A 55574-nucleotide genomic window follows, 5' to 3' on the forward strand; every position below is an offset into this window, starting at 1 on the left:
GTTTGCCAGTCATGAAAAACTCCTCGATAGATGCATTCTCCACCTATCGAGGTGTCCGGGGAAATTAGACCACTACATTTACGTCATGTCCCTGTGAGATTTTGCGCGACCTGATTATCAGGTAACAACTGCAGCGGGGTGGACGCCCTGTTACGTAATGTGAATATGGATGTGGACATGTGATGTTGATTTACGGATTTGCATACGCCCTGGACTTGCCTTGCCCAAGTGAGCGACACCCCAGGCTGGCGGTAGACCTGTCATGAGGGTAGTGACCTCCGGTTCGGCCTATCTGGATATCGATGCTTATGCGTGCTGCATCTCTTATGCCGAATGGCTGAATCTTACCGGCGTCGATGCCAGGGCCGTGAGCAGCGCACAGCCCAACGCCAGTGTCTCGGCAACGGTGTTGGGGTGGAACAAACACTTTGATGATTACATCCCGCGAGCCGATGACGAGTTCGTGGTAATGGACGTGTCTGACTATCACTACTTCGACCCGATGGTGAAGCTCGATCGGGTGGTGGAGGTGATTGATCATCATCCTGGCTTCGAGGCCTATTGGGCCGAAACCTTGGGGCCGAATGCTGACATTCGGCCTATCGGCGCGGCAGCGACTCAGGTTTTCCAGCGCTGGGAAAGCTCGGGCTTGCTGCCTCACATCAGCGCACAGAGCGCGGCGTTGCTGGCTACGGCAATTCTGGATAACACCTTGTGTTTCACCGGATTGCGCAGCACTGATGAGGATCTCAGAGCCTTTGAGGTTCTGAGGCCGCTAGCGGGGTTGGCGTCTGACTGGCCTGAGCGTTACTTTCTCGAGTGTCAGGCGGCGATTGAAGCCGACCTGCCCGTGGCCCTGGCCGCGGACCTGAAAATAATGCGGCCGCAGAGCAATTTGCCCCAGGTGTTCGCGCAGATGGCGGTTTGGAACGCCGAGGCCCTAGTACAACAACACCGATCAGCGATGAGCCGATGGCTCAGTGCACAAGGGGATGACTGGATACTCAACATCATCAGCATCGGTGAGGCTAAAAGCTACTTACTGGTCGAACCCGTGGTCAGCCAACATAAGCTTAGCCGCCTATTACAGGTCGACTGTCAGCCAGGGCTGGTCGTTGTCGAGCCGCCACTGCTCAGAAAAGAGCTACTGTCGATGGGGCTCGCTCTCAACCGCTGAAAAAACGCTTCGGCTCAAGACCAATCCGGGCGATCAGGCGGGGCCGCAACACATCAGCGGGATCAACGACGTGTCTGCAAGACATTGAAAATGAGCATGCCCGCCAGCATGGCAATCACAAACACCCAGGCCTGCCAGTGTCCGGTGGGCAGCAGCACCAGTGCCGGGCCCGGGCACATACCGGCAATGCCCCAGCCGACGCCGAACAGCAGACTGCCACCGATCAGGCGTCGATCCAGTTCACGGCTTACCGGCAGTTGCATGGGTAAGCCCAGCAGGGATGTTTTCTGTTTCATGGCCCAGTGAAACGGCACCCAGGCCACGGCAATGGCGCCGATCATGACCAGGGCTAAGGAAGGGTCCCAAAGTCCGGCGATGTCCAGAAACCCCAGCACTTTGGCCGGGTTGGTCATGCCCGACAGTAACAGGCCGATGCCGAACAACAAGCCGGCAACAAACGCAGTCAGTTTTTTCATGTTCAATTTCCCAGCAGATGGCGCAAGACGAACACCGTCGTAAAACCGGTGAACATGAAGCACAGCGTGGCGATGATTGAGCGCGGAGAAAGCCGTGAAACACCGCACACGCCATGACCACTGGTGCAACCTGCGCCATAGCGGGTGCCGATGCCCACCAGCAGCCCTGCCACGATCAGGCCCAGGGCGCCGGTCTTGAACTCGATACCTGGCGGTCCCCAAAACAGCATCCACAACACAGGTGCCGCCAGCAATCCCAGGAGGAACAGGGCTTTTTCTCCCGAGGCCGAATCTCTGGGGCCCAGCAGGCTGCCCAGCAACCCGCTGATGCCTGCGATACGACCGCTGGCGACCACCCACAAACCGGCGGCGAGACCGATCAGCGCGCCTCCAGCCAACGCGGACCATGGGGTGAAGTGAAGCGAATCGAACGTCATGACAACTCTCCGGGTGGGTAACGGGCGGCACTTAACCACTCTTTTTACCTTGAGCATAGGTCCGTTTGTGCGGACCAAGGGGAGGTAACCAACCGGATGTAGATGCCTGCAAGGTCTGTGGACGCTCAGTCCCGCTTTTGGCCGATGCACTGCCTACAGCCACACGCGATGGCTTGTTATAGTTCTGGCCTTATTTTCAGTGCCAGCAAGGATCACTGCCATGTCCGAATACCAAGCCTTTCGCGTCGAACTCAGCGACAACATCGCCCATGTGCAGATCAACCGCCCGGAAAAGATCAATGCGATGAACGCGGTGTTCTGGACTGAAATCATCGAGATCTTCCAGTGGATCGACGACACCGATGAAGTCCGCGCAGTGGTGATCAGCGGCGCCGGCAAGCATTTCTCTTCGGGCATCGACCTGATGATGCTGGCTTCGGTGGCCAATGAAATGGGCAAGGATGCGGGTCGCAATGCGCGCCTGTTGCGGCGTAAGATTCTGGCGTTGCAAGCGTCGTTCAACGCTGTCGATAATTGCCGTAAACCGGTGCTGGCGGCGATTCAGGGCTATTGCCTGGGCGGCGCCATCGATTTGATTTCTGCCTGTGACATGCGTTACGCGGCAGAAGACGCACAATTCTCGATCAAGGAAATCGACATGGGCATGGCCGCCGATGTCGGCACTTTGCAGCGCTTGCCGCGGATCATCGGTGACGGCATGCTGCGCGAACTGGCATACACTGGTCGCACCTTCGGCGCAGAAGAGGCGCGCAGCATCGGCTTGGTCAACCGGGTTTATCCGGACACGACCAGCCTGCTGGATGGGGTGATGGGCATTGCCCGTGAAATTGCTGCCAAATCGCCGATTGCGATTGCCGGGACCAAAGAGATGATCAGCTACATGCGCGATCACAGCATCAACGATGGCCTGGAATACGTCGCTACGTGGAACGCCGCGATGCTGCAATCCACAGACCTGCGGGTCGCCATGGCGGCGTCGATGAGCAAGCAGAAACCCGAATTTCTGGACTGAGCACACATGACTTCACGCTGGACCACTGCAGTACTCGACACCGACTTGCCCGGCGGCTGGGCCGTGGCCCGCAGCCCTGAAGGTTTTTTGTTCGACGATAATGGCGCGCTGTTTCCGCGGGAATGGCTGAAACGACAGGACCTGTCGATTCTCGCCGAGCACGGCATCGGTCATCTCGACGGTGAGCCGGTGTATTTGCTCGAGCTCAAGGCTCACAGCGAAGTGCCGGGCTGCAACTGGAAAGGCCTGCGGGCGTTCATGCTTGATGGCGATCACACGGTCTACAAAGTGTTGGGGTATGCCGCGCAAGTCGGCACCTGGGCGCGCGAGCACCGGTTTTGCGGCAACTGTGGTCAGCGTATGACGCAGATACCGCGTGAGCGGGCGATGTACTGCGAACCCTGTGATTTGCGCTTTTATCCGCGGATTTCACCGAGCATGATCGTGTTGATCACCCGCGGTGACGAAATCCTGCTGGCGCGCTCGCCGCGCTTTGTTCCTGGTGTCTACAGCACCCTGGCGGGTTTTGCCGAGCCGGGTGAGTCGGCCGAGGATTGCCTGATTCGTGAAGTACGCGAAGAGGTGCAGATCGAGGTCAGGAACATCCAGTACCTGGGCAGCCAGTGCTGGCCGTTCCCGCATTCGATGATGCTTGGGTTTCATGCCGAATACGCCAGTGGCGAGATTGTGCCGCAAGTCGACGAGATCGAAGACGCCCAGTGGTTCAACATTCATGCGCTGCCGCCGTTGCCGGCAGGGCGCTCGATTGCCCGCTACCTGATCGACATTTATGTGGCGCGACGCTTAGGCCATGCTGAACCAGTGCTGCCAGGCTAGACGCACGGTCAAGCCCAGTACCACGGTGATGAATACCGGGCGAATGAACTTCGCCCCACCGCTGATGGCGGTGCGTGCCCCAAAGAACGCGCCGACCATCACCGACAGGCCCATGCTCAGGCCGATGATCCAGTCCACTTGCCCGGAAAAGATGAACACCGACAGCGCCGCGATGTTGCTGACGAAGTTCATGCTGCGTGCCACGCCACTGGCCTTGACCAGGTCGATGGGGTAGAGCAGCAGGCTGCTCACGGTCCAGAACGCGCCAGTGCCGGGACCGGCCACGCCGTCGTAGAAACCGAGGCTGAAACCCTGGCTCGACTGCCACTTCTTCTTGATCGGCGCGTCGCTGTCCAGTGGCGCTTTCGGCGTGCCACCAAACAGCAGATACACGCCACAGGCGAAGACGATCACCGGGAGCATCTTGTTCAACCATTCAGCCGGCAGGTAGTGCGCAACGATTGCGCCGGTCAGTGCGCCGACCAGGGTTCCGATAATCGCGTGTACCCACTGCCGCGGGTGGAATAGCTTGCGTCGGTAGAAGGTGAAGCTGGCGGTGGCCGAGCCGAAGGTCGAGCTGAGTTTGTTGGTGCCCAGCACCAGGTGCGGCGGCAAACCGGCAGTGAGCAACGCCGGGGTAGTCAGCAGACCGCCACCGCCGGCAATCGCATCGATGAAACCGGCAATGAACGCGACGATGGCCAAAATGGCCAGAGTGGTGAGGTCTACGCTGAGTTCGAAAGGCATGAGGTCGACTTATTCGGCGGGGCAGAGGGCAAGGCGGGGCGCCATCTTACCCATAACCGCCGCCCCCTGCGACCGCCCTAATACCCGGCATGATCGTTCCCACGCAGCATGGGAACGATCAACAACCGGGTTACAAGCCCAGGTCAGACAGGCCCGGATGATCATCCGGGCGCCGGCCCAGCGGCCAGTGAAACTTGCGCTCGCTTTCCTTGATTGGCATGTCGTTGATGCAGGCGTAACGGTTGGACATCAACCCCTGCTCATCGAACTCCCAGTTTTCATTGCCATACGAGCGATACCAGTTGCCCGAATCGTCGTGCCATTCATAGGCGTAACGCACAGCGATACGGTTACCGGTGAAAGCCCAGAGTTCCTTGATCAGCCGGTAATCCAGTTCCTTGGCCCACTTGCGGGTCAGAAAAGCCTTGGCTTCTTCGCGGTTGTTGGCGAACTCGGCGCGGTTACGCCATTTGGTGTCCAGGGTGTAGGCCAGGGATACTCGTTGTGGATCGCGGGAGTTCCAGCCGTCTTCGGCCAGGCGAATCTTTTCAATGGCTGACTCGCGTGTGAATGGTGGAAGTGGCGGACGAACTTCGGCATTAGATGACATTTAAAGTCTCCAGGGAAAGTGAGTGTCAAAACAGCCAGTTGATCTTGCTTGAACAGTTACAGGTCCAATAACTTTCGCGCCATGCATTGCGCATTATCGGCGGCACTGTGATCGCCCATGACAAGCGCAACAGTAATGGCGCCATCGATCAGGATCAGCAGCTGTTTGGCCAGCGCTTCCGGGTCGTGTACGCCATGTTTGGTACAGAGCTCGCGTATGTAGTCGAGCAGTTTCTGTTTGTGTTCCTTCGCCACCAGGCGCACCGGGTCTTGCGGATCGCCGGTTTCGCCGCTGGTGTTGATAAAGGCACAGCCGCGAAAGCCTTCGTTGGCGAACCAGTCTTTGAGCACGGTGAACAGGTTGAGGAGTCGCTCGGCCGAGGTCGGGGCCTTGTTCACTTCGGTTGTGAACCAGTTCATCCAGCGTACGTCGCGCCGTTGCAAAGCCGCGACTGTCAGTTCCTCCTTGTTGGCAAAGTAGCGGTAAATACTTTTTCTGGAGACGCCGGCGGTTTTCACCAGGAGATCCATGCCCGTGGCAGCAATACCACTTTTATAGATCAACTTTTCGGTGACATCCAGAATGATGTCGCGTGTGTCGTTGCTAGTGATTTCGTTCATGTGGCAAAGAGTAGAACGATCATTCTTCTTGGTCAACTCGCTATTCAATAATTTATTGTGGCGAGGGGGCTTGCCCCCGTTGGACCGCGAAGCGGGCCTGAAAAATACTGGAAGCGGCAAATGGAAAACCACATTTTCGGCACTTTCGGCGACTATGCAGTCCACGGGGGCAAGCCCCTTCGCCACACATGGTGTAAGCTCGTGCGTTCTTCGGATTCGACCTTTTGCGAGCCCTATGCCGTCGCTTTTCAAACGCTCTCTACTGCCCAAGCTGCGCAGTTTTCCGCTGACCGCCGATGCGGTCTCCATTCTTTCTGGTGCTGCCGAGTTCCGTCGTTGCCTGCTGGAGAAAATTGCCCAGGCGACACAGCGCATCTACATCGTCGCGCTTTACCTGCAGCACGACGAAGCGGGACAGGAAATCCTCGATGCCTTGCACGCCGCTAAAGCTGCGCGCCCGGAACTGGACGTGGTGGTGGTGGTTGACTGGTTACGGGCGCAGCGCGGTTTGATCGGTGCCGGCAAACAACCGGGCAATTCGGCGTGGTATCAGCAGCAGACTCGCGAACACGCCAGCGAAGTGCCGGTGTATGGCGTGCCGGTGCAAACCCGGGAACTGTTCGGTGTGTTGCACCTTAAAGGCTTCGTGATCGATGACTGCGTGATCTACAGCGGCGCCAGTCTGAATAACGTCTATCTGCATAAATTCGACAAATACCGTTACGACCGTTATCACGTGCTGGGCAACCGGGCATTGGCCGATTCCATGCAGCACCTGGTGCAGCACGGGTTGATCGCCTCTAAAGCCGTGCATCGTCTTGACGTGCCAAACCTGCCAACCACCCGCAGTCTGCGTAGCGACATCGGTGACCTGCGCAGTCGACTCAAGCACGCGGTGTATGACACCACGGCGGGTACGCTGGACAAGGGTGGTCTGACAGTCAGTCCGCTGCTCGGGGTCGGTAAAAACAACCCGTTGAGCCGGGTGATCTGTGAGTTGATTGCAAGCGCCCAGCATCAGCTGACTATTTGCACACCGTATTTCAACCTGCCGTTGCCGGTGACCCGTGAAATCAATCGGGCGCTGGCACGCGGGGTGAACATCGACATCATTGTCGGCGACAAGACTGCCAACGACTTCTACATTCCGCCGAGCGAGCCGTTCAAGGTTATTGCCGCGTTACCGTACCTCTATGAAATCAGCCTGCGACGCTTCGCCAAGCGGCATCAGCGGGTGATCGACAGCGGTCAGTTGAACCTGCATCTGTGGCGCGACGGTGACAACACCTATCACCTCAAAGGCATGTGGGTCGACGAACGCTACACCTTGTTGACCGGCAACAACCTCAACCCGCGTGCCTTCCGCCTGGACCTGGAAAACGCTTTGCTGATCGACGACCCGAAAGGTGAGTTGCAGGAACCCCGTCGCAGTGAGCTGGCGGAAATTTTCCACAACACCCGCCGCATTGAGCGCTATCAGCAGCTGGAAACCTTGCTCGAATACCCGCCGGCAGTGAGCAAGTTTCTGCGTCGGGTCAGCCGGGTACGGATTGAGCGCTTGCTCTATCGCATCCTGTAGCCAAAAACACAAAAGCCCCGTCACATGGACGGGGCTTTGTTTGACGCTCGCAGCTTGAAGCTTAAGGCTACTTAGAACACTACGCCCTGGCTACGCAGGTAGTCATCGTAGGTGCCGCTGAAGTCGATCACGCCGCTTGGGCTCAGCTCGATGATTCGAGTGGCCAGCGACGATACGAACTCGCGGTCGTGGCTGACGAAGATCAGCGTGCCCGGGTAGTTTTCCAGCGCCAGGTTCAGCGCTTCGATGGATTCCATGTCCAAGTGGTTGGTCGGTTCGTCCATCACCAGCACGTTCGGCTTTTGCAGGATCAGCTTGCCGAACAGCATGCGACCTTGCTCACCACCGGAGATGACCTTGACCGACTTGAGGATCTCGTCGTTGGAGAACAGCATCCGGCCCAGGGTGCCACGGACCAGTTGCTCGCCACCTTGAGTCCAGCGACCCATCCAGTCGAACAGGTTGGATTCATCTTCGAAATCCGAAGCGTGGTCCTGTGCGTAGTAGCCGATTTCTGCCGCGTCGGTCCATTTCACGCTACCGGCATCCGGGCTCAATTCATTGACCAGGGTACGCAGCAGAGTGGTTTTACCGATACCGTTCGGGCCGATGATCGCCACGCGTTCGCCTGCTTCAACGTTGAAGCTGAAGTCCTTGAACAGGGTCTTGCCATCGAAGCCCTTGGCCATGCGCTCGACGATGACCGCCTGGCGATGGAGCTTCTTGTTCTGTTCGAAACGGATGAACGGGCTGACGCGGCTCGAAGGCTTGACCTCGGCCAGCTGGATCTTGTCGATCTGCTTGGCGCGGGAAGTAGCCTGCTTGGCTTTCGAGGCGTTGGCCGAGAAGCGGCTGACGAACGATTGCAGTTCCGAGATTTGCGCTTTCTTCTTGGCGTTGTCCGAGAGCAGTTGCTCGCGGGACTGGGTCGCCACGGTCATGTACTCGTCATAGTTGCCCGGGAACAGGCGCAGCTCGCCGTAGTCCAGGTCAGCCATGTGGGTGCAGACACTGTTCAGGAAGTGTCTATCGTGGGAGATGATGATCATCAGGCTGCTGCGCTGGGTCAGAATGTTTTCCAGCCAGCGGATGGTGTTGATGTCCAGGTGGTTGGTCGGTTCGTCGAGCAGCAGCACTTCCGGATCGGAGAACAGTGCCTGAGCCAGCAGAACGCGGAGTTTCCAGCCTGGCGAAACTTCGCTCATCGGGCCGAAATGTTGCTCGATGCCGATACCCAGGCCCAGCAGCAGTTCACCGGCGCGCGATTCGGCGGTGTAACCGTCCATCTCGGCGAATTCGGTTTCAAGCTCGGCGACGGCCATGCCGTCCTCTTCGGTCATTTCCGGCAGCGAGTAGATGCGGTCGCGCTCGGCCTTGACCTTCCACAGCTCTTCGTGACCCATGATCACGGTGTCGATAACGCTGAATTCTTCGTAGGCGAACTGGTCCTGGCGCAACTTACCCAGACGTACGTTCGGCTCGAGCATGACCTGACCGCCGGACGGATCAAGGTCGCCACCGAGGATTTTCATGAAGGTCGACTTGCCGCAACCGTTGGCGCCGATCAGGCCATAGCGGTTACCCGCACCAAATTTGACCGAAACGTTCTCGAACAACGGCTTGGCGCCGAACTGCATCGTGATATTTGCTGTGGAGATCAATTACTTTACCTATCAATGGGTTGCGAGCTACGCATCTGACGCTTGGGCCATTCCTGGGGCATTTTGGAGTTTTTCCATCTCTCCCCAGTCGCCGCTAGAGTTCAGCCAGCGCGCATAAGTCGAGAGCAGCATCTGGACGCTGTGTCCAAGCTGTTGAGCTATAAAGGCGGGGTTCATGCCAGACATTGTGCATATTGTCGCATAAGTGTGACGGCAGTTGTACGGCGGCCGATAACGCGTCGCCAGCTTCTTCAGTGTTGGCCCCCATTGTTTGTGCAGGTCTGAGGTCTGACGGATGTACTGACTCATCTTTGAGGGCGGGAAAACGTAGGGGAACTGCTTGATTGAACTACTCCCAGCTTTCCGGCGCTCCGCGTATTGAGCGGCGAACTCCAGGGCGTGCAATACCCGCCCCACGGATTCCCAGCGTAGAGCAATGATCTCCTGCGGGCGCATGCCGGTGAAGAAAGCGAATTCGAAAAATGCAGCGTAGATCGTGCTCGGCCAATGGGCTGTGTCGTATAGCTGAGCGATTATCTGGTTAGCCTCATCCAGGGTGAATGGATCAGGCTCCCCCTTCTTGCGCTTCGGCGTGTCCAAATGTTCTGCGGGATTCTTCGCGATGAGCTCCTCCCGAACGGCATCATCCAGAATCGTACTGAGCCGCACCATTGAGTTGAGTTTTACGTCAGGTGATGACCAGTTTATCTCTCCGATGATTTTCCGCAGCATCACGGTGCTGATCGTACTCAGGCGAGTCAGCGCCAAGTACGGCATCCAGTACAGGTTCAACTCACTCTTGTAATTTAGATGCGTTCCTTCCTCGATCTCCCTCCCGCTCAACCACGCACGCGCGTGTTGCCGTTGGGCGCGGAGGGGAGTGCATGCGGGTAGATTCGGGGAGGGGGTGACTAACTCTTCGCGATGGCATCTATGGGAAACACAACGGAAAAGTAATAAGGAAATTGCGTGCTACGGAAGCTCATTTTGATATTCAGCCTTTCACAGTTGAGCGGCTGTGCTTGGCTTGTTGCAAATTCTCACGGGTCCATTGCCTGCTTTAACGGAACGGAGCTTGAGTTCAAAGAGATGATGCCTTTAGTTGGGCCGTTCATTATTCTCGACTTACCCTTTACGTTGGTGGCGGACACGCTATCGCTTCCTGCGTGTTTGTAACTGCCTGCCAATCGCTACTTGCAAGAAAATGTCGGGTATCTACAATATGCGGCGTACAGCCCTGTGCCCGGGTGGTTTGAATCGGCACACTGTATGAGGTCCAGCGCTCCTCATGGCCGAGGCTCAGAGCGCTAGTGCTGGTTTTTTTGCTGAGGTGACATGGATACGCCAACCCAACAGCTTCATCGATTATTTTTCGACGCGTTTCTTGTGCCAGGGCTTTTGTCGTTTGCCTTGGTCATTACTTTGAGCATCCTCCACAGAAAGCTTAAAAACATTTCCGGTTGGTGGCTGTGCGGGCTTTTTGTTATCGGTTTTTTTTGCATAACTTGTCTACCGCATGCTTGGCTAATGTTGTTTCCTGAACCTTGCATTATTCGTTTTGCTACCCCAACGAACATGTGCGAGTTCGGCCCCTCGGTATATCTTCAGATTGGTATATTCGCTGGCACGGTTGGCGCATTAATGGCTTTGATGTCGTTGAAAATTTGGCAGATCGCGGCAAGAAAACGCGAGTAGATGGTCCTGCCTTTAAGAGAAACCTGGTTACTGCGCCGGTTTTTTTTATTGCCTAAAATTTACACCGCAGCCAGCACGGCTGTTCGCGCACCCCGCACACCAACGCTTACGGTTGGTGCGAGACTGGATCGGGGATCGGCGCAGTGAAGGGCTTTGGCAGGCAGCGGGAAGACCGCGCAGCTATTTCGAATACAAACTGCTTAGGTACTTTTTACAAAAATCGGACTCTGCGATTTTTTTTGCTCGATCATCCCACTCTTGCACTGGGGATTCAGGGGCACCCATTATTTCTTTTGTTATCTTGTCTGTGATAACGGTCATCTCTTCAAAACTCATTTTGATTCCGTGCTCTCGCCCGTACAGCCCCACTGCTTCGGCAGATCGGGTTACCACAGATGGATCGGAATGGACGTCCAAACCGGCAGCTAAACCACATCGAGTCAGTTGGAATATGTGTTCCTCTTTATTTTCGCATCCCTGCAAGAAGAGAAAGGTTGCTGCGATTAACATTGAGAAAGCTCTACTTCCCTTCATATTTCGATCCACGTATTTCGTTTTTTTTCGATGAATATTCGGCCGGTGTTATACCTCGTGCGCTGCAAATTCGCACCTATTCAGGGCCTCAGTATTCGCTGGTTTTTTTCATTTCTGGAGTAACACCTATGGCCGAGCCGAGTACCGGCGCCCTGGCATTAGCTGGCGTACTTAGCGGCGTTGGCGCTGGCGTTGCATTCCCCCAGATTGACCTGGCCGTATTGGTCGGGGCTTTCTTTTACGTCGTGTTCGCCAAGGACATGACATCGCTACGCCGATTGGGTTACCTGGTGGCTGGCTGGATTGGTGGTGGCTTCGGTGCTGCTGAGCTGCTGGGCAGAGCCTGGACCAAGACCGCAGACTTCAGCGGCTTTCTGTATGGTTCACTCTGCGTTGTTGTCTTCGCCGGGATAGTGGGCTCGCGCTGGGCTATCAACTTTATGGTTCTCCAGCTGCAACATTCAACGGCTCGCACATCGTCGTGGCCCAGGCCGTGATCTGGAGCCAGAGCAAGTAAGGCGTCGTTCCTGATGTGAAAAAGCCCAGTTTAGTGCTGGGCTTTGTTGTTTCTGGGATGTGTTCCTGTCGGGCCGACATCGCTACGCATCGGCGACGTGATCAGCCTTGCCGCGCGCGCTTCGATCAACCATTGCGATGATCATTTCGAAGAGTTCGTCCTGCGCTTGCGCGGGCGTGATTTCTCCGGTCGCAGCGGCATGGGATAGAGCCTCGGCCGCGCCAAGCATTGCCCGAAGACCTGCAGGCGCAATATCTCCTGCCCTGGCAAAAGGGGCCAGGGCGATCCGGCACTTATTCATGAAGATCACTTCGTAATCACGCTTGATCTTTTCGAGCTCCGGTGAACTGGCCAGCGCCGCTATCACGCCAGGTATCTCATTGCCCTGGAGAAGCACGCAGTCGACGTAAGACGATGCGATGACAGCAGCCCTGCTCACTAACGTAGATTCACTCGCTTGGAGCGCGGCGTCCATAAGCGTTGTCTGGCGTGCATCGAACTCCTGATAGAGCGCCGCGAGCAGTCCAGGCCTTGTGCCGAAATGGTCGTAAACGACGGGTTTTGTAACTCCGGCCTGCTCGGCAAGCCGTCCAAGCGTCAGTGCTTCCGTGCCTTCTTCTCGAACCAATCGCCATGCGACATCCAAAAGCTGACGCTGTCTTTCCTCTCTAGACAGGCGACGACGTGGCTGCGTGCTGGAGACCTGCTCTCTATTTTCGGCGCTTGACATGGCTATATACCAAAAGTAACTTAAAGATAGTAACTTACTAAAAGTATATAAGATTCGCCTTTTGCCCTCAATCAGTAGCAGGAGTTTTCGACATGCACGCGCTTATCGTTGTTGCTCATCATGATCCAAGGTCGCTCAGTCACAGCATCGCTGCGCATGTCGCCGAGGGCCTATCCTTGGCTGACGCAGGCAACTCTTTCGAAATCGCGGACCTCTCCGAGGAAGGTTTCGATCCGCGGTTCTCCGCGGCTGATCTCGCTGTACATCACAGGGAAGGGCCACCGCCGGCCGATGTTGCTGCCGAGCAGGCGAGAATCGATCGCGCCGATACCCTTGTGTTGGTGTATCCCGTTTATTGGTGGTCTATGCCGGCACTACTCAAGGGATGGATCGATCGTGTGTTCGCCAATGGTTGGGCGTTCGACTTCAGTTCTGATGCGAAGCTGGTGAAGAAGCTTCGCCACCTACGAGTTCATCTTGTCGGTATTGGTGGCGCAGACGGGGGAACCTATGAACGGCACGGTTATGCCAACGCGATGAAGACGCAGATTGACCATGGGATCTTTGACTATTGCGGCGCATGTGTCGTGACCTCCGAGCTCCTGCTCGAATCGGAAACGCAGGATCCGACTGTTCATCTGGACGTCGCGCGGGCCCTGGGCCGCGATCTATTTACTACATCTCAGCGATGCAAAATGGCCGGGGTAGTATGAACATGTAGTGTTCTGGACCGCTGGCGACAACCCAATGATTCCGGCCATTGGGGCATTTCCAGTCAGGTGCCGCTCATCCAAAGCTAAACGACTGAAATTAAAAAGAAACATTGCTGTTATAGAGTGCTGGCCTGATTCATGAGGGCTACTGAAGTGAACCGATCAGCACGAAACCTGCGTAAAACACTGGACGCTGCAGCAGCCAATAACGAGGCCGCAGCACTTGATGTCATGCGGGCCATTGATCAGCTTGGTGACGAAGTGCTGCGCCAGCGGCTGCTGGGCGTGGTCCATCGCCTGAATCAGGATGCGAGCGAGTTGCGGCAAGCCAGAGATAATGTCTCTGGAGCGCTGATGAAGCTGGCCTGATATCGCCCTCCGTGAGCGGATGCGACAGTGGGGTGGGAGGTGTATTCCTGGCTGGTCTAAGCTTTGTGGCGCGGACTTAGTGCCAGCCCTTACTCCGCTTCGGGGCACTTGAAGCCCCAATCATCAACTATCATGTTTTTTACCTCTTCGCCAGTAGTGCTGACAACTAGGCAAGTTTTATTTTTTCTGTAATTAAACTCGCAGTATTGAACTCCCTCGGTGCATCTTTCGACTTCACTAATGCCCATATCTCTAAGTGTTTTCATAACGCCGCCCGATTCCATCACGCTCGTTAAATTTGGCTTCCAGCCATGTTTAATCAATACCTTTCGTGTACTTAAGAATGGCATTCCTTTTTTAATTGGCACATCTGTTGCGTTCGCAAAAATGCTAACGCAACAAAGCACAATGCAAGCAATTGGCAAGACCCTAAAAGTAGCAGGGCTGACATTAGTGCATCTATCTCGTGACATGGCGCCAGCCCTCAATCCTTCTCCGGACATTTAAAGTTCCAGGAGTAAATCTTCATTTCTTTAATCTTTTCGCCGACAGTTCCCACACCAAGGCAGGTTCCATTCTTGATGTAATTGAAGCTGCAGTACCGGATGCCCTCCGTGCAGGATTCGATCTCTTTGAAACCTTTTCTCATGATGATGTTTTCGACCCCAAACTCACCTGTATAGGTTGGGTTCGGCTTCCAGCCATTTTGAATTAATACTTTTCTGGCATTTAGAAAGGACATTTCCTCTTTTATAGGGGCGTCCGTTGCGTTGGCAAAAAAACTGGTGCAGCAAAAAAGGCTGATGAGGAATGTTTGCAGCTTCATTTAACGGTACCGCCAAAGTTTTTATATATTTTTTCTACTTCACCGTACTCAGTATATGGTTGGCCCGATGGTTTTTCTTTGACTGGCCGATTCGCCAAGCCTGGGCTCATGGGTAAGGCTTCCCATTTTTTGAGACTTTTTCCACTGCAACTTTTAAGTCTCCACTGATTAACGGTTCGATTGCATTCACGTTGCGCAGCAGTTCAACTGCAATCAAATTGCTTTAACGGAGCGCTTCCGGGAAGCGGTCAATGGGTGGGGGGCTGTCATTCGGGCAGCCGGTTTGCCACTCATGAGAAGTTCCTTTTCAAGGTTTCAAATGGGGTAATAGTGGTCGGTGGGCGCGTCGGAAAAAACGCCAGCATTCATCCATAGAGTTGAACAGTGCTTGGTGGTTTTCGCGCATGGGACGGCAGGCCAGTAACGCCTGCCAGGCGATTTCGACGCAGGGTATCGAGCGTGCAGGCGCAGGGGATAAGCACGTCCATGAGTGAGGAGCGCATCAAATGTTACCGTCCATGTAGATTTGCATCGCGAAGAATGCCCCAGGCAGACATCACATACAACGATCCTTACATTATTTAGGTTGACAGTCATTTGCGTAGGCCGACCTTTCACTGGCTGGCCATATATGATGCTTTGAAGGCCCAGATCAGTTGGTGTATCGTTTCAGCTGTTCGCCCGGCCATATGACTCTTTACCGGTCCAAGGATGGCAAGGTCATATGCGCAGGGCGAACGCTATATCCTCTTGAGGTGATGGAATCGCTATCCAGCCTTTACAGGGGCTCAATGGAGTGTCTTACGGCTCTCACCAATCCTGATCCGATCCAGCGCCCGATTTAACGCATTCAAGGCATCGAGAAGGGCTTTCGCCTCAGCTTCCCGGCCATCCCCCCACAGGCGTTCAGCCATCTTGTTCAGCGCCTGGATAGAGCGCTCAATTTCAGCTGCGGTCGCCGCTGCTTTATTTTCCTGCTGTTTCTTCGGCATTGCTGTAGTCCTCAAACCTGTGATCAGGTGCTGGTCGCTCAGGACGCAAACCAGACTCGACCTCCAGGATCCTGTCCGCGCCGATATGGGTGAAATCCTGGTCCCTGGGCCGGCAGGCAAAGGAATGGGGGAATCCGTTGCCTAGGGGCAGGAGGCTACTGTCCGTGATTGGCGGGAGGTTACTGGGGATTCGTACCGGAGGCATTCTCTATCGCTCGTGGCTTCAGTGCTGCTTGATACTTTTCCAGGCAACAGGTGCTAGAAGTAGTACTGCCAGCAAAAACACTGTCTGCGAAATATAGAACGTCTCCAGCCATTGTCGGTTTAGCGCCACATAGAACGTGTTATGGATCACGTCCACAACGATGATTGCAGCCGTGAAAAGGATGCCTGGTCGGGGTTTTCTGAAGAGCAAAAGTGCGGCCAGAGGATCTAAAAACGTGAGCGCTCCCCAGAACAAACGACTGGCCCATGGAGTACTGTCACCATATCCGTAGTCCCAGAGCAGCCCATGCGTAAGGCCTGCATGCAGGTGATTGGCTGTTGCAACGAGTAGGCAGCCCGCAAACAGAGCGCGGATGGCAAAAGATAATCCCGGCACGGCATCGTCCGCTGATGGTCATTGGTATCACCATCGTATCGAAATTGGCGAGCTATAAGCGACGGGCTACTGCTAGCCGATTGGGGTTAGCGCCGCCCTTCGACGATCATGCGTACGGCCAAACCCGCGAGGACCGTCCCCATCAGCCAGCGTTGCACGATCTGCCACACGGGCCTGCCTGCGAGAAATGTCGCGATGGAGCCAGCCATGACGGCAATCAGCGCGTTGACGCTCACGCTAATGACGATCTGCGTAAAGCCAAGCACGATCGATTGCGTCAGCACGCTGCCGTGGTCGGTGGGGTCGATGAACTGAGGTAGCAGCGACAAATACATGACTGCAACTTTTGGATTCAGCAGGTTGGTGACAAAGCCCATCATGAACAGCTTGCGCGGGCCATCCTTGGGCAGGTCTCGCACATGGAACGGGGAACGGCCGCCGGGCTTGACCGCCTGCCAGGCCAGGTAGAGCAGATAGAGCGCGCCGCCGAGTCGCAGGGCGTCATACGCATAGGGAACGGCCATGACCAGGGCCGTGATACCCAATGCGGCGCAAAACATATAAACGACGAAACCCAATGCCACTCCGCCCAAAGAAACCAGTCCGGCCATTCGTCCCTGGCAGATCGACCGCGAGATGAGATAGATCATGTTCGGGCCGGGAGTCAGCACCATGCCGAGTGAGATCAGACCGTAGGCGAGCAGGTTGGACAGTTCGGGCATCGCGTAACTCCTAATGGATGAGATAACGAATCGAAAGCTCCGTTAAATCAATACGAGCGGTTTTCGCCACCGCTGAGGTTTGCACCTGGAGCGAACGATAGTAGGGCGGTCAACGGGAGAGTGTTAGACACAGATTGACTTGCAAAACGTCATACAGCGGTCGCAGCACCCGGTATCCACTCCCTGGGATACGTTGCAAGTTCAACGTGAGTAATGGCTTGCTCCATTAATAACAGCCAAGGTGCCTTATAGGCACCTGGCTGTTATTTACGAGAGCGCGAATAGGCTCGTGATGATCCTTATGGTGTTCAGGGCAGCGGTTGGAGGCTGGTCTTGATGGCAGTGACCACACGATTACGGCCTTGGTGTTTCGCGTGATACAGGCGTTGATCAGCTACGTGCAGAATGGCCTCGATGGTGTCGCCGTCGCGGCCAGATTGCGATATGCCGATGCTCACGGTGACCATGGTCAGCCGCTGGAAGCCGCTATTAAAAGAAGTATTTGCAACGCTGGTTCGCAGACGCTCGGCGATGACATGCGCGGCCTCTAGTGAGGTATGAGGTAGCAGTATCATGAATTCTTCCCCACCCACTCGGGCTACACCGTCATACGGTCGGATCGAATCGAGGCATTTCTGCACGAACTCTTTCAGGATGTCATCGCCAACCTGATGCCCGAAGCGATCATTGATGGACTTGAAATTGTCCAGATCAAGTGCCAACACGGAGAACGGCTCACCGCCACGGTTGGTCCGGCCAATTTCGGCTTCGACCCGCTCTATGAACCGACGCCGATTATCAGCGCCTGTCAGTGGATCGGTCGCCGCAAGGTGTCCGAGTTCCTGATTGGTGCGCTGGAGCTCCACCAGGGCGTTTTCGGTGTACTCCATAGCCTCGGCAAGACGCACCATCAGCTCCTCCTGGGTGTAAATTGTCGAGAAGGACCGCGTGGTGAGGAACGCTTGTACTACCCCATAGCTCAACAGGAAGAATCCAGCGGCGAAGATCGCATGGGCGAGCCACCACATGTGGTTCCAGGGACGTCCAAGGATGAATGCAAGAGATGACAACGCGAACGCCGTGACCGAGATGACAAAAATCACCATCAGCTGCGAACGGATTCGGCGCAACAGGAGCATTGCCACGTTCAATGTGGATAGAACCAGGGCGCCACCTTCCAGCGAAAGGCGCACCGCAAGTTCGCCGGCGATTGACGAGTTCGCGACGAACGCCACTACCAGGTCAACCAGCAGGAACAGTCCTATCCAGGTCAACCACCGGCGGGGCTGCATTCGGCGGTCCGCAGCATCAGGTGGGCGGTGGTACGACAGCATTCCGACCAGCAGCAGTATCGACATGACCAGTCGAGAGGCCGGTCCATAAAGCAGGAAGAGCCAGATATTGTGATGTGCGAGCCCGGTGAACGCACCATGCAATGCATAGATCAGTACAAAACCGAGAAAACCAAGCGTCATCCATCGCAGCAGCGGCTCTCCCGATGACTGATAGCAGCGCCACGTCACGTAAGTCACAAACAAGCCTTCCAGGGTGGCTGCCGTGATCGCAATGATATGGAACGCGTGGTTCTCGAATAGAAGGGTGGGGTCCTGAAAGAAGTACAAGTAGCTGATCAGGTAGGCCGGAATGAACGCAAACCCTGCGAGCAGCAGGCAGGCATAAATCTTGATGATGAGACGGACGGCTTCAGGTGGCTCGCCGGTGGCGACGCTATTGCTCATGGCTCCCTCCAATTTTCAATATATTTTGCCAGCACCGGACCGGTAGTAGCTCCGTCGCCGCATACACGCTGCGTTGGATTTAGATTATGGAGCGCGAAATTGATCGGGCTCCGGTCTTCCATGGCTTTGGCTCCTGTGGCGATTAATAGCCTAGTCGAGTAATGACAGGGCTGCAGAAGGAGCGGTCTGAATTTGCTATCGCGAACCCCTTTGTGGAGGTCGCGACGCAGCGGTAGGAAATCTTGAGGCGACAGAGGGGCTTTCGTTCGGTCGGCAGGACACCGAGGGAGGGATTTTCAGTCTGCGTATGATTTGAGCCAGCAGGCATACGTCTATTGAGACGATCGTCGCAGCTCTCAATGATGTCTTGCGTCTCGCTGAGCTGAGCAGGCGCGTTTCTGGCACAACGCCTCCACAGTTTTTCACAAATGTAGGTTAACCTTTGATTACAAAGTATGACTAAAATACGCCCCGGTGGCCATGAGCTAGCTTTCTGCTCAGACTCCCGTGCTTGACCGATTCGCTTGATCGTTGGATCTCGGACGCTGCGTTCAAATCAGGTTTGTGGCGCGCGGCATGTACTCTTCTGAACTGTGACGAATTCCCGTGAAACTCATCATTGTCTCCCTCTACGTTTTATCCATTGCGTATGTGCATCTACGTGGTCGCATCCGGCACAAACTGAGTCGCCAATTGAGTGATCATTCGACCTTTCTGGCGCCGGTCAACTGCTTCCTGTACCTGTTTTCGAAAATCCCCAACAAGCCTTATCTGAATCCGGCCGACTTCCCGGACCTGAGCCCCTTGCAGGCCAATTGGCAGGAAATTCGCGCCGAAGGCCAAAATCTGCTCAGGGCAGGGGAGATCAAACGCTCGGACCAATACGACGATGTGGGCTTCAATTCGTTCTTCAAAACCGGCTGGAAGCGCTTCTATCTGAAGTGGTATGGCGACAGCCACCCATCGGCCACCAAGCTCTGCCCGCGTACCACGGAGCTGGTACAAAGCATTGGCTCGATCAAGGCGGCGATGTTCGCCGAATTGCCACCGGGTTCGAAACTGGTCCGCCACCGTGACCCGTATGCCGGCTCGTACCGTTACCACCTGGGTCTGGACACGCCGAACGATGAGGGTTGCTACATCGACGTCGACGGCGAGCGCTACCACTGGCGTGATGGTGAGGCGGTGATGTTTGACGAGACTTACATTCACTATGCCGAGAACACCACCCAGCAAAACCGCATCATTCTGTTCTGCGACATCGAGCGCCCGCTGAAATACCGCTGGGCCACAGCGTTCAATCGCTGGTTCAGCCGTAATGTGATGTCCGCTGCTGGCGCGCCAAACGATGCGGGCGATAAAACCGGTGGCATAAACCGGTTTTTCGGAAAAATCTACAAGATCCGTCTGCGCGGTAAAGAACTGAAAAAGCGCAACCGGACGCGTTACTACCTGGAAAAGTGGGCGATTTTCGGCGGTTTGCTGGCCATTATTGTATTGATCTGAGCACGACCATTGCGCCAGCAACCTTTGCTGGCGCGGCGTTGAGGTTTCCGGCGAGTCTGCAATACGCTCAATCGGTGTGACATCTGCGCTGGAGTATTATCTTCACAGGGATGAATCCTGCGCGTAGCGTGTTATCGAAGACCCTATCTGCATGTACTGGAGGAACTCCACCATGAACAGGTTTGTGCTCGGTACCAGTGCGTTGGCGTTGAGTGGCTTGCTTGGCACTCTGACCCAGGCCGGCGCAGACATTGGCATGCTGGCTGCCACGGTGGAGCATCCGGCCCTGCTTGCCCAGAATCTCCCTGACAACTCCGATAACCCCTACAACAGCCCGATTCGCCGGGTAAATCCCAACAGCATGCAGGGCACCCAGCCCAGCGCACCGGTTATTCGCGGGCCGAACACCGTGCCGGTTCCCCGCCCACCGACCCTCGAAAACGGCGGGATTGGCAATGGCTATCCGCGCAGCGGTACTGCGCCGGGTACAGTCAAACCGTATAGTGCGCCCAAGCCGCCATCCCGAGATTCGGACACCAGCAGTTATTGAGCGGCATTGACCGTCACGCAGGCGCCATTCTTCCGGGCAGAACGGAGTTCTTGGATGCTTTTTTCCAGCCGCAAGGCATCGGCATGGTCCTCGTAGTAGTCGTGAATCAACGCAAAACGCCGGTAGCCGTTACGTTCATACAGCGCAATCGCTACCGGGTTGTCGATACGCACCTCCAGTCGCAGACAGGTGCAGTCATGCTCCAGCGCACAAGCCTCGATTCGCTCCAACAGCTGTTTGCCCAGACCAGTACCGCGGGCCTGAACCGAGGTGGCAATCGAGTACAGCCGCGCCAGCGAAGTGCGGCGGTGAAACAGCACCAAGGCGTATCCGAGCAATTGATCCGCACACTCGGCGATGATCAACTGCCCGTGAGCCCGGTTAATCATCCACTGAAAGTTACGGCGGTTAAGCCGGTCGCTGGTGAAACATTGCTGCTCAAGTTTCAGGAGTGCTGCCAGGTCAGCCGGTGCTGCAAGGCGAAAGACAAGATTCATATGACCACCGTAAAAGTTGTGTAACGAAACGGGACTTTCGAAAAACTTCGTGCTTAATAGGAAAGGTCTTGTTCTCCAACGGATCAATCACTATGTCAGCGCTACAAGGTCATTGGCGTGAAGTATCGGAGCAACGTTTACCGACAGCAATAACCAAAGCAACTTATTTATCAGAGGCTGCCAGAACCTCCAGTCAGTTGGTTATTATTGTCGAACGCAAGGAAGACTGGGCGTCTTACTTTCCCAGTGAAGACATCGTCAGTGCCCAGGAGTATCTCGAGCAAACCCGTGGCAGCGAGCAGGGCAAGCGGGTTCAGGTGATCAACCTGTGCCGCAGTTACAAGTACCTGGGACACGGTTATTACTGCTCATTGCTGGCTGAGGCTCGTGGACACAAGGTGATTCCTTCGGTGCGAACCATCAGCGAACTCACTCGCAAGTCTCTTTATGGCCTGTCGCTGGACGATTTGGATAAAGCCTTGGATAAGGCGCTCAATAATCACCTTTACAGCGACACTGAAGGATTTACCCTGACGCTGTATTTCGGCAAGACCAATATCGAACCGTTACAGGATTTGGCGCGTCAGTTGTTTGAAGTGTTCCCCTGTCCAATCTTGCTGGTAGAGTTTCGCCGACGTAACGGCTGGCACATCGAAGGTGTCAAGTTTGGTGCGTTACATAAGTTGCGAGAAGATCAGGAAGATCACTTCGCCAACGCTCTGGACAACTTCAGTCGCAAGATCTGGCGCATGCCGCGTTCACGCCGGCTGGCCCGTTATGACCTGGCAATCCTCCACGATCCGCAGGAAGCGCTGCCGCCATCCAATGCCAGGGCGTTGGAGAATTTCGTTCGGGTGGGCAAGGGCCTGGGCATCGATGTCGAGTTGATCGAGCGCAAGGACTACGCGCGTATCGCCGAATATGACGGGTTGCTGATCCGCGAGACCACCAGCGTCGATAACCATACCTACCGATTTGCGAAAAAGGCCGAAAGTGAAGGCTTGGTGGTGATGGACGACCCGGCATCAATTCTGCGCTGTACCAACAAGGTCTACCTGACAGACTTGCTCAACAGCCATCAACTGGGCATGCCGGCCACGGAAATTCTCTACAAGGAACGACCGGAAGATTTTGAGCGGGTAGGCGAGCGACTGGGTTTTCCATTGGTGCTGAAAATTCCTGACGGCTGCTTCTCGCGAGGGGTGATCAAGGTCGAAAGTCAGCAAGCCTTGCTCGAAGCCACGGCTGAGTTGTTCGAGCACTCGGTGTTGCTGCTGGCACAGGAGTTCTTCTACACCGAGTATGACTGGCGCATTGGCGTGCTCAACCGCAAACCGATCTTCGCCTGCCAGTACTTCATGTCCAAAGGCCACTGGCAGATTTATAACCACAAAGCCAAGGGCCAGGACATCAACGGCGAGTGCCGTACCCTGGCGGTTCATGAGGCGCCCAAGGCCGTGGTGGACCTTGCAGTGAAAACCGCCAACCTCATCGGCGACGGTCTGTACGGCGTCGACCTCAAGCAGTCCGGCGACAAAGTGGTGGTGATCGAGGTCAACGACAACCCGAACATCGACGCTGGTATCGAAGATGCTTACCTGCAGGACGATCTGTATTCACTGGTACTCGAGGAGTTTGTCCGCAGACTCGAACTCAAGCGTCGCGGGCAAGTCTGGTGAACAGTCGTTCATGCCGACAACATCCTTAAGCTGAACTACGCTCCCCTGCATTAGTGCGGAGTCATCCGCGCAGGGTTTTCAAGCAATCAGCAGGAATGCCGGATGAACAGGGAACAGGCGATTGCCGCGATCGTCTACCGCGGTAATAGCATTGAAAACACTCACATCGCGCATGTCGCGGTCGTCGATGCCCAAGGCCGCTTGCTCAGCGGTTTTGGTGATCCATCGCGCATGACATTGGCCCGGTCCGCCGCCAAACCTGCGCAAGCGTTGGCGGTCATGGAAACTGGTGCACTCGAACAATTCGGTCTGGACGATGCTGACCTGGCCTTGATGTGTGGCTCCCATAGCAGCGAAACACGGCATATCCAGCGAGCGCTGGGCATGCTGGCCAAGGCCGGCGCCAGTGAAGCAGACATGCGCTGCGGCGGTCATCCGCCTATCTCGGATGAGGTCTATCGGGCCTGGATCAAAAGCGATTTTGTCCCCGGTCCGGTGTGCAGCAATTGTTCAGGTAAACACGCTGGCATGTTGGCGGCCGCCAAAGCGCTGGGTGCAACGCTGGAGGGTTATCACCTTCCAGCTCATCCGCTTCAGCAGCGGGTGATGCAGACGGTGGCTGAGGTTTGCGAGGTTTCAGGTGACGCCATTCAGTGGGCTACCGACGGCTGCAACCTGCCGACACCGGCCTTCGCGCTGGATCGCCTGGCGTTGCTCTTTGCCAAAATAGCCAATGCTGCCGATACCGGTGAAAGTGCCCGGTCGCCACGTGAAGCTGAATTGGCGCGAATTTACCGAGCCATGGCCACATACCCTGAGCTGGTCGCCGGGAAGGGCCGTTTCTGTACAGCACTGATGAAGGCCTTCAACGGTCAACTGGTGGGCAAGGTCGGTGCCGACGCGAGCTATGCAATCGGTATACGCGGTGTGACCGACCAGCAGGCGCGGGGTATTGCGGTAAAAGTCGAGGACGGAAATCAGACCATCCTCTATGCGGTGGTCTGTGACGTGTTGACGCAACTGAGCATCGGTACGGCCGCGCAACGTGCCCAACTCAGTGCCTGGCATCACCCGCCAATGCTCAACACGGTGAAGGTACAGACTGGGCGTATCGAGCTGACGTTTTCACTGCCGCCCGTTTAGCGCTCTTCTGCTCACGCTTGCTGCCCGAAAACAGCACTGGTTTTTCGGCTGCGAAGCCCGCGCACCACCAAATACAGCAGTGGCCCGACGGAAACGAATACTGCGGTAATCAGCAGGTACGGCAGCACTGACAACACTGAATGGCCACGACTCCGGGCATCCTTGTACATCCAGATGCCTGCGAGGGTGGCTAGCAGATAAAGGTCGATCACCACTTGGGCAGTATCGGGGCGGGACATCAGGCTGATGCCGAAATCGATGAGTGACTGCTCGGCATGGAGCATCACTGAAACGGTATAGCCAGCAAAGGCGAGAAGGGCGATCAACGGGAGTGCGACAGACTTCATGCTTTCCTTCCTTGGGACGATGAACGATTTTTGAATACTATCGCATCCGACAAAAAACTGGCCATTGACTTGCCTTTCGCGCGCAGCTAATTTCGAGCCATGACTTCCACCGTATCGCGCTGCCAGCCAAGCATTATTACCGCCATTCCTTATTTGGCGGGCTAGCTGACGACTGCACCCAACCCGCCCTAGAGGCGGGTTTTCATTTTCTGTCTCCGGGGCCGTGAACAAAGCCAGGAGACGTTGATGGACACCAACACCGACACTGCAACCGCCAAGCAGGCCCTGCTTGAGCGTTACGTGAAAAAAATCCTCGCCGCACCGGTTTATGAACTGGCAGTGCGCACGCCTTTGCAGGTGGCACCGGCGTTATCCGAGGTGCTGGGCAACCAGATCCTGCTCAAGCGTGAAGACCTGCAACCGACCTTTTCCTTCAAGATTCGTGGTGCCTACAACAAGCTGGCCCAACTGAGTGCCGAGCAAAAGGCTCGCGGGGTGATTACCGCCTCGGCTGGCAATCACGCCCAAGGCGTGGCACTGGCGGCGCGGGAGTTGGGGATCGAGGCGAGCATCGTCATGCCCACGTCAACGCCGGAGCTGAAAGTGATTGGTGTGCGCAGTCGTGGCGCGAATGCGGTGTTGCATGGCGAGAGCTTTCCGTTCGCCCTGGAGTACGCATTGAACCTGGCCCGGCAAACCGGCCGGATCTTTGTTTCGCCCTTCGACGATCCGGACGTGATCGCCGGGCAGGGGACGGTGGCCATGGAAATCCTACGTCAGCATCAAGGCGCATTGGACGCAATCTTCGTCCCGGTGGGCGGCGGCGGTTTGATCGCCGGCATCGCCGCGTACGTCAAATACCTGCGGCCGGAGATCCGTATCGTCGGCGTCGAGTCGGAACACTCCGCATGCTTGCAAGCAGCAATGCTCGCGGGAGAGCGAGTGGTGTTGCCAAAAGTGGGCACCTTCGCCGATGGTGTAGCCGTCGCACAGATCGGTGAGTATGGCTTTGAAATTTGCCGCCATCATGTCGATGAAGTACTCACGGTCAGCAACGACGAACTGTGCGCGGCGATCAAGAATATCTACGACGATACCCGCTCGATCACCGAGCCATCCGGCGCGCTGGCCGTGGCCGGAATCAAGAAGTACGTGGCGCAAACCGGTGTTTGGGGGCAGACCCTGGTGGCGATCGACTCGGGGGCCAATATCAATTTTGATAGCTTGCGGCATGTGGCCGAGCGCGCCGCGTTGAGCGGCGCTCCGGTGTAAGTTGCTGAAAGGGATTCAGGCGAGCAGCGGACGCAGAAACGTCCGCTCGTAACTGAGGATGAATTTCTTCTCCATCACCTGCGCCACCAACGCGGTGCTTTCGGAGTCGGTCAGGGCAATATGCCGATAGCTTTCGTAGTCGGCCAGCGAAGGAAAGCTGAACAGGCAATAAGCGATATTGCTCGCGCCTTCGGACGGTAGGAAGTATCCGTGGTGCGTACCGCCCAAGCGTTCGACAACACCAAGCCAGGCCTTGGCGTAGGCTTCAAACTCGGCGAGCTGGTAAGGGTCGATCACGTATTTGACGTGGCAGGTAATCATAGTGTGTGCTCCGTTTATTCTTGACGGGCTTTCTCGACCTTGGCCGACGCCGACCAGATCCGGTAGCGCACTTCGACGTCTTTCGGCACGTAGACCACAATCGGCAGCTTGCTGTTGTAACGCAGCCGGAAACCCTCACCGACGACCGGCACGAAGTCCTGCTTGTTCTTGCCATCCGGGCACGCCATCAGGGTGCTCATCGGGCCGATGACTTTCTCCAGTCGATAGAACGGATAACCCCAGCCTTCGAGGTTTTTTTCCTCCAGCGTGCCACCCAGACGCTGGTGATTGCAATCGACAGTCAGGGTTTTCCCGGCGAGGATTTCGACCTGGTAGCTGTCTTCCCGAGTCTGCGGCGCGAGGTGAATCACTTGGCGGGTAAAACCGGTTTCAGCCTTGGGATAGGGGGCAACGTCTTCGAGTTTCGCAGCGCTGGCCAGAGTGGACAGACCGGACAGCAGCACCGCCGCGGCGGTGAGAGTTGATGAGCGCATGATGCCTCCTTGCTCTTGGTTGAGTCGGTGAATGCGAGCATTCTTACTGTGCAGGTCGCTCAATGCAAATCACGACGGCGAAGTTGGCAACGTGAGAGATGATTAGTGGCAATCATGCGTTTTGCACGAGGTCACTTGGCGGTTCGTCGCAAATAGCTGATTTACCGACGGCCCGTCGTGCGAATTCCCGGGCATACCTTATGCTTCATTCCAGTGCATGAAAAACACGCCAGGAAAAACCGCGAGATAAGGATGGGCAAGACTGACGGCGGTTAACCCGGCGATTGATCGATGGTCCTACAAAAAGGGAGGGGTGTAATGTTTCTTTCTGCCTTGGAACTTCGCAATATCATTGAACACAGCTTTTTGCCTAAACGGTGCCAATGCACCTTGTCACCGGACTTGTCGATGACCGTCAAGGTCTACGACAACCACCGGACGGACCAACTGGATCTGCTGGTGACCGGCATCGATGCGAACGCTCTTAACGGCTGTCGTGAAATCAACGATTTGATCGCTGAGTTGCGCCACGACCTGGAGGATCACACCCCCGGCAGCCATGTGCTCGCGTCAAAGGTCCGCGCGCATTAATCCACGATTTCTGCGAGTTCGACGGGCGCACGCCGGGTCTGGAGAAATGCCAGGCCCAGCGCAATCTCCACCGCCACCGCCAGCAAGATACCCGGGCCGGCGTGGCCGTTGAGCCATTCGCCGACACCCAGTGTGGCCAGCCCGAAAACCGCCACCACGAGACCGCTGCTCAGCGCGCTACGCGAAATGGACGGCGGCGCGTTGCGAGTCTGATAAAACATCACGCCCAGCGCCACAAACAACATCGCACTGCGTCTGGCCACCAAGCCTGTCGCGTCCGAGTATCCGATACTCCAGATCGACAGCATCACCTCGGGTATAAAGCCCCAGACCAGCGCCAGCGCAAAACACAGACCAGCGGTAAACATCGACAGTGTGCGAAACGAAAACTGCATGGCGAATCCTTGCGGCAGTGAGGGGAGGCCAAAGCATAACCTTTGGCCTCGCCCATCACCAAATGCCTGGCGTTGCGCAGCGCCATGACTCAGTTCTGATAGCTGCAGGCATCCGACAGCTTGCGATAGCTGATGTATTCCTGTTTACCCACGTCGTCGATGAACTTCATCTCCGCCGTCACCACCTTGCAGTCTTGCGTTGTGGGCTCGGTCATCGAAACCACTTTCTTGACGTGCAGCGACATTCCGTAGTGATACGGCACAGGCTGGGAGGGTGCGGAGTCGGCCAGCGCCAGCCCGGTAAACCCGGTGCAGGCGAGGGCAGAGGCCACCAGTAAAGTTCGCATGTTCATGAGAAGTCTCCGGTGCAGACGTGAAGTCAGCGCGACACCTGACGATGTCGGCCCTGCCGCGCAGGGCGTCAGAAGATTCTGCGCGAACGCGGTCCAGTTAATTTTAGACCGCAGGATTAACCGGGGGTTAAGCACGGTGGGTGTTGCTAACAGACGTAGCGGATTGATCGGCTTACGGTTGAGGACCATGCAGTTCGATCAGGGGGCCTCCATTTTCATCAGATGCTGGTGGTAACTCATCAAGCTCCAGATACGTGTCGTCTTTTCCGTAGACCAAATACTTGTGGGAGCTCTCATTACCCGTGTTCTCGAAAATCACGCGAGCCCCCTGTTCGGACATTTGCACCCAGCGCGGGCGATTTCTTTCGGCGAAATCGACACGCTCTATTTGCCCTGTTTTCGGGTCGTAGTAAAAAAGAGCGCCCTGGAGATAGTTCGACGTGAATTCACCAGAGACCACCAGTACGTTCATATTCGATTGATTGGATGCGCACTGCCACTGAACAGAGGTACCTCGAGAGGCATCCTGGGTGCCAAAGATAAGTCGGTTTTTTTGAGTGTGGCGGATGTTGTAGATGTAGGAGTCAACAATGGGTGAGCCACGTAACAGTTCGACCGTATTCCTGGGGCCTGCCAACTCACAGCTGACGACAGATATTATCTGTGGTGGTGCAGCAAAAGTATGTACGCAGAAAAGGGCAAGCGAGATGCCAAGCGAAATTTGTCTCATTTGAATCATATGCCGTATGAGCCGTATTGAGTCAGGGTAAAGAGTATTAATGCGGCTAACTGCCCGGCATGTGAGCAGTGATGGAAGTGTCAATGCCAAACGTTTGCTCATTTCAAGCGTAGAACCTTAAATCCGAGCTTGTCTGGAAGAGTATCAACGCCTTCGACTTCTTCCGGCTGTCCCTTTGCATTGACGAAATCGTAGACCAGAAACTTTGCGGCGACTTCATGTCCACTGTTTGGAATGACGAGTCGCATCTGTTCACGCCCGACATAGAGCCAGCGAGGAAGCGCTTTTTCAGAAAAATCAATCCGTTCGGTAGCGTGACTTATTGGATTCTTTCGTAAGAGGACTCCCTTGGAGTACGGAGTTCCGTAGTTGAGTGCGAATATCAAGCCGGACGCAACACACTTGGCCATGACAATCTGTCCGACAAAATCAGCGTTCGGCATATCGGAAAATGCACTCTGGATATTCCCGTCGACTTTCAAAAACAGCTTCTGACCTTCCAAAGTCGATGTGGCCAACAGCGATGCATGCGTTCCATCGGAGAATGGACAGCTGAGGATCGCCTTGATGGGTTCTGCGTAAGCAGGGCCGCCCACCAACAGAGCTATCGTATACAGCCAAATTTTTCTCATTTGACCATGTTCTTTAATATTTGCGCCGAGGCGGGTTAAAGGGAGAGGGACACAAAAAGGGTCACGCTGGTCAGAAGAGGCTCAAGGCGCGACGCATGACTCCTTGGCCGAGACGGGCACTCGGCTCAAAAACAGCTGCAAACCTTGCTGATACGAATCCGCGTCCATCACATCGCTATGCCTGGGGATGTGATAGGCCTTGTCCTCACGATACAGTTTGGCGCAGGCAACGGAGTAGAAGTCGGGCGTTACTGTGAGACGCGCAATCTGCCCCCAGGCCAGCCTACTTATGGCGCCTTTGCCCCTGGTATTGATCAGGGTGAAGCCCTGGTCGTCGAATTGCAGGCGATAACCACCTTCTGCTGCCTTGAGGGAAATGCGCAATTTCATTGCTATGAGCCGCTGGTTCGCGCTGCGAAAAGGCGCGCGCGGCTTGGCACGGTTGTCGGCGATACGTTCACGTAAATGGCTTAGCAGGCGACCGGAGTAGACCCGCCAGAACACCAAGAAGATCACCCCGAACAGCGCCATGGAGATGAACTTCTGAGTGCTGAACTCGCGCGCAGGGAAATAGATTGCCAGCATGCCGCCAACCAGGCCCAGGAGAAACAGCAGCGGGGCGATCAGGCGGTCCTGAAAGCGTGCGACATAGCCCAGCAGTCGGGCCTGCTGTTGATCATGCTTGAGCATCTCGCGCTCCAGCAGTTTGCCGATCCTGATCTCGGTATGCTTGGGGGTAATGCTGAATTGCAATTCCATGACGTTGAATCCGAAGTCCGTTTCCTGATGAGGACGGGAGTTTACGTGTTTACGCTGCTCCCGGCATACGTAACCAGTCGGACAGAATGCGCCTCTAGGGTCGTGGCTAGTCTGGTCTTGTCACCGAAAAAACGATGAGTACGTGTTCATTAAGCGCTATCGGTAACTCATCGGCGGGCAGTAATTGGCAGTCATTTTCAGACTAAAGTCGTCTGTATCAGCTAGCAGCCATCTGCCACTATTGGCAATCACCCCCGTAACTTTTCACTTCATCACGGCGAACCTTTTCGCTGGATGAACGCTATTTGTGTTGGCTGATTGTCCTGCCGCAAAGATGCGCTGTTGGAGCTTTTTTCATGCGTCCCCCGTTTCCCCTCATCACACCGTGCCCGGTTCTGGGCTTCGGCGCTTTAGTCCTGTGCGCAGGTTTTACCGCGCAGTCCCAGGCCAGCGGTTTTATCGAAGACAGCAGCGTCAAAGTCGAATCGCGCACGGTGTATTTCAACCGCGATTTTCGTGATGGTCATACCTCGAACGAGCAGGGTGCGTCGAAGCGTGACGAGTCGGCTCAGGGTTTCATACTCAATCTGCAATCGGGCTACACCGAAGGCACCGTAGGGTTCGGCGTCGATGCGTTGGGCATGCTCGGGCTCAAGCTCGATTCCAGCCCCGACAGCAGCAACAGCGGCTTGTTGCCGTCCACCGGCGAGAATCCACGTGGCTCGAAAGACCAATACGCCAAGCTGGGCCTGACGGCCAAAGTCCGCGTTTCGCAAAGCGTCCTGAAGTACGGCGCGTTGCTACCGGATCTGCCGCTGCTGAAATACAACGACGGTCGTCTGCTGCCGACGATGTTCAACGGTGCGATGCTCACATCGAAAGAATTCAAGGACCTGACCTTCACGGCCGCGCGCCTGGACAAATACACCGCTCGGGATTCCACCGACGCCCAGGACATCCGCGTGCACTGCAAGAACAAGCGTTACGCCTGCAACGCCACGGCCGATCACTTCGATATGTATGGCATCGATTACAAGATCAACGAGCGCCTGACCGCTCAGTATCATTACGCCGAACTGGAAGATATCTACCGTCAGCACTTTGTCGGTTTGCTGGCCAATCAGCCATTAGGCTCGGGCCTGTTGAAGGCTGACCTGCGCGTATTCGACAGTGCCGACAGCGGCGCCGCTCGCGCCGGCTCCATCGAGAACCGTGCCTTGAGTGGCATGCTCGGCTACACCCTTGGCGGTCACACGCTAAGCGCCGGCTGGCAGCGAATGATCGGTGATAACTCGATGCCGTACCTGGATGGCAGTAACCCGTATCTGGTCAACTATGTGCAGGTCAACGACTTCGCTGCGGCCCAGGAACGCTCCTGGCAGTTGCGCTACGACTACGACTTCAAGGCCGTCGGCCTCAATGGCTTGAGCTTCCTGACCCGCTATGTGAATGGCGATCAGATCAAGGTGCCGGGCAGCGAGCAGGAAGGCAAGGAGTGGGAGCGCGACAGCGAGCTCAAGTATGTAGTGCAGAGCGGGACGTTCAAGGATCTGAGCCTGCGGCTGCGCAACGCGACGTATCGGAGCAACTACGAGAAGTTCGCCCGGGATGTGGATGAGACCCGGTTGATTGTGAGTTACAACTTTTCGGTGTTGTGACAGTGAGAGTTGTGGTGTGAGGTAGACCGCTTTCGCGGGCAAGCCTTGCTCCTACGGGTGATCAATGTCGTCAAGTAACACGTGACCTGTAGGAGCAAAGCTTGCTCGCGAAGAGGCCCTCACATTCAGCGCATTTCCAACTGATGCCGGTACGGCAAATCCGGCCCGGTCTTGCTGCACGTCAGGGCGGCTGCGCTGATGGCGAACCTGAGCATCGCGTCGATCTGTTCGCGGCTCAAGCGCTGCAAGCCGTCGACTGAATCGAGCTGTTGCTCGGTCAGCCAGGTGATCAATGCAGCCTGGAAAGTGTCACCGGCACCAACGGTGTCGGCAATGACCACCTTGCTTGCCGGCGCGGACCAACTGCCATGACGATGGCTGAACACCGTCGCACCCTGGCCGCCGCGGGTCAGGAACACCAATTGGCAGCGATGTTCGAGCCAGCTGTCGATCACACTCTGCGGCTCGCGCCCCGGATACAGCAGGCTCAAGTCTTCGTCGCTGACCTTGATCAGGTCGGCGTATTTCATCAACTCGGCAATCCGCGAACGCCACAATTCGATGTCCGGCTCGGGATTAAGCCGTACATTCGGATCGAGGCTGATCAGGCGTTTACCGCTTTCCCGACGTACCAGCGCCAGCAGTGTGTCGGCAATCGGTTGCACCACCAGCGAGAACGAGCCGATGTGCAGACCGCGCACCTCATCACTCAACTCTGGCAGATGGGCGAGCGTGAGCTGGCGATCAGCGCAACCTTCACCGCGAAAGCTGTAATGTGGCGAGCCATTGGCACCGACCGCGACCATCGCCAGGGTGGTTGGCGCGTCGAAGTCCAGCAAGTAATCAGCACGTACCCCTTCATCAGCTAACACCTGCTGCAAGCGACGGCCGAGGTAGTCGGTGGACAGCCCGGCGAACAGCGCCGAGTCCACCCCCAATCGACGTAAGCCGACCGCCACGTTGAATGGTGATCCGCCAGCAATTGCCTTGTAATTCACGGTCGAAGCCTGACTGCTGGCCGCGTTTTCGCTGAAGAAATCGAACAGTGCTTCTCCACACACCAGATACATAGTTGTTCACTCTTTAAAGGGTTGCGACCTGTTGGCGATAACGCTCATAGGCCTGTTGGTAGGCCGCTACATTCGCCGCAACGGGTTGGGTTTCGCTGGTGGGGTCGAGGCTGACACAGCGCTCGCACAACGCCAACAGACTTTGCTGGGTACCGGCGGCCGACTCGCACCACGCCGCCTGAATCGCTGCACCGAGGGCTGCGGCCTCGCTGTGTTCGGTGCACACCACCGGGGTATTCATGATGTCGGCGACCATCTGCCGCCATGCCGGGCTTTTTGAGCCACCACCGGTGAGGCGAATGCTGCGGCTCTGCAATCCGTTGTGACGCAATAGGTCCAGACCATAACGCAAACCGAAAGTGGTGCCTTCAACCACCGCGCGGCAGAGGTTGGCCTGGGTCAGGTTGCTCATGTTCAGCCCCAGCAGGCTGCCGGTGGCATGGGGCAGGGCGGGGACGCGCTCGCCGTTGAGGAACGGCAGCATGCTCACGCCTTCGGCGCCAATCGGTGACTGCTCGACCCGGGCATTGAATTGTGAGAGGTCGAGATCGAACAGCTCACGCACGGCGCTGGTCGCGTTGGTCAGGTTCATTGTGCAAATCAACGGCAGCCAGCCGCCACTGGAGGAGCAGAACGTTGCGACTGCCGCGTCCGGGCTGACGTTGGGCTGCTCGGCGTAGGCATACACGGTGCCCGAAGAGCCCAGGCTCATGGTGATTGCACCGGGCTGGATATTGCCGGTGCCGAGGGCGCCCATCATGTTGTCGCCGCCACCGCTGGCGACCAGCGCCTTTGGGTTGATGCCCAATCGTTTGGCGATGTCCGGCAAAATCGTGCCGACCGCCTGATGCGCCTCCAGCAGTTCGGGCAGCGCCGCTTGCAAGCGCCCACTGGGGTCGATGTCACGAAGTAGCTGCAGATCCCATTGGCGGCTTCGCACATTGAAGTAGCCGGTACCCGAAGCATCGCCGAACTCGCTGCAGCAGCGCCCGGTCAGCCAAAAGTTGAGGTAGTCGTGGGGCAACAGAATGTGAGCGATGCGGGCGAAAATTTGCGGATGCTGCTCTTCGGTCCACAACAGTTTGGACACGGTATAGCCCGGTGCGATGGCCACGCCGAGACGTTCCAACGAGCCACTTTCGCCGCCCAGATGAGCCAGCAATCGCTGGTTTTCTACGCTGGTTTCAGTGTCGCACCAGAGCTTGGCCGGGCGCAGGACCTGACCTTGTTCATCGAGCAGGACCAGGCCATGTTGCTGGCCTGAGACGCCGATGCCGAGAATCTCCCGGCCGCTGATGTTGGCGGCGAGTAAGGCCTGGCGAGTGGCGAGGGTCAAGGCTTCAAGCCATTGGGCCGGGTCTTGTTCACGACGGCCATTGGCGCTGCTGATCAGGCTGTGGGCGGCGGCGCCTTGACCGAGAACTTTACCGCTGCGCGAATCGAGGATCAGCGCTTTGGTGCCCTGGGTGCCGCAGTCGATGCCGAGGAACAGGTTCCTGATACTCATGAAAACTCCGATGCAGATCGTTCCCACGCTCTGCGTGGGAATGCCTCAATGGACGCTCTGCGTCCGCTTTGGATGTGACGCGGAGCGTCACGGGCTGCATTCCCACGCAGAGCGTGGGAACGATCATTGTGCGAGTATTTTTTCGAGCGTTCGCGTCACACCATCTTCACGCAAGCTGTTACAGCACCATTCAAACGCTGCAACAAACTCCGCAGAGTGGGGGATCGCCGTGCCAAAGATCTCCTCAACCTCCAGCATCCGCTGAGTGATCAACGCATCATCGGCCACCAGAGCCTGACAGAACTCTGCCCGTGGGTCGGGAATCGGGTAGGTATCGCCATTCTCATCCACGCCCTTCAAATAAATCGCCCACGCGGCCACTACCAATGCCGCCCGCTTGGTCTCGCGACCATCGGCAATCAAGCGGTTGATGGTTGGTACGGTGAATTTCGGAAACTTCGACGAGCCGTCGGAGCAAACCCGCGCCAGTTGATCGGCAATCGCCTGATTGGAGAAGCGCTCGAGCAGGGTGTTCTTGTACTGCGTCAGGTCGATGCCCGGCACCGGCGCCAATTGCGGCGTTACGTCGAGGTCCATATAGGCGCGCATGTAACGCACGAACAACGGGTCGTTCATGGTTTCGTGGACGAAGCGATAGCCCTTGAGGAAACCCAGATAGGTCAGGGCCAGGTGACTGCCGTTGAGCAGTTTGATTTTCATCTCTTCGTAAGGCGTGACGTCGTCGGTGAACTGCACACCGACTTTTTCCCAGGCCGGACGACCGTTGACGAAGTTGTCTTCCAGCACCCATTGCACGAAAGGTTCGCAGACCACTGGCCATAGATCGTCGATGCCGTGTTCGTCGTGCAGGTGCAAGCGGTGAGCCGAGCTGGTCATCGGTGTGATGCGGTCGACCATGGCGTTGGGGAAACTGACGTTTGCGCCGATCCAGTCCCGCAGATCGGCATCGCGCAGGGCGGCGAAGGCCAGCAGGGCCTTACGGGTGACCGCGCCGTTGTGTGGCAGGTTATCGCAGGACATCAGGGTGAACGCTGGAATGCCGGTGGCGCGGCGTTTGGCCAGGGCCGCACAGAGGAAACCGAACACGGTTTTCGGTGCGTTCGGATGCGCCAGGTCATGCTGGATCTGTGGCAGCTGGGCCATGAACTCACCCGTGCTGTCGTCAATGCAATAACCCCCCTCGGTGATGGTCAGCGAGACGATGCGAATGTCCGGGCTGGCGAGTTTATCGATCAGCGCCTGGGTGTCGTCTTCGGCCAGCAGCATGTCGCTGATGGCACCGATGACCCGTACTTCGGTGTCGCCGCTGTCGCCCAGTTCAAACAGCGTGAACAGGTAATCCTGGCTGGCCAGGTCATCCCGGGCGCGGCGATCTTCGGCACGCAGGCCGATGCCGCAGATGCTCCAGTCCAGGCCTTCTCCAGTGTTCATCAAGGCATCGGTGTAATAGGCCTGATGGGCGCGATGGAAACCGCCGACGCCGATGTGTGCGATACCTTGGCGAGTCGCACTCAGGGTGTAGGCGGGCAAAGCCACTTCAGGTGCCAGACGGGTAAGGTTGGGCTTGTTCAGTTTCATGTCGGATCTCGGCAATCAGGCAGCGGCGCGCAGCGGTCTGGCCACCGCCACCCCGTTGGCATCGAATAAGTGGCAGTGTTCGGCGTCCAGGTGCAGGCTCAGTTGTTCGCCATAACGACTCGCCAGATCGCCGCGAATGCGCATGGTCAGCGCTTCACCGGAGGCGGTCAGCACGTGGCAGAAGGTGTCGCTGCCCAGGCGTTCGCTGACGTCGGCGGTGACTTGCAAGGTGCAGTCGCCGGGTAACGCGAGGTTCAGGTGTTCCGGACGAATACCCAGCGTCACCGCGCCGCCAATGCTCAGGTTGGCACCGCTCAGCGGCAATGTGATGCGAGTGCCAGCGTCCAGTAGCACTTCGCAGTTCTGGCGTTCGACACGGGTGACCTTACCCTTGAGAAAGCCCATTTTCGGGGTGCCGAGAAAGCCTGCGACAAACAGGTTGGCCGGCTGGTGATAGAGCTCCAGCGGCGAGCCGACCTGTTCGATCCGGCCACCGTTGAGCACCACGACCTTGTCAGCCAGGGTCATGGCTTCGACCTGGTCGTGGGTCACGTAGATCATCGTCGCCTGCAGTTCTTTATGCAGTCGTGCCAGCTCCAGGCGCATCTGTACTCGCAGGGCGGCGTCGAGGTTGGACAGTGGTTCATCGAACAGGAAGATTTTCGGGTTGCGCACAATCGCCCGGCCAATCGCCACACGCTGACGCTGGCCACCGGAGAGCTGTTTCGGCTTGCGTTCGAGCATCGGCCCGAGCTCGAGAATCCGTGCCGCTTCGTTGACCTTTTTCTCTACCTCGGCCTTGTTCACTCCGGCCAGGTCGAGGGCGAAGGACATGTTTTTGCGCACGCTCATGTGCGGATACAAGGCGTAGGTCTGGAACACCATTGCCAGATCGCGCTTGGCCGGGCTGACTTCGGTGATGTCGCGTCCGTCCAGTTCGATGGTGCCGGCAGTGACTTCTTCCAGACCGGCGATCAGCCGCAGCAGGGTTGATTTACCACAACCGGACGGGCCGACGAAGACCACGAACTCGCGGTCGTTCACTTCAAGGTCGATGCCTTTGATGATGGAAAAGCCTTCGAAACCTTTTTGCAGATTCTTGATTTTCAGGTGGGCCATGACGGGCCTCCGCTTTTAATGATTCGAAAGGGGCGTTATTTCACGGCGCCGAACGACAGGCCGCGGACCAGTTGTTTCTGGCTGATCCAGCCGAAGATCAGGATCGGTGCGCAGGCCAGCGTCGAGACCGCCGACAACTTGGCCCAGAACAACCCTTCGGGACTGGAGTACGAGGCGATCAACGCGGTCAGCGGCGCGGCTTTCGACGAGGTCAGGTTCAGCGACCAGAATGCCTCGTTCCAGCACAGGATCAGCGACAGCAACACGGTCGACGCCAGTCCGCCCTTGGCGATCGGCAGCAGCACCCGGACCATTTCCTGCCACAGCGTGGCGCCATCCAGGCGCGCGGCTTCGAGGATGTCCTTGGGAATGTCCTTGAAGTAGGTGTAAATCATCCAGACCACAATCGGCAGGTTGATCAACGTGTAGATGATGATCAGCGCGATCCGCGTATCGAGCAGGCCGAAACTCTTGGCCAGCAGGTAGATCGGCATCAGCACGCCGACTGGCGGCAGCATCTTGGTCGAGAGCATCCACAGCAGCGTGCCCCGGGTGCGCTGGGTTTCGTAGAACGCCATCGAGTACGCCGCCGGCACCGCGATCAGCAGGCACAGGGCCGTCGCGCTGAACGAAATCACCACCGAGTTCCAGGCGAAGCTGAAGTAGCCGCTGCGCTCGTTGACGTGCAGGTAGTTCTCTAAAGTTGGCGTGAAGATGAACTGCGGCGGCGTGGCGAACGCGTCGATTTCGGTTTTGAAACTGGTCAGCACCATCCAGAAGATCGGGAAGAAAGTCAGGATCGCGATGGCCCAGGCCAGGGTACCGAGCAACAGGCTTTGCAGGCGGCGGGTTTGTTGAAGAGTCATGGCGCAGGCCTCAGGCTTTATCTGTCAGGTTTTTGCCGATCATCCGCACCAGGATGATCGCCGCAATGTTGGCAATCACCACCGCAATCAAGCCACCGGCCGAGGCCATGCCGACGTCGAACTGCACCAGCGCCTGGTTGTAGATCAGGTAGGCGAGGTTGGTCGAGGCGTAGCCGGGGCCACCGTTGGTGGTGGTGAAGATTTCGGCAAACACCGAGAGCAGGAAGATGGTTTCGATCATCACCACCACTGCAATCGGCCGTGCCAGGTGCGGCAGGGTCAGGTGCCAGAAGATCGCGATGGGGCCGGCACCATCCAGGCGCGCGGCTTCTTTCTGTTCCTGATCGAGTGACTGCATGGCGGTCATCAGGATCAGGATCGCGAAGGGCAGCCATTGCCACGAGACAATGATGATGATCGACAGCAGCGGGTAATGCGCGAGCCAGTCCACCGGTTGCGCGCCGAAGAGTTTCCACACGGCCGCGAGAATCCCCGAGACCGGATGGAAGATCAGGTTCTTCCAGATCAGCGCGCCGACGGTGGGCATGATGAAGAACGGCGAGATCAACATCACCCGCACGATGCCGCGACCGAGAAACTCACTGGCCTCCAGCAAGGCACTGATCAAGACGCCGAACACCACGCTGATCAGCAGCACGCTGCCGACCAGCAACAAGGTATTGGTGGCGCCGGGCAGGAAGCCCGAATCGGTCAGGAAGTAGCTGAAGTTCTCCAGCCCGACGAAGGCGTTGTCGCCGGGGTACAGCAGGTTGTAGCGGATCAGCGAAAAGTACAGGGTCATGCCCAGCGGCACGATCATCCACAGCAGCAACAGCGCCACCGAAGGGCTGACCAGAAACCAGCCCGGGTTGGCCAGCCGGCTTTTACGCAGCGGCGCCGGAATGTCCATTTGTGCTTTGAGAGTCGAGGTATTCATGGCGATCACTTACTCGTTGTACAGCGAGTTCCCTGTGGCGAGGGAGCTTGCTCCCGCTCGTGGGCGAAGCCCACGCCAATCTCGTCGATGCGTTCGCTGACAAATCGCATTCGCCGGTTTTGGGGCCGCTTCGCCCGAACGCGGACCGGCCCAGCGGGAGCAAGCTCCCTCGCCACAATTAGAGGTCTGCCGGTTACTTGGGATAACCCGCGCGCTTCATTTCACGTTCGGTGGTTTGCTGGGCGGCCGCCAGGGCTTGGTCGACGGTGGTCTGGCCGATCAGCGCGGCAGAGAACAGCTTGCCGACCTGGGTACCAACGGCCTGGAACTCAGGAATGGTCACCAGCTGGATGCCGATGTAGGGCACCGGCTTGAGGGTCGGTTTGCCCGGATCGGCAACCTTCAGCGATTCCAGCGTGACCTTGGCGAACGGCGCGGCATTCATGTAGGCCGCGCTGTAGGTCGAGGCGCGAGTGCCAGGCGGCACGTTGGCTATGCCGTCCTTCTCAGCCACCAATGCGCCGTACTCTTTCGAGGTGGCCCAGGCGCTGAAGGTTTTCGCTGCATCCTTGGCTTTGGAGCTGGTGGGAATCGCCAGCGCCCAGGAGTACAACCAGGCCGAGCCTTTGTCGGTCACTTGATGGGGCGCGTAAGTGAAGCCGACGTGCTCGCTGACTTTGCTTTGAGTCTTGTCGGTGACGAACGAGCCGGCGACGCTGGCGTCGACCCAGATCGCACACTTGCCGCTGTTGAACAGCGCGAGGTTCTCGTTGAAACCGTTGCTGGAAGCACCCGGCGGGCCGGACTTTTTCATGGTGTCGGCGTAGAAGCTCAGCGCGTTCTTCCACTCGGGACCGCTGAATTCCGGCTGCCACTTCTCATCGAACCAGCGTGCGCCGTAGGCATTGGCGATAGTGGTGATCAGCGCCATGTTCTCGCCCCAGCCGGCCTTGCCGCGCAGGCAGATACCGTACTGTTCCTGGTCGGGTTTGTTGAGTTTGCCAGCGAATTCGCCGATCTGCTCCCAGGTCGGATGCTCGGGCATCGCCAGGCCTGCGTCCTTGAACAGGTCGGTGCGGTAATAGGTCATGGAGCTTTCGGCATAGAACGGCAGGGCGTAGAGCGTGCCCTTGACCGACAGGCCTTCACGCACGGAAGGGAATACGTCGTCGAGCGCGTAACCGGCGGGGAGATCCTTCATCGGTTCCAGCCAGCCCTTGGCGCCCCACAGTGCAGCTTCGTACATGCCGATGGTCAACACATCGAACTGGCCGCCCTGGGTGGCGATGTCGGTGGTCAGGCGCTGACGCAGGACGTTTTCTTCCAGTACCACCCAATTGAGCTTGATCTCCGGGTGCTCGGCCTCGAAGGTTTTCGAGAGCTTTTGCATGCGGATCATGTCGCTGTTGTTGACGGTGGCAATGGTCAAGGTTTGTGCGCCAAGGCTGACGCTGCTGAGGGTCATGCAGGTGCAGGCAAGCAGAGCTTTTACAGTGGGTTTCATCGCGCACTCCTCTTCTGAGCCCTGGGGGCAGCAGAAGGACAGTTATTGTTTTTGTGTCTTCCGGAGGTAGGAAGAATCTGAGGCTGATTACAGCCCTCAACACACGCGATGACAAATCATTGGTAGCACTTGCACTGATACTTTTTTGCACATGGAAAGATCGCAGGCTACGCCAGCCCTTTGCTGGAGACGGCGCAGCCTGCGATTTTTAATGTCGTCTTACCACAGTTTGACGCTGTAACTGAGGACCAAGCGGTTTTCGTTGGTGTCGCGTTGGTAGTTGCTTTTGCTCATACCGTTGCGCCAGCGGGCGCTGACGTTCTTCAGCGGTCCGCTCTGGATGGTGTAGCCGAGGTCGATGTCTCGTTCCCACTCCCGGCCTTCGCCGACAAATTTTTTGATCTGCGCCTGATCTCCCTTGGCGTAGCGTGTGGAGAACAGCAGCCCCGGAATGCCCACCGTAGCAAAGTCAAAATCGTAGCGGGCGTGCCACGCGCGTTCCCTGGTTTGCGAGAAGTTGCTCAGTTGGTATTCGGTGAACAGGTAAGTGTTGCTGCCGTCGACATACGCAAACGGTGTTTCACCGTACTGCTGCTGGAAGCCGCCACCGATGGAGTGTCCGGCAATCGCATACATGAAGCGCGTGCTCAATGCGCGGTTGTCGACGGTGCCGGCCAGGCCTGCACCGGCAGCGTCAGCACTGAAATAGCGAATATCGCTCTTCAGCGTACCGCCGCCCAGCGCCAGGCTGTGCTTGAGGCCGACGTAGTGCTGCTGATATATGTCCTCAAGCTGCGCGTAGTAATAGCTACCGGTAAGCGTTGGGTTGAACCGGTAATCAGCGCCGCCGAAACGGAATTCATCGCTTTTTGCCGAGCTCTTGTAAGCGCCGTTCTGGCTGGTCAGCCCCATCTTTTCGTAGTTGGTCGATTCCCGCTGTTTGACCTGATCGATCTGCCCGCCGCGTAAGGTCAGGCCCTTGATGTCGCTCGAGCTGAGCAGGGCGCCTTCGAAGCTCTGCGGCAGGACTCGGCTGGTGTTCGGTTGCAGCAGCGGCAAGTCGGGCAGCAAATGGCCGACTCGCAGCTCGCTCTTGGCAACGCGGGCCTTGGCGGTCAGGCCTACCTTGGAATAGCTGTCGTGGGCACGTCTGGCGTAACTCGGTTTGCCCGGTTCGGCTGTGCTCTCTCGGGATAACAAACCGCTGCCGGAGCGATCCGGGCTGGAGTCGAGCTTCAGTCCGAGCATGCCGAGTGCATCCAGGCCAAAACCGACCGTGCCTTCGGTGTAGCCCGATTGCAGGTTCAGCAGAAATCCCTGGGCCCATTCATCACGCTTGGACTGGCCATTACCTTCGCGGTAGTCGCGGTTGAAGTAGTAGTTTTTCGAGTCCAGCGTGGCCTTGCTGTCCTTGAGGAACTCCGCTTCGGCGGCCATCGGCAGCAGGCTGGTGCCGCCGATCAAGGTCAAGTGCTGCATGAGTCTGGCGTTCATGGTGTTGGCTCCTGTGAGGGCTCGTTGTTGTTTTTCGGGCATGGCTTCGCCATGGACGCATTCAGTGATGTCTGAAGGCGTCCGAGGCAAAGTCAGTGATGATTAAGGTGTGGGCAGCAGGTTTTCGGGTTTTGGTCGCAGCCGGTAACCGCCGCTTGCCAATTGTTCCAATGGGCTTGCGGCTGCCAGTAATTGGCGGGTGTAGGGGTGCAAGGGATTATCGAAGACCGCTTCGCGGCTGCCGATTTCCACGATATGGCCCTGGTGCATGACCGCCACCCGATGGGCGATGCGTTCGACGGCCGCCAGGTCATGGGAAATGAACAGGCAGGCAAAACCGTACTGCGCCTGCAAGCGCTCGAACAGTTCAAGGATTTGCTTCTGGATGGTCATGTCCAGCGCCGAAATCGGTTCGTCGGCGATCACCAGTTGCGGGTGCCGTACCAGCGCTCGACCAATGGCCACTCGCTGGCGTTGACCGCCCGACAGTTGATGGGGAAAGCGCTCCATGAACGCTTCCGACAAACCGATATCCACCAGCGTGGTGGCGACACGCTGACGTTTTTGCTCCTCGCTTAGCTCCGGCAGATGGCGCAACGGTTCGGCGAGGGTTTCGCCAATGCGCATCCGCGGATCGAGGGACGAGTAGGGGTCTTGAAAGATCATCTGGCATTGCAGCCGATGATCACGCTGACCGGCCTTGAGGATATCGATGCCCTTGAAGCGAATCTCGCCGGCACAGGGTTTGACCAGTCCCACCAGTGCGCGGCCCAGCGTGGTTTTGCCCGAACCACTGCCGCCGACCAACGCCAGGGTTTCACCCGCAGCGATGCACAGGTTGGCACTGTGCACGGCGCGCTTGGGCTGAGATTTACCCCAGAACCGTGCATGCCCCGGATGCTCGATGCTGACGCCGGTAATTTCCACCAGCGGTTTGTCGGTCGCTGGCAACGCGGCCAGTTCGCCGCGCTTGGGCAGCGCTTCGAGCAATTGGCGGGTGTAGGCGTGTTGCGGGGCCAGCAGAATGTGATTGATCGAACCTTGCTCCACGGCCTGACCGTGGCGCATGACCACCACCTTGTGGGCGTAACGCGCCACCAGCGACAGGTCGTGGCTGATGAACAGGATCGCCGTGCCTTGCTCGCGGGTCAGCTCCAGCATCAGCTCGATCACGTCCAGTTGCGCCAGGCAATCGAGGGCGGTGGTGGGTTCGTCAGCAATCAGCAACGCCGGGCGCAGCAGCATCACCGAGGCGAGCATGATCCGCTGACGCATGCCGCCGGAGAACTCATGGGGATAGGCGCTCAGGCAGCGCTCGGGGTCGGTGATGCCGATGCGCGTCAGCATGTCCACGCAGCGCTGGCGAATCTGTGCCTTGTTCAGGCCGGTGTGCAAGCGCAGGCCTTCGGCCATTTGCTCACCAATGCGGATGGCCGGGTTGAGCGAAACCATCGGTTCCTGGAACACCATGCCGATTCGAGCACCGCGGATATCACGCAATTGCGCACAACTCAGCTGATGGAGGTCCTGGCCTTCGAAGCGGATCGCACCACCACAGACTTCCATCGGCAGTGGCAGCAGGCCAATCGCTGCGCGTGCGGCCATGGTCTTGCCGCTCCCGGATTCGCCCACCAGCGCGACAATCTCGCCGGGCGCGACGGTAAAACTCAGGTCGTTGACCGCCAACGGGCCTTCGGCACCAGCGCGGATCAGCAGATGGTCGACTTCAAGCAACAGTTTTGGACTGGGCATGATCAACGGCTCATTCGAGGGTCGAGGCGGTCGCGCAGGGCGTCGCCGAACAGGTTGATGGCGACCAGCGCCAGGGCGATGAACAACCCTGGGAACAGGCCGAGCCAGGAGGCGTTGGCAATGTACGGGCGGCTGGCGGCGAGCATGTTGCCCCAGGTCGCTGCGGGTGGCGGAACACCCAGGCCGAGGAAGCTCAAGGCACTTTCCGACAGCAGCGTCCAGCCGAACATGCTGGTGGCGAGTACGCAGAGCGGCGCAACACAGTTGGGGGCGACGTGGCGGTACAGCGTGTAGAACTCCGAATTGCCGATCACCCGTGAGGCTTCGATGAACTCGCGTTCACGCAGCGACAGCACACTGCCGCGCACCACCCGAACCACCGACGGTGTATAAGCGATGCTCAACGCCAAAACGATGCCGTACTGGCTGGCCCCGATGATCGCCATCAAGCCCAGCGCCATCAGGATGCCGGGGAACGCCAGCAATGCATCGTTGATCATCATCAGAACTCGATCGGTCCAGCCCCGCAGGTAACCGGCGAGCATGCCGATCACACTGCCGAAAAACAGCGCCAGGCACACGGTCAGCAAGCTGATCCACAAACTGGTGCGCGCACCGATGATCAAGCGGCTGAGCACGTCACGGCCAAACTCGTCGGTGCCTAGCCAATGCAGCGCCGAGGGTGCCTTGAGGCGAGACAATAGATCGATTTTCAGCGGGTCGTAAGGTGTCCAGAACACACCAAGCAGGGCCATGCTGATCAGCAGAGCCAGCAAGGTGCCGCCAATCAAGGCATTCGCCGGTGGCCAGCGCAGTGGGCGACGCGCCGGTGTAGCGCTCACGGAAAGCCGGGAGACGGTCATAATTTCACCCTTGGGTCGAAGAGTGGATAGAGCAGGTCGACCAGCAGGTTGACCGCCACGTAGATGAAAGTGATCAGTAGCAGGCAGCCTTGCAGCACGGGGTAGTCGCGAGCGTAGATAGCGTCGACCATCAAGCGACCGATGCCGGGCAGGGTGAACACTGTTTCCAGCACTGCGATGCCGCCCAGCAAATTGCCGAGGATCAGGCCGATCAAGGTCCAGGTTGGCGCAAAGGCATTCGGCAGTGCGTGACGCCACAGCACCGCGCGTTCCGATAAACCCTTGGCTCTGGCGTGGGCGATGTATTCCAGCCGTAGCACCTCGATGGTGCTGGCCCGGGCCATCCGGGTAATGGCGCCCAATTCCACCAGCGTCAGGGTGACAATCGGCAGCACCAGATAGGTCACGGCTTCACCGGGATTCTGGGCGAACGGCACATAACCGACCACGGGCAGCCAGTTGAGCTTGATCCCGAACGCGTAGAGCAACAGCAAACCGAGCCAGAAGCTGGGAATCGACAGCAACAGGGTTGCGCCGGTGACCAGCCCGAGGTCCAGCGCGCTGTCCTGTTTCCAGGCCGCGAACAGGCCTGCTGGAACGGCAATCAACGCCGCCAGCAGCACCGCCACCAGCACGATGCTGGCGCTGACCGAGAAGCGGTCGAGGATCAGTTCGAGCACCGGTTGTTTGCTGGTGATCGACACGCCGAGGTCGCCACTGAGCACCGATTGCAACCAATACACGAACTGCACGCCGATCGAGTGATCCAGCCCCAATGCCGCGCGGGTGCTGGCCAGGCTTTGCGGGTCGGCCATATCGCCGAGCATCAGCAGCGCCGGGTCGCCGGGGATGAAGCGGATCAGCGCGAACACCACCACGGAGATCAGCAACAGGGTCGGCACCGACAGTGCCAGGCGTTGAGCGATAAATCGCAGCATGATCGATCTCCTAGTCGGCCAGTTTCACGCCCCACAGGCGCGGTTTGGCGATGGGCCAGGAGCGGTAACCTTCGACCCGATCCTGAAAGGCTCCGACGGTGCTGCCGTTGTACATCACCACCATCGGTACATCGGCAAGCATCTGTTGGTGCAACTGATCGAACAGGGCCTGACGTTTGCCCGGTACGATTTCGCGCATGGACTCAAGCATCCAGCCCTGCGCCTGGGGGTTGTCCCAGACCTTGCGGGGTTGCTGGTTTTTGTCGCCCATCACCGACTCGAAGTTCAGCGCCGCGTCAAAACGCGCCGAATAGGAGAACGCCATGATCTGGTACGCACCGCTCTGGTAGCGCTCCAGTTGAGTACCCCATTCGAGGGTTTCGATATCGATGTTCAACCCGGCCGCCTGGGCCATGGCCTGGCTCAGTACCGCCATGTCGAACACGCTCTGGTAGCGTTTGTTGGTGATGATTTTCAGCGGCTGGCCGTTGTAACCGGCTTCCTTGAGCAGACGCTTGGCTTCTTCGATGTTGGCTTTGTAGCCCAGCTTCTGAACGTTCTTGTGGTAGGGGCTGGTGTCTGGCACCACCGAGTTGTTGGCGTGGGACGTGCCTTCGGTGAGTGCCTGGACCATTTGTTCGCTGTCCAGCGACAGCGCGATGGCACGCCGAATACGCACGTCCTTGAGCAGTGGATCGCGGGTCTGGAACAGCAGGGCGTTGAGCGACATGTTGGCACTGCTGGAGGTCTTGATGCCTGGCAAGGTGCCGAGTTCGTGGGCATCCATCACCGTGACATCGGGCAGCACGTCGACCCCTTTCGATTGCAGCGCGGCTTTGGCGGCTGCCGCATCGGGGATGACCATGAAGCGCAGGTTATCGATAAACGCCTGCTTGTTGCCGGTGTAGCCGTCGGTGCCCGTCTCCGGGCGGGCGCTGTAGTCGGCAAAGCGTTGCAGATCGACATATTGCCCCGGTTTCCATTCGGCAAGCTTGAACGGCCCGGTACCGATCGGCGCTTGCCACTTGCCGTTCGCATCGACAGAGGACGGGTGCAGGATGCCGGTGCCGCCGCAATCGGAACGGGCCATTTGTGCGAGGAACAGGCCATTGGGTTTGTCCAGCGTGAAGACCACGGTCAACGGATCCGGTGCGCTGATGTCGGCGACTTTTGCCACCCCGCGGCCATCGAAGTCTGCGAGACAGCGCCATTGGGTTTGCGGGTCGAGATAGCGTTTCCAGGTCCACAGCACCTCGGCGGACGTGAGGGCGGCGCCGTCATGAAATTTCACCCCGTCACGCAGGGTGAAGCGGTACTCGAGGCCATCGGCCGACACCTCGACCTTGCTGGCCAGCAGCATGCCGACCGAGGCGTCTTCGCGGTAAGCCACCAGGCCTTCGACAATGTGCAGGATCACCGCGTCGGTGTTTTCGTCGCGATTGACGCCGGGATCGGTGCTGCGAATATCCGCGTTGAGGGCTACACGCAAGGTGTTGGCGGTGGCGTTGAGACTGCCAAGAGCGAGACTGCTGAACCCTAGCGTCAGGGCGATACGAGTGAATGTATGCACGGGAGTGATTCTCCATGGGCGGTTTGCGACGGTGAGAGCCGGCAAGCGTCGCAAACCGTTAGTTGTTTATTGTCATTGTTCTTGTCGTGCCGCCCGCAGGGCAGGGTGTCGCGTGAGTTACTTGAGGTAGCGGTTGATGTCGCCCTCCATGGCCAGCGAATAGGCGGTGAATTCTCGGTTCACGGCTGGCAGCGGTGCGACTTCCATCAAGCCCTTGGCCGGGCGCATCACCACCATGGCAACGGTAGCCGACAGGTTGCCGGCCATGTTGGAAAGCGGCGGGCGACACACCGCCCACGGCGTGCCGAAGTCATCGAAGAAGGCTTTTTTCAGGTGCTCGGCGGTCAATTGCCCGGGCGTTTCGCTGAGGATTTGCCGCACACGCACGTCGCGATAGAGGCTTTCGGGAACGCTGTTCAAGCCGGCTTCACGCAACTTGCCCAATGCCACCGGGCTCTGCCAATGGTTGGCGTGTACCAGCAACCCCTGTTCGGCCTGAATCGGGAAGACTTCATCCGGGGCGCATTCAAAGTTGATCGCATAGCCACCAGCGTGACTGAGCATCATGTTGTTGGAGGTGGATTTGGCGGTGGTGGCGACCACCTTGATCGACAGCGCGAAGTGCGCGGCCTCCAGCGCCTTGCGTCGAATGAATGGCAGGGGCACGCCGACCTGGGTGTAGTCGCGTTCGGACTCCAGGTAGTTGGCGGTGATTGCGGTGCCGATCGAGTTCAAGCCGTTGCGGGCCAGGCCGCCGGCTTCGGTGAAGGTCAGTACATCCGGGCCGTCTTCGCGCAGGACTTTCAGCACAATGGCGCTCTCGGCACATTCCGCGCGCCAGTCCCAGTTTTGTCCGTGAATCACTTCGTTGGCGGCCGATGCCGTCGGCAGAATCACCGCGCCAGTGCAGCCATCCGGATCTGGCAGGCGAGCCTTGCGTCGGCCCAGCTGGATGATCTCGGTGCGGGCGTTGATCAGCACGATAGCTTCGAAATCGCAGCCTGCACCCTCGGCGATACCGCGCATTTCCTGAGCGTACTCCGGCTCGAATGCTTCGATGCTGGGCACGAACTCATTGGCAAAGCCACGGATGTCGGCCCAGGTGTAGCCCATCTTCAGCAGCTGGACAGAGTAGATCTCGATGCTTTTGTGAATGCGCTGGCTGACCGCTTGACCGTATTGGAGGCCGCGGTCGAAGGGGGTGCCGCTGATCTCGACGAGAGGGAAAGGGGAGTGGTTCATGGTTGGCGATCTCATGTTTTTTGTTTGCGTTGGGTACAAGAGTTGCCGGATATAAACGGACTGTCAATGCTTTTGGGTGACCGATAAAACCTTGTTGTAGGAATCCTACAGCGGGCTATTGAGTGCGTTGTGTGCGCAAAGGCCCTGTTTATCAGTGGTGTAGCGATGTTTAAAATGTGTCGCCTGCTGTGTTGTTTATATTCTGTGTATTTAGCTTTCGTAAAAATCGGAAAGGTCCTGCTTTTTGTGCATGTGAGTGACGAAGGACGTTGCCCTATAGCGCATTGCGCTAAAAACACCGGGCTGTGATGATTTGGCGGTTGTCCGAAGCGTTCCAGTCACGCTAATGTCGTCTGACCCAGGCGCAGGAAGACGATGCGCGCAGGGATGCACACTCATTGTTTGATCGAGGATGGAAATGGAATCCGCAGAAATCCTGGTACTCCAGGCCAGCTACAGCAATCCGATACACGCCGAAGCGATCAGTCTGGTTCTGAATCAATACGCTGAAGACCCGATGGGCGGTGGCACACCGTTATCGGCCGATGTCTTGCAGCAGTTGCCTGGCGAGCTGGCCAAGCGACCCCATGCGTTCAGTGTCCTGGCGTTCGTTCACGGGGAGCCTGCCGGGCTGGTGAATTGCTTCGAAGGTTTCTCGACCTTTGCTTGCCGTCCACTGGTCAATGTCCATGACGTCATGGTGGTCGGAAAATTTCGCGGGCTGAGCCTGAGCCAGAAAATGCTGCAAAAGGTCGAGGACATTGCCCGTCAGCGTGGCTGCTGCAAAATCACTCTGGAAGTGCTGGAAGGCAATGCCGTCGCACAGGGTTCCTATAGCAAATTCGGGTTTTCGGCGGGGATGTTCGATCCCGCTCATGGCCGGATGCTGTTCTGGATCAAGTCGCTTTAAACAAGAAGGGCGCCTCTGGGGGCGTGCACATCAATGCTGCGCAGAAAGCGGGGGCTGGAACCAGCCCCCGAAGAGATTACGGCTTGATGGTTGAGGCGCTGACAGCGGCAGCCTTGGGTTTCATCAGGCTGAAGTCGATCAGCGCTTTCTGTTCGCGCTCATAAGGGTTGCCGATCAACTGCGGGCGCGGTTTGAAGCTGTCGCTGACCAGGCTCTTGCTGCGGTCCAGTTCATCGAAACTCAAGCCTGCAAGGTCTGCCCAGGTGTGGATCAGCTGCGAACTGCTGTAAGGCCGTTGCAGGTCCGCGGCAAAGCTCCAGTCGTGGGCTTCTCGCCATTTTGGCGAAGCCCAGGCGATGAACGGAATCGTGTACATCGGTGCAGTCGGTTTGGCTTCGTTACGACCCAGTGTGGTGTGACCTGCGGAGTCAAAAACGTCTTCACCGTGGTCGGAGAGGTACAGCAGGAAGCCGTTTGGATCGGTCTTGGCGTAGTCCTTGATCAGGCTCGACACCACGAAGTCGTTGTACAAAACCGCATTGTCGTAGCTGTTGTAGGTCGGCAACTGATCATCGCTGATGCCTGCCGGTACACCCTGACGATCGTTGAATTTGTCGAACGTCGGCGGATAACGGTACTGGTAACTCATGTGCGTGCCGAGCAAATGCACGACGATGAGCTTGCGCGGAGCGCTGTCGGCCAGGGCCTTGGAGAACGGCTCCAGCACATCGCCATCGTACTGGCGGGCGTTCTGGTTGCGGTTGTTGTTCAGGTAGACCTGTTCATCAGCCTGCTCGGAGAACGTCGTGAGCATGGTGTTGCGCTTGGTCATGGTCTGCTGGTTGGTGATCCAGAAGGTCTTGTAACCCGCCTGTTTCATCATGCTGACCAGGGATGGCGTCTTCAGGTACAGGTCTGGATTTTCTTCATCGGCGAAGGTCAGAACCTGTTGCAGCGCCTCGATGGTGTAAGGGCGCGGGGTAACGACGTTGTCGAAAACCGCCAGTTGATCCTTGAGCTTGTCGAGTTCCGGCGTGGTTTCACGCGGGTAGCCATACAGGCTCATGCGCTGACGATTGGTCGATTCGCCAATCACCAGCACCAGGGTCGCGGGCTGGTTCGCCATTGCATCCTTGAAGTTGTGCAGCGGCGGGATCTGACTGGCGTTGTCAAGCATGCCTTGCATGCTGCCGAGCGTTTCACGGTAGCGACGATAGGCAACCATCATCTGCCACGGCACCGCTGGCTCGACCCGGGTTTCGAATTTTTCGAGGCCGCTGGCGAAGCTGCCGGTACGGGCCGTCTGCTTGATCAGCGGATAACCGATAATGGCGACCAGAATGGCAGTCGCGGCCAGCAGGGCTTTGCCACGAGACAGGTAGACCGGGCGCAGACGCGTCCACAGCAATACCGCAACGGCGGTATGTGCGAGGAAGGCCAGAACCATCCACCAGGCGAAATACTGAGTCATGTATTCGCCAGCTTCCGACACGTTCGATTCGAACATGATGAAGATGACGCTTTGCGAGAATTCCTGCTGATAGATAAAGAAGTAACCCAAGCTCGCCATCGAGCAGGCCCAGAGCACGACACCGATCACTGCCGCCAGCAAGCGCGTACGCGCCGGGAACAGCAGCATCGGTGCCAGCCAGATGGCGCTCATGATGAAGGCTTGGCGGAAACCGGCGAAACCCGCGGTGTCAGACAAGAGGATGAGGAGTTGGGTGATGCCAGAGAAATACCAGAAGAACAGGAAAAGCCAGCCAAGTCCTGCCCAATCGAAACCTTTCGCAGACGTATTGCTGCGTTTAAACATCGCCATTCAGCGCTCCATCCGATTAATTACTGCGGATACTGGAGCATTTCCAGACACCAACAATTGCACCGCTCACAAAGTGAGCGGCTATAACCGATGAATTATCATCAGGCAGATGTGAAAAATTTGTGAGTATCGTTCAGCTAACTGACAGCTTGTGTAGTGGCTATTGCTCGGTTTCAGCGCGTTACCGGCTGTGCAGGCAGTTGTGTCTGGGCAAGCAACAGGCGCAATTGCGCGACCTGGTCGAGCAGTTGTTCGCGTTCGGCTTTGAGCTGGCGCAATTCGTCACGACGAATAGTGACGTAAAGGGTCTGTGGAGGCAGTGCGTTTACTACGGTGCCCATTGCTCACCTCGCAAATGGCGTGTCACATCTGTGGTTGGATTGCTCTGGAGCCAAGGCCGAACCACTGTCGGCGCCGATTCTGGTTTCTTTTTGTTATTTATGGAACTTTTTTATTTTTTGCGGTCCCTGTGTCTTCGCCAACGTTTTGGACGTTATCCCTATAGCTCGGGCAAATCGTCCGGAAACTATGTTGCAGCGCTCTGGACTAACCTTAATCAGGCTCATTGCGCTATAACCTTTGGCACACCTTTATTTGTAGTAAGGAGCATCAGCACATGCAACTGGGGATTATCGGACTGGGCCGCATGGGCGGCAACATTGCGCGGCGCCTGATGCTCAATGGGCACACCACTGTGGTCTATGACCGTAACACCGCGTTTGTTGAGACCCTGAGTGAAGAGGGCGCCACTGGCGTTGCGGACTTGCCGGCACTGGTCGCGGCACTGGATAAACCCCGAGCGGTCTGGGTCATGCTGCCAGCAGGCGCGCCAACCGAAGAAACCATTGACACCCTGAGCCAGTTGCTGGACGCCGGCGATGTGATCATCGATGGCGGCAACACCTTCTATAAGGACGATATCCGTCGGGCGAAAACCTTGTCGGAAAAGGGCCTGAAGTACATCGATGTCGGCACCTCCGGCGGAGTTTGGGGGCTGGAGCGCGGTTACTGCATGATGATCGGCGGTGACGCTGACGTGGTTGATCGCCTCGACCCGCTGTTCGACGCATTGGCGCCTGGCCTGGGTGATATCCCGCGGACCAAGGACCGGGTGGCTGAAGATGATCGTGCCGAACGCGGCTACATTCATGCCGGCCCTGCTGGTTCCGGGCACTTTGTGAAGATGATTCACAATGGCATCGAATACGGGATGATGCAGGCATTTGCCGAGGGTTTCGACATCCTCAAGACCAAAGCCTCGGAAAACCTGCCGGAAGATCAGCGCTTTGATCTGAATGTGGCCGATATTGCCGAAGTCTGGCGTCGTGGCAGCGTCGTCTCGTCCTGGTTGCTGGACCTGACGGCCGATGCCTTGGCCAGCGATCCGAAACTCGATGGCTACTCCGGCGCCGTGGCTGACAGCGGCGAAGGTCGCTGGACCATCGAAGCGGCCATGGAACAGTCGGTTCCGGTGCCGGTTTTGTCCAACTCGCTGTTTGCCCGTTTCCGTTCGCGCCAGCAAAGCACCTATGGCGACAAGCTGCTGTCGGCCATGCGCTTCGGCTTTGGCGGCCATGTCGAGACGCCGAAAAAATGACTTCGATCCGCAAGAAATCCAAGGCACACCCCGCACCACCTACCACGCTGTTCCTGTTTGGTGCTCACGGCGACCTGGTGAAGCGCTTGCTGATGCCGGCGCTGTACAACCTCAGTCGTGACGGTTTGCTTGGCGATGGATTGCGGATCATCGGTGTCGACCACAATGCGATCAGCGACGCGGACTTCGCCAAAAAGCTTGAAGACTTCATTCGCGCCGAGGCGGCCAACAAGGTCGGCCATGACTCTCTGGACCCGGTGCTCTGGGCCAAGCTGGCCAAGGGCATCAGCTATGTCCAGGGCGATTTTCTCGACGACAGCACCTATCAGGCGCTCGGCGCAAAAATCGCCGAGAGTGGTACCGGCAACGCGGTGTTCTATCTGGCCACCGCGCCGCGCTTTTTCAGTGAAGTGGTGCGTCGTCTGGGCTCGTCCGGGCTGCTGGAAGAGGGCGACGACGCCTTCCGCCGGGTCGTGGTCGAAAAACCCTTCGGTTCCGATCTGCACACCGCCGAAGCCTTGAACGCATGCTTGCTCAAGGTCATGACGGAGAAACAGATTTACCGGATCGACCATTATCTGGGCAAGGAGACCGTGCAGAACATTTTGGTCAGCCGGTTCTCCAACAGCCTGTTCGAAGCGTTCTGGAACAACCATTACATCGACCACGTACAAATCACCGCGGCAGAAACCGTTGGCGTCGAAACCCGTGGCAGTTTTTATGAGCACACGGGCGCTCTACGGGACATGGTGCCCAATCACCTGTTCCAGCTGCTGGCGATGGTTGCGATGGAACCGCCGGCGGCCTTCGGTGCCGATGCGGTGCGTGGTGAAAAAGCCAAGGTGGTCGGGGCGATTCGTCCCTGGTCCACTGAAGAGGCGCGAGCCAACTCGGTACGCGGTCAGTATGTTGCCGGTGAAATCGCCGGAAAGCCGTTGGCCGGTTACTGCGAAGAACCCAATGTCGCGCCAGACAGCACGACGGAAACCTTCGTCGCGCTCAAGGTGATGATCGACAACTGGCGTTGGGTCGGCGTGCCGTTCTACTTGCGCACCGGCAAGCGCATGAGCGTACGTGACACCGAAATCGCCATCTGCTTCAAGCCTGCACCCTACGCGCAGTTTCGCGACACCGAAGTCGATGAGCTGCAACCGACTTACCTCAGGATCCAGATTCAGCCGAACGAAGGGATGTGGTTCGACCTGCTGGCCAAGCGTCCCGGGCCGGCACTGAACATGGCTAACATCGAGCTGGGCTTTGCCTACAAGGATTACTTCGAGATGCAGCCGTCCACTGGGTATGAAACCTTGATCTACGACTGCCTGACCGGTGATCAAACGCTGTTTCAGCGCGCTGACAACATCGAAAATGGCTGGCGTGCGGTTCAGCCGTTCCTCGATGCCTGGAAAGAGGATGCCAGTGTGCAAACCTATGCAGCCGGTGAAAATGGTCCAACGGCTGCCGATGAGTTACTGACCCGTGACGGTCGTGCCTGGCACAGCCTCGGCTGAGTCAGGCAATACTTCATACAAACCCCTGCGGGAGCGAGCAGGCTCCCACAGGGTAAGTATTACAACCAGTAGCTCACCGCATACCAGCCCAGCACGCCCATCACCACGGTGTACGGCAACGCCATCCAGACCATGCGCCCGTAAGACAGCCGAATCAGTGGGGCAATTGCCGAGGTCAGCAGAAACAGGAACGCTGCCTGACCATTGGGTGTTGCCACGCTGGGCAGGTTGGTGCCGGTATTGATGGCAATCGCCAGCGTTTCGAAATGCTCGCGGCTCATATGGCCGGAGATGAATGCCTGTTTCACCTCGGTGATGTAGATCGTCGCCACGAACACGTTATCGCTGATGGCCGACAACACGCCATTGGCGATAAACAACATGCCCGGTTGCTGATCTGCCGGCAGGGACAGCACCCACTGGATCAACGGCGTGAACAGTTGCTGATCGTGAATCACTGCCACAACGGCGAAGAACACCACCAGCAAGGCGGTAAACGGCATCGCATCCTTGAAGGCATTGCCGATCCGGTGCTCTTCGGTAATGCCGGTGAACGCCGTGATCAAGACGATCACCATCAAGCCGATCAGCCCGACCTCGGCAATGTGAAACGCCAATCCGGCAATCAGAATCAGCGCGGCCGCGCCTTGTACCAGCAGTGCAGCGCGTTGGCGGGCGGTGCGTTCGGCGTTGTCCTGTGCCGCATAGTTGGCCAGCACCGCGCGAACGTTGTCTGGCAGCAAGGTGCCATAACCAAACCAGCGCAGTTTCTCCAGCAACACACAGGTCACCAGGCCCGCGACCAGTACTGGCAGCGAGACCGGGGCGACCTTCAGGAAGAAGTCTGCAAAGTGCCAACCCATTTCATGGCCGATCAGCAGGTTCTGTGGCTCACCCACCAAGGTGCAGACACCCCCGAGCGCGGTGCCCACTGCGCCGTGCATCAACAGACTGCGCAGGAATGAACGGAATTGTTCAAGGTCTTCGTGATGCAGGACCGGCAGGTTCTGATCATCGCTGAATTCGCTGTCCTGCCGTGGATCGTTGCCCGATGCCACACGGTGATAGACCGAGTAAAACCCTACGGCCGCGCTGATGATCACGGCGGTCACCGTCAAGGCGTCGAGAAACGCCGACAGAAACGCCGACAGAAAACAGAACATCAGCCCCAGCAGTGCCTTGGAGCGAACCCCGAGCAATAGCCGCGAAAACAGAAACAGCAGCAGGTCTTTCATGAAGTAAATGCCCGCCACCATGAACATCAGCAGCAGGATCACCGGAAAGTTATGCAGCAGCTCGTCATACAGCGCTTCAGGTGTGGTCATGCGCAACAGCAGCGCTTCGACCATCAACAGGCCGCCCGGCATCAGCGGGTAGCATTTGAGTGCCATGGCCAGAGTAAAAATGAACTCAGCCACCAGCAACCAGCCAGCCGCTACCGGACCTGCCGTCCACAGCAGCAGCGGGTTGAAAATCAGGAAGGCGAGAATGCTTGCCTTGTACCAGCGCGGTGAATGCCCGAGGAAATTGTGTGTAAACGCCTGGGCCATTGAGCCGGACATCAGTTGCTCCTTCTATCAAGAAGCGCGCAACTTGCCGTAACAGTCCCGGAAGATCAAGCTCTTGAGTTTCATTATCAATAGGTGACGGCGCACCTGCAGTGCTACAACGACACAGCACTACCCCAGATAGCGCGCCACTACCGCCCGGTAGTGGCCGTCC

The 55574-nt window shown here is 57.5% G+C and carries 57 protein-coding genes and 4 pseudogenes (1 of these 61 running past the window's edge); 20 read left to right on the forward strand and 41 right to left on the reverse strand.

Annotation, left to right across the window (positions count from 1 at the left end):
* Positions 1 to 262: 262 nt before the first annotated feature.
* Positions 263 to 1177: a DHH family phosphoesterase gene (locus tag AC1RJ3_RS14760; RefSeq protein ID WP_493079373.1), complete on the forward strand. Its 915-nt coding sequence runs from the start codon at positions 263 to 265 to the stop codon at positions 1175 to 1177.
* 62 nt (positions 1178 to 1239) lie between these two features.
* Here AC1RJ3_RS14760 and AC1RJ3_RS14765 read toward each other — a convergent pair whose 3' ends face one another.
* Entirely contained in the window at positions 1240 to 1653 is a 414-nt protein-coding gene (locus AC1RJ3_RS14765) for a DUF6691 family protein (protein ID WP_216744098.1), read from the reverse strand.
* A gap of 2 nt (positions 1654 to 1655) precedes the next feature.
* Positions 1656 to 2090 carry a YeeE/YedE family protein gene (locus AC1RJ3_RS14770; protein WP_103316617.1) on the reverse strand — a complete coding sequence of 145 codons (435 nt, stop codon included), beginning with the start codon at positions 2088 to 2090 and terminating at the stop codon, positions 1656 to 1658.
* 220 nt (positions 2091 to 2310) lie between these two features.
* Between AC1RJ3_RS14770 and AC1RJ3_RS14775 the strand changes: the two genes are divergently transcribed.
* Positions 2311 to 3123: a crotonase/enoyl-CoA hydratase family protein gene (locus tag AC1RJ3_RS14775; protein ID WP_103316615.1), complete on the forward strand. Its 813-nt coding sequence runs from the start codon at positions 2311 to 2313 to the stop codon at positions 3121 to 3123.
* 6 nt (positions 3124 to 3129) lie between these two features.
* Complete coding sequence (gene nudC, locus AC1RJ3_RS14780; protein WP_493079374.1) at positions 3130 to 3960, forward strand: NAD(+) diphosphatase; 831 nt, start codon at positions 3130 to 3132, stop codon at positions 3958 to 3960.
* On the opposite strand, the gene AC1RJ3_RS14785 is transcribed toward nudC, so the two are convergent.
* The 3 genes from AC1RJ3_RS14785 to AC1RJ3_RS14795 form a co-directional block, all read right to left on the reverse strand.
* Entirely contained in the window at positions 3928 to 4707 is a 780-nt protein-coding gene (locus AC1RJ3_RS14785) for a TSUP family transporter (RefSeq protein WP_477774021.1), read from the reverse strand. The two genes, nudC and AC1RJ3_RS14785, sit on opposite strands and share 33 nt — an antisense overlap.
* 130 nt (positions 4708 to 4837) lie before the next feature.
* Positions 4838 to 5317 carry a nuclear transport factor 2 family protein gene (locus AC1RJ3_RS14790; RefSeq protein ID WP_054597643.1) on the reverse strand — a complete coding sequence of 160 codons (480 nt, stop codon included), beginning with the start codon at positions 5315 to 5317 and terminating at the stop codon, positions 4838 to 4840.
* Positions 5318 to 5373: 56 nt separating this feature from the next.
* Entirely contained in the window at positions 5374 to 5937 is a 564-nt protein-coding gene (locus AC1RJ3_RS14795; protein ID WP_493079502.1) for a TetR/AcrR family transcriptional regulator, read from the reverse strand.
* A 235-nt stretch (positions 5938 to 6172) separates the two neighbouring features.
* On the opposite strand from AC1RJ3_RS14795, the gene pssA reads away from it, so the two are divergent.
* On the forward strand, positions 6173 to 7516 hold the full coding sequence (gene pssA / locus AC1RJ3_RS14800; protein ID WP_493079375.1) for a CDP-diacylglycerol--serine O-phosphatidyltransferase: 1344 nt from the start codon (positions 6173 to 6175) through the stop codon (positions 7514 to 7516).
* Positions 7517 to 7587: 71 nt separating this feature from the next.
* Here pssA and AC1RJ3_RS14805 read toward each other — a convergent pair whose 3' ends face one another.
* Entirely contained in the window at positions 7588 to 9177 is a 1590-nt protein-coding gene (locus AC1RJ3_RS14805) for an ABC-F family ATPase (RefSeq protein WP_081013829.1), read from the reverse strand.
* 27 nt (positions 9178 to 9204) lie between these two features.
* Positions 9205 to 10038 (reverse strand): annotated as a pseudogene (locus AC1RJ3_RS14810) (tyrosine-type recombinase/integrase); the annotation flags it as partial.
* Positions 10039 to 10269: 231 nt separating this feature from the next.
* Here AC1RJ3_RS14810 and AC1RJ3_RS14815 point away from each other — a divergent pair.
* Positions 10270 to 10353, forward strand: a complete 84-nt coding sequence (locus AC1RJ3_RS14815) for a YceK/YidQ family lipoprotein (RefSeq protein WP_256585557.1) — start codon at positions 10270 to 10272, stop codon at positions 10351 to 10353.
* 159 nt (positions 10354 to 10512) lie between these two features.
* On the forward strand, positions 10513 to 10872 hold the full coding sequence (locus AC1RJ3_RS14820; RefSeq protein ID WP_054597559.1) for a hypothetical protein: 360 nt from the start codon (positions 10513 to 10515) through the stop codon (positions 10870 to 10872).
* Positions 10873 to 11052: 180 nt separating this feature from the next.
* Here AC1RJ3_RS14820 and AC1RJ3_RS14825 read toward each other — a convergent pair whose 3' ends face one another.
* Positions 11053 to 11382: a hypothetical protein gene (locus tag AC1RJ3_RS14825; RefSeq protein WP_054597558.1), complete on the reverse strand. Its 330-nt coding sequence runs from the start codon at positions 11380 to 11382 to the stop codon at positions 11053 to 11055.
* Positions 11383 to 11534: 152 nt separating this feature from the next.
* On the opposite strand from AC1RJ3_RS14825, the pseudogene AC1RJ3_RS14830 reads away from it, so the two are divergent.
* Positions 11535 to 11795 (forward strand): annotated as a pseudogene (locus AC1RJ3_RS14830) (putative holin); the annotation flags it as partial.
* A gap of 35 nt (positions 11796 to 11830) precedes the next feature.
* Entirely contained in the window at positions 11831 to 11923 is a 93-nt protein-coding gene (locus AC1RJ3_RS14835; protein WP_256585192.1) for a DUF1737 domain-containing protein, read from the forward strand.
* An 82-nt stretch (positions 11924 to 12005) separates the two neighbouring features.
* On the opposite strand, the gene AC1RJ3_RS14840 is transcribed toward AC1RJ3_RS14835, so the two are convergent.
* A complete protein-coding gene (locus AC1RJ3_RS14840) occupies positions 12006 to 12653 on the reverse strand; it encodes a TetR/AcrR family transcriptional regulator (protein WP_347926944.1) in 648 nt (215 codons plus the stop codon).
* Positions 12654 to 12745: 92 nt separating this feature from the next.
* Here AC1RJ3_RS14840 and AC1RJ3_RS14845 point away from each other — a divergent pair, with 92 nt between their 5' ends.
* Together AC1RJ3_RS14845 and AC1RJ3_RS14850 are read left to right on the forward strand one after the other, a co-directional pair.
* Positions 12746 to 13366 carry an NAD(P)H-dependent oxidoreductase gene (locus AC1RJ3_RS14845; RefSeq protein ID WP_054597556.1) on the forward strand — a complete coding sequence of 207 codons (621 nt, stop codon included), beginning with the start codon at positions 12746 to 12748 and terminating at the stop codon, positions 13364 to 13366.
* Positions 13367 to 13519: 153 nt separating this feature from the next.
* Positions 13520 to 13735, forward strand: a complete 216-nt coding sequence (locus tag AC1RJ3_RS14850; protein ID WP_054597555.1) for a hypothetical protein — start codon at positions 13520 to 13522, stop codon at positions 13733 to 13735.
* Between the two features lie 89 nt (positions 13736 to 13824).
* Here the strand turns inward: AC1RJ3_RS14850 and AC1RJ3_RS14855 are convergent, their stop codons facing one another.
* The 6 genes from AC1RJ3_RS14855 to AC1RJ3_RS14880 all read right to left on the reverse strand — a co-directional run bounded on the left by AC1RJ3_RS14855 (position 13825) and on the right by AC1RJ3_RS14880 (position 18615).
* On the reverse strand, positions 13825 to 14238 hold the full coding sequence (locus AC1RJ3_RS14855; RefSeq protein WP_493079376.1) for a hypothetical protein: 414 nt from the start codon (positions 14236 to 14238) through the stop codon (positions 13825 to 13827).
* Positions 14220 to 14561, reverse strand: coding sequence for a hypothetical protein (locus tag AC1RJ3_RS14860; RefSeq protein ID WP_493079377.1), 342 nt, complete (start codon positions 14559 to 14561; stop codon positions 14220 to 14222). The genes AC1RJ3_RS14855 and AC1RJ3_RS14860 overlap by 19 nt, the downstream gene beginning before the upstream one ends.
* A 788-nt stretch (positions 14562 to 15349) precedes the next feature.
* Entirely contained in the window at positions 15350 to 15553 is a 204-nt protein-coding gene (locus tag AC1RJ3_RS14865; protein ID WP_054597553.1) for an exodeoxyribonuclease VII small subunit, read from the reverse strand.
* Positions 15554 to 15776: 223 nt separating this feature from the next.
* Positions 15777 to 16154: a hypothetical protein gene (locus AC1RJ3_RS14870; RefSeq protein ID WP_489110523.1), complete on the reverse strand. Its 378-nt coding sequence runs from the start codon at positions 16152 to 16154 to the stop codon at positions 15777 to 15779.
* Positions 16155 to 16240: 86 nt separating this feature from the next.
* The gene (locus AC1RJ3_RS14875; RefSeq protein ID WP_054597551.1) at positions 16241 to 16876 is read right to left on the reverse strand and encodes a LysE family translocator; all 636 of its coding nucleotides are present in this window, start codon (positions 16874 to 16876) and stop codon (positions 16241 to 16243) included.
* Positions 16877 to 17184: 308 nt separating this feature from the next.
* Positions 17185 to 18615, reverse strand: a complete 1431-nt coding sequence (locus AC1RJ3_RS14880; protein WP_054597550.1) for a GGDEF domain-containing protein — start codon at positions 18613 to 18615, stop codon at positions 17185 to 17187.
* A gap of 606 nt (positions 18616 to 19221) precedes the next feature.
* Here AC1RJ3_RS14880 and lpxO point away from each other — a divergent pair.
* On the forward strand, positions 19222 to 20121 hold the full coding sequence (gene lpxO, locus AC1RJ3_RS14885) for a lipid A hydroxylase LpxO (RefSeq protein ID WP_054597549.1): 900 nt from the start codon (positions 19222 to 19224) through the stop codon (positions 20119 to 20121).
* Positions 20122 to 20293: 172 nt separating this feature from the next.
* The gene (locus AC1RJ3_RS14890) at positions 20294 to 20671 is read left to right on the forward strand and encodes a hypothetical protein (RefSeq protein WP_054597548.1); all 378 of its coding nucleotides are present in this window, start codon (positions 20294 to 20296) and stop codon (positions 20669 to 20671) included.
* A 32-nt stretch (positions 20672 to 20703) separates the two neighbouring features.
* Here AC1RJ3_RS14890 and AC1RJ3_RS14895 read toward each other — a convergent pair.
* Positions 20704 to 21168, reverse strand: a pseudogene (locus AC1RJ3_RS14895) (GNAT family N-acetyltransferase); the annotation flags it as partial.
* Between the two features lie 92 nt (positions 21169 to 21260).
* Between AC1RJ3_RS14895 and AC1RJ3_RS14900 the strand changes: the two are divergent.
* Together AC1RJ3_RS14900 and AC1RJ3_RS14905 are read left to right on the forward strand one after the other, a co-directional pair.
* Positions 21261 to 22847: a RimK family ATP-grasp domain-containing protein gene (locus AC1RJ3_RS14900; RefSeq protein ID WP_347926933.1), complete on the forward strand. Its 1587-nt coding sequence runs from the start codon at positions 21261 to 21263 to the stop codon at positions 22845 to 22847.
* Positions 22848 to 22949: 102 nt separating this feature from the next.
* A complete protein-coding gene (locus AC1RJ3_RS14905; RefSeq protein ID WP_493079378.1) occupies positions 22950 to 23990 on the forward strand; it encodes an asparaginase in 1041 nt (346 codons plus the stop codon).
* A gap of 11 nt (positions 23991 to 24001) precedes the next feature.
* On the opposite strand, the gene AC1RJ3_RS14910 is transcribed toward AC1RJ3_RS14905, so the two are convergent.
* Entirely contained in the window at positions 24002 to 24337 is a 336-nt protein-coding gene (locus tag AC1RJ3_RS14910; protein WP_347926930.1) for a DUF2834 domain-containing protein, read from the reverse strand.
* 246 nt (positions 24338 to 24583) lie between these two features.
* On the opposite strand from AC1RJ3_RS14910, the pseudogene ilvA reads away from it, so the two are divergent.
* Positions 24584 to 25591 (forward strand): annotated as a pseudogene (ilvA, locus tag AC1RJ3_RS14915) (threonine ammonia-lyase, biosynthetic); the annotation flags it as partial.
* A 33-nt stretch (positions 25592 to 25624) separates the two neighbouring features.
* Here the strand turns inward: ilvA and AC1RJ3_RS14920 are convergent.
* The gene (locus AC1RJ3_RS14920) at positions 25625 to 25930 is read right to left on the reverse strand and encodes an NIPSNAP family protein (protein WP_054597543.1); all 306 of its coding nucleotides are present in this window, start codon (positions 25928 to 25930) and stop codon (positions 25625 to 25627) included.
* Positions 25931 to 25944: 14 nt separating this feature from the next.
* Entirely contained in the window at positions 25945 to 26424 is a 480-nt protein-coding gene (gene eco, locus AC1RJ3_RS14925) for a serine protease inhibitor ecotin (RefSeq protein WP_347926925.1), read from the reverse strand.
* Positions 26425 to 26742: 318 nt separating this feature from the next.
* Here eco and AC1RJ3_RS14930 point away from each other — a divergent pair, with 318 nt between their 5' ends.
* Positions 26743 to 27015, forward strand: coding sequence for a DUF1652 domain-containing protein (locus tag AC1RJ3_RS14930; protein ID WP_054597541.1), 273 nt, complete (start codon positions 26743 to 26745; stop codon positions 27013 to 27015).
* Here AC1RJ3_RS14930 and AC1RJ3_RS14935 read toward each other — a convergent pair.
* The 5 genes from AC1RJ3_RS14935 to AC1RJ3_RS14955 all read right to left on the reverse strand — a co-directional run bounded on the left by AC1RJ3_RS14935 (position 27012) and on the right by AC1RJ3_RS14955 (position 29893).
* Positions 27012 to 27410 (reverse strand): hypothetical protein, encoded by a 399-nt coding sequence (locus tag AC1RJ3_RS14935; RefSeq protein WP_347926923.1) that lies wholly within the window; start codon positions 27408 to 27410, stop codon positions 27012 to 27014. The genes AC1RJ3_RS14930 and AC1RJ3_RS14935 overlap by 4 nt on opposite strands.
* Positions 27411 to 27499: 89 nt before the next feature.
* Positions 27500 to 27763, reverse strand: a complete 264-nt coding sequence (locus AC1RJ3_RS14940) for a DUF2790 domain-containing protein (RefSeq protein WP_347926922.1) — start codon at positions 27761 to 27763, stop codon at positions 27500 to 27502.
* A 172-nt stretch (positions 27764 to 27935) separates the two neighbouring features.
* On the reverse strand, positions 27936 to 28604 hold the full coding sequence (locus tag AC1RJ3_RS14945) for a hypothetical protein (RefSeq protein WP_493079379.1): 669 nt from the start codon (positions 28602 to 28604) through the stop codon (positions 27936 to 27938).
* Entirely contained in the window at positions 28601 to 29134 is a 534-nt protein-coding gene (locus AC1RJ3_RS14950) for a hypothetical protein (RefSeq protein ID WP_347926919.1), read from the reverse strand. The genes AC1RJ3_RS14945 and AC1RJ3_RS14950 overlap by 4 nt, the downstream gene beginning before the upstream one ends.
* Before the next feature lie 81 nt (positions 29135 to 29215).
* Entirely contained in the window at positions 29216 to 29893 is a 678-nt protein-coding gene (locus AC1RJ3_RS14955) for a hypothetical protein (protein WP_054597536.1), read from the reverse strand.
* A 356-nt stretch (positions 29894 to 30249) separates the two neighbouring features.
* Here AC1RJ3_RS14955 and AC1RJ3_RS14960 point away from each other — a divergent pair, with 356 nt between their 5' ends.
* Positions 30250 to 31551 carry an OprD family porin gene (locus AC1RJ3_RS14960; RefSeq protein WP_493079380.1) on the forward strand — a complete coding sequence of 434 codons (1302 nt, stop codon included), beginning with the start codon at positions 30250 to 30252 and terminating at the stop codon, positions 31549 to 31551.
* A 125-nt stretch (positions 31552 to 31676) separates the two neighbouring features.
* Here the strand turns inward: AC1RJ3_RS14960 and AC1RJ3_RS14965 are convergent, their stop codons facing one another.
* From AC1RJ3_RS14965 to AC1RJ3_RS15025, 13 genes are all read right to left on the reverse strand, one after another.
* On the reverse strand, positions 31677 to 32621 hold the full coding sequence (locus AC1RJ3_RS14965; RefSeq protein WP_493079381.1) for a carbohydrate kinase family protein: 945 nt from the start codon (positions 32619 to 32621) through the stop codon (positions 31677 to 31679).
* A gap of 13 nt (positions 32622 to 32634) precedes the next feature.
* A complete protein-coding gene (gene xylB, locus AC1RJ3_RS14970; RefSeq protein ID WP_493079382.1) occupies positions 32635 to 34128 on the reverse strand; it encodes a xylulokinase in 1494 nt (497 codons plus the stop codon).
* A gap of 123 nt (positions 34129 to 34251) precedes the next feature.
* Positions 34252 to 35727 (reverse strand): mannitol dehydrogenase family protein, encoded by a 1476-nt coding sequence (locus tag AC1RJ3_RS14975; protein ID WP_493079383.1) that lies wholly within the window; start codon positions 35725 to 35727, stop codon positions 34252 to 34254.
* Positions 35728 to 35742: 15 nt separating this feature from the next.
* On the reverse strand, positions 35743 to 36846 hold the full coding sequence (locus AC1RJ3_RS14980) for an ABC transporter ATP-binding protein (RefSeq protein ID WP_054597531.1): 1104 nt from the start codon (positions 36844 to 36846) through the stop codon (positions 35743 to 35745).
* Between the two features lie 35 nt (positions 36847 to 36881).
* Positions 36882 to 37712 carry a carbohydrate ABC transporter permease gene (locus tag AC1RJ3_RS14985; RefSeq protein WP_493079384.1) on the reverse strand — a complete coding sequence of 277 codons (831 nt, stop codon included), beginning with the start codon at positions 37710 to 37712 and terminating at the stop codon, positions 36882 to 36884.
* A 10-nt stretch (positions 37713 to 37722) separates the two neighbouring features.
* Positions 37723 to 38649, reverse strand: a complete 927-nt coding sequence (locus AC1RJ3_RS14990; RefSeq protein ID WP_103316550.1) for a carbohydrate ABC transporter permease — start codon at positions 38647 to 38649, stop codon at positions 37723 to 37725.
* A 193-nt stretch (positions 38650 to 38842) separates the two neighbouring features.
* Positions 38843 to 40153, reverse strand: a complete 1311-nt coding sequence (locus tag AC1RJ3_RS14995) for an ABC transporter substrate-binding protein (protein WP_493079385.1) — start codon at positions 40151 to 40153, stop codon at positions 38843 to 38845.
* Positions 40154 to 40372: 219 nt separating this feature from the next.
* On the reverse strand, positions 40373 to 41647 hold the full coding sequence (locus tag AC1RJ3_RS15000; RefSeq protein ID WP_493079386.1) for an OprD family porin: 1275 nt from the start codon (positions 41645 to 41647) through the stop codon (positions 40373 to 40375).
* A 102-nt stretch (positions 41648 to 41749) separates the two neighbouring features.
* Entirely contained in the window at positions 41750 to 43399 is a 1650-nt protein-coding gene (locus tag AC1RJ3_RS15005; RefSeq protein ID WP_493079387.1) for an ABC transporter ATP-binding protein, read from the reverse strand.
* Between the two features lie 2 nt (positions 43400 to 43401).
* Positions 43402 to 44262, reverse strand: a complete 861-nt coding sequence (locus AC1RJ3_RS15010) for an ABC transporter permease (RefSeq protein WP_347926903.1) — start codon at positions 44260 to 44262, stop codon at positions 43402 to 43404.
* Positions 44259 to 45200, reverse strand: a complete 942-nt coding sequence (locus AC1RJ3_RS15015) for an ABC transporter permease (protein WP_123424751.1) — start codon at positions 45198 to 45200, stop codon at positions 44259 to 44261. The genes AC1RJ3_RS15010 and AC1RJ3_RS15015 overlap by 4 nt, the downstream gene beginning before the upstream one ends.
* A 10-nt stretch (positions 45201 to 45210) precedes the next feature.
* Positions 45211 to 46770 (reverse strand): ABC transporter substrate-binding protein, encoded by a 1560-nt coding sequence (locus AC1RJ3_RS15020; RefSeq protein ID WP_493079388.1) that lies wholly within the window; start codon positions 46768 to 46770, stop codon positions 45211 to 45213.
* A gap of 117 nt (positions 46771 to 46887) precedes the next feature.
* Positions 46888 to 48012, reverse strand: a complete 1125-nt coding sequence (locus tag AC1RJ3_RS15025) for a C45 family autoproteolytic acyltransferase/hydrolase (RefSeq protein ID WP_081013824.1) — start codon at positions 48010 to 48012, stop codon at positions 46888 to 46890.
* A gap of 418 nt (positions 48013 to 48430) precedes the next feature.
* Here AC1RJ3_RS15025 and AC1RJ3_RS15030 point away from each other — a divergent pair, with 418 nt between their 5' ends.
* Positions 48431 to 48922 carry a GNAT family N-acetyltransferase gene (locus AC1RJ3_RS15030; RefSeq protein ID WP_493079389.1) on the forward strand — a complete coding sequence of 164 codons (492 nt, stop codon included), beginning with the start codon at positions 48431 to 48433 and terminating at the stop codon, positions 48920 to 48922.
* A gap of 76 nt (positions 48923 to 48998) precedes the next feature.
* Here the strand turns inward: AC1RJ3_RS15030 and AC1RJ3_RS15035 are convergent, their stop codons facing one another.
* The gene (locus AC1RJ3_RS15035) at positions 48999 to 50744 is read right to left on the reverse strand and encodes a phosphoethanolamine transferase CptA (protein WP_493079390.1); all 1746 of its coding nucleotides are present in this window, start codon (positions 50742 to 50744) and stop codon (positions 48999 to 49001) included.
* Between the two features lie 173 nt (positions 50745 to 50917).
* Complete coding sequence (locus tag AC1RJ3_RS15040) at positions 50918 to 51085, reverse strand: DUF6026 family protein (protein WP_493079391.1); 168 nt, start codon at positions 51083 to 51085, stop codon at positions 50918 to 50920.
* A gap of 251 nt (positions 51086 to 51336) precedes the next feature.
* On the opposite strand from AC1RJ3_RS15040, the gene gnd reads away from it, so the two are divergent.
* Entirely contained in the window at positions 51337 to 52341 is a 1005-nt protein-coding gene (gene gnd / locus AC1RJ3_RS15045) for a phosphogluconate dehydrogenase (NAD(+)-dependent, decarboxylating) (protein WP_256583829.1), read from the forward strand.
* Entirely contained in the window at positions 52338 to 53852 is a 1515-nt protein-coding gene (zwf, locus tag AC1RJ3_RS15050) for a glucose-6-phosphate dehydrogenase (RefSeq protein WP_054597519.1), read from the forward strand. The genes gnd and zwf overlap by 4 nt, the downstream gene beginning before the upstream one ends.
* Before the next feature lie 59 nt (positions 53853 to 53911).
* Here zwf and nhaB read toward each other — a convergent pair whose 3' ends face one another.
* Together nhaB and AC1RJ3_RS15060 are read right to left on the reverse strand one after the other, a co-directional pair.
* Entirely contained in the window at positions 53912 to 55414 is a 1503-nt protein-coding gene (nhaB, locus tag AC1RJ3_RS15055) for a sodium/proton antiporter NhaB (protein ID WP_103316530.1), read from the reverse strand.
* Positions 55415 to 55531: 117 nt separating this feature from the next.
* Positions 55532 to 55574: the 3' portion of an NHL repeat-containing protein gene (locus AC1RJ3_RS15060; RefSeq protein WP_493079392.1), read on the reverse strand. It continues 1247 nt past the right edge of the window; 43 of the gene's 1290 nt are visible here — the last part of the coding sequence; the start codon falls outside the window, past its right edge; its stop codon occupies positions 55532 to 55534.

It is taken from the genome of Pseudomonas sp. GW822-FHT04C11 (genome assembly GCF_058800905.1).

Excerpts from the sequence above, each read along its gene's own strand:
- AC1RJ3_RS14935 (WP_347926923.1), bottom strand. The coding sequence starts at position 27,410 with ATGCAGTTTTCGTTTCGCACACTGTCGATGTTTACCGCTGGTCTGTGT.
- AC1RJ3_RS14825 (WP_054597558.1), bottom strand. The coding sequence starts at position 11,382 with ATGTTAATCGCAGCAACCTTTCTCTTCTTGCAGGGATGCGAAAATAAA.
- AC1RJ3_RS14875 (WP_054597551.1), bottom strand. The coding sequence starts at position 16,876 with ATGCCCGAACTGTCCAACCTGCTCGCCTACGGTCTGATCTCACTCGGC.
- zwf (WP_054597519.1), top strand. The coding sequence starts at position 52,338 with ATGACTTCGATCCGCAAGAAATCCAAGGCACACCCCGCACCACCTACC.
- eco (WP_347926925.1), bottom strand. The coding sequence starts at position 26,424 with ATGCGCTCATCAACTCTCACCGCCGCGGCGGTGCTGCTGTCCGGTCTG.
- AC1RJ3_RS14960 (WP_493079380.1), top strand. The coding sequence starts at position 30,250 with ATGCGTCCCCCGTTTCCCCTCATCACACCGTGCCCGGTTCTGGGCTTC.
- AC1RJ3_RS14865 (WP_054597553.1), bottom strand. The coding sequence starts at position 15,553 with ATGCCGAAGAAACAGCAGGAAAATAAAGCAGCGGCGACCGCAGCTGAA.
- AC1RJ3_RS14775 (WP_103316615.1), top strand. The coding sequence starts at position 2,311 with ATGTCCGAATACCAAGCCTTTCGCGTCGAACTCAGCGACAACATCGCC.
- AC1RJ3_RS14980 (WP_054597531.1), bottom strand. The coding sequence starts at position 36,846 with ATGGCCCACCTGAAAATCAAGAATCTGCAAAAAGGTTTCGAAGGCTTT.
- nhaB (WP_103316530.1), bottom strand. The coding sequence starts at position 55,414 with ATGTCCGGCTCAATGGCCCAGGCGTTTACACACAATTTCCTCGGGCAT.
- AC1RJ3_RS14955 (WP_054597536.1), bottom strand. The coding sequence starts at position 29,893 with ATGGAATTGCAATTCAGCATTACCCCCAAGCATACCGAGATCAGGATC.
- AC1RJ3_RS15015 (WP_123424751.1), bottom strand. The coding sequence starts at position 45,200 with ATGCTGCGATTTATCGCTCAACGCCTGGCACTGTCGGTGCCGACCCTG.
- AC1RJ3_RS14860 (WP_493079377.1), bottom strand. The coding sequence starts at position 14,561 with ATGAAGCTGCAAACATTCCTCATCAGCCTTTTTTGCTGCACCAGTTTT.
- AC1RJ3_RS14855 (WP_493079376.1), bottom strand. The coding sequence starts at position 14,238 with ATGTCCGGAGAAGGATTGAGGGCTGGCGCCATGTCACGAGATAGATGC.
- AC1RJ3_RS14765 (WP_216744098.1), bottom strand. The coding sequence starts at position 1,653 with ATGAAAAAACTGACTGCGTTTGTTGCCGGCTTGTTGTTCGGCATCGGC.
- AC1RJ3_RS14760 (WP_493079373.1), top strand. The coding sequence starts at position 263 with ATGAGGGTAGTGACCTCCGGTTCGGCCTATCTGGATATCGATGCTTAT.
- AC1RJ3_RS14845 (WP_054597556.1), top strand. The coding sequence starts at position 12,746 with ATGCACGCGCTTATCGTTGTTGCTCATCATGATCCAAGGTCGCTCAGT.
- AC1RJ3_RS14920 (WP_054597543.1), bottom strand. The coding sequence starts at position 25,930 with ATGATTACCTGCCACGTCAAATACGTGATCGACCCTTACCAGCTCGCC.
- AC1RJ3_RS15030 (WP_493079389.1), top strand. The coding sequence starts at position 48,431 with ATGGAATCCGCAGAAATCCTGGTACTCCAGGCCAGCTACAGCAATCCG.
- nudC (WP_493079374.1), top strand. The coding sequence starts at position 3,130 with ATGACTTCACGCTGGACCACTGCAGTACTCGACACCGACTTGCCCGGC.
- AC1RJ3_RS14940 (WP_347926922.1), bottom strand. The coding sequence starts at position 27,763 with ATGAACATGCGAACTTTACTGGTGGCCTCTGCCCTCGCCTGCACCGGG.
- AC1RJ3_RS14945 (WP_493079379.1), bottom strand. The coding sequence starts at position 28,604 with ATGAGCAAACGTTTGGCATTGACACTTCCATCACTGCTCACATGCCGG.
- AC1RJ3_RS14900 (WP_347926933.1), top strand. The coding sequence starts at position 21,261 with ATGTCAGCGCTACAAGGTCATTGGCGTGAAGTATCGGAGCAACGTTTA.
- AC1RJ3_RS14785 (WP_477774021.1), bottom strand. The coding sequence starts at position 4,707 with ATGCCTTTCGAACTCAGCGTAGACCTCACCACTCTGGCCATTTTGGCC.
- AC1RJ3_RS14930 (WP_054597541.1), top strand. The coding sequence starts at position 26,743 with ATGTTTCTTTCTGCCTTGGAACTTCGCAATATCATTGAACACAGCTTT.
- AC1RJ3_RS14905 (WP_493079378.1), top strand. The coding sequence starts at position 22,950 with ATGAACAGGGAACAGGCGATTGCCGCGATCGTCTACCGCGGTAATAGC.
- AC1RJ3_RS14815 (WP_256585557.1), top strand. The coding sequence starts at position 10,270 with ATGCCTTTAGTTGGGCCGTTCATTATTCTCGACTTACCCTTTACGTTG.
- AC1RJ3_RS14950 (WP_347926919.1), bottom strand. The coding sequence starts at position 29,134 with ATGAGAAAAATTTGGCTGTATACGATAGCTCTGTTGGTGGGCGGCCCT.
- AC1RJ3_RS15040 (WP_493079391.1), bottom strand. The coding sequence starts at position 51,085 with ATGGGCACCGTAGTAAACGCACTGCCTCCACAGACCCTTTACGTCACT.
- AC1RJ3_RS14910 (WP_347926930.1), bottom strand. The coding sequence starts at position 24,337 with ATGAAGTCTGTCGCACTCCCGTTGATCGCCCTTCTCGCCTTTGCTGGC.
- AC1RJ3_RS14880 (WP_054597550.1), bottom strand. The coding sequence starts at position 18,615 with ATGAGCAATAGCGTCGCCACCGGCGAGCCACCTGAAGCCGTCCGTCTC.
- AC1RJ3_RS14795 (WP_493079502.1), bottom strand. The coding sequence starts at position 5,937 with ATGAACGAAATCACTAGCAACGACACACGCGACATCATTCTGGATGTC.
- AC1RJ3_RS15010 (WP_347926903.1), bottom strand. The coding sequence starts at position 44,262 with ATGACCGTCTCCCGGCTTTCCGTGAGCGCTACACCGGCGCGTCGCCCA.
- AC1RJ3_RS14790 (WP_054597643.1), bottom strand. The coding sequence starts at position 5,317 with ATGTCATCTAATGCCGAAGTTCGTCCGCCACTTCCACCATTCACACGC.
- AC1RJ3_RS15025 (WP_081013824.1), bottom strand. The coding sequence starts at position 48,012 with ATGAACCACTCCCCTTTCCCTCTCGTCGAGATCAGCGGCACCCCCTTC.
- AC1RJ3_RS14990 (WP_103316550.1), bottom strand. The coding sequence starts at position 38,649 with ATGAATACCTCGACTCTCAAAGCACAAATGGACATTCCGGCGCCGCTG.
- AC1RJ3_RS14965 (WP_493079381.1), bottom strand. The coding sequence starts at position 32,621 with ATGTATCTGGTGTGTGGAGAAGCACTGTTCGATTTCTTCAGCGAAAAC.
- AC1RJ3_RS14995 (WP_493079385.1), bottom strand. The coding sequence starts at position 40,153 with ATGAAACCCACTGTAAAAGCTCTGCTTGCCTGCACCTGCATGACCCTC.
- AC1RJ3_RS15005 (WP_493079387.1), bottom strand. The coding sequence starts at position 43,399 with ATGCCCAGTCCAAAACTGTTGCTTGAAGTCGACCATCTGCTGATCCGC.
- AC1RJ3_RS14770 (WP_103316617.1), bottom strand. The coding sequence starts at position 2,090 with ATGACGTTCGATTCGCTTCACTTCACCCCATGGTCCGCGTTGGCTGGA.
- AC1RJ3_RS15035 (WP_493079390.1), bottom strand. The coding sequence starts at position 50,744 with ATGGCGATGTTTAAACGCAGCAATACGTCTGCGAAAGGTTTCGATTGG.
- pssA (WP_493079375.1), top strand. The coding sequence starts at position 6,173 with ATGCCGTCGCTTTTCAAACGCTCTCTACTGCCCAAGCTGCGCAGTTTT.
- AC1RJ3_RS14985 (WP_493079384.1), bottom strand. The coding sequence starts at position 37,712 with ATGACTCTTCAACAAACCCGCCGCCTGCAAAGCCTGTTGCTCGGTACC.
- AC1RJ3_RS14890 (WP_054597548.1), top strand. The coding sequence starts at position 20,294 with ATGAACAGGTTTGTGCTCGGTACCAGTGCGTTGGCGTTGAGTGGCTTG.
- AC1RJ3_RS15000 (WP_493079386.1), bottom strand. The coding sequence starts at position 41,647 with ATGAACGCCAGACTCATGCAGCACTTGACCTTGATCGGCGGCACCAGC.
- xylB (WP_493079382.1), bottom strand. The coding sequence starts at position 34,128 with ATGAGTATCAGGAACCTGTTCCTCGGCATCGACTGCGGCACCCAGGGC.
- AC1RJ3_RS14820 (WP_054597559.1), top strand. The coding sequence starts at position 10,513 with ATGGATACGCCAACCCAACAGCTTCATCGATTATTTTTCGACGCGTTT.
- AC1RJ3_RS14975 (WP_493079383.1), bottom strand. The coding sequence starts at position 35,727 with ATGAAACTGAACAAGCCCAACCTTACCCGTCTGGCACCTGAAGTGGCT.
- AC1RJ3_RS14840 (WP_347926944.1), bottom strand. The coding sequence starts at position 12,653 with ATGTCAAGCGCCGAAAATAGAGAGCAGGTCTCCAGCACGCAGCCACGT.